This is a genomic window from Aeromonas sp. ASNIH2, from assembly GCF_002934795.1.
GTDB classification, from domain to species: domain Bacteria; phylum Pseudomonadota; class Gammaproteobacteria; order Enterobacterales; family Aeromonadaceae; genus Aeromonas; species Aeromonas caviae.
Genome location: NZ_CP026406.1, coordinates 1713665 through 1767858 on the forward strand (window position 1 = coordinate 1713665; position 54194 = coordinate 1767858).

At 61.9% G+C, this 54194-nt stretch carries 66 protein-coding genes, 1 other RNA gene and 1 riboswitch (2 of these 68 running past the window's edge); of the genes, 18 read left to right on the forward strand and 49 right to left on the reverse strand.

What is annotated here, in order from left to right:
- Positions 1–229, reverse strand: the 5' portion of a protein-coding gene (locus C3F36_RS07900; RefSeq protein WP_041211797.1) for a hypothetical protein. Its footprint begins 68 nt before the window's first position; only the first 229 of its 297 coding nucleotides appear in the window; its start codon is at positions 227–229; its stop codon lies beyond the left edge, outside the window.
- A 255-nt stretch (positions 230–484) separates the two neighbouring features.
- On the opposite strand from C3F36_RS07900, the gene C3F36_RS07905 reads away from it, so the two are divergent.
- Positions 485–1342 carry a lytic transglycosylase domain-containing protein gene (locus C3F36_RS07905; protein ID WP_104456020.1) on the forward strand — a complete coding sequence of 286 codons (858 nt, stop codon included), beginning with the start codon at positions 485–487 and terminating at the stop codon, positions 1340–1342.
- Here the strand turns inward: C3F36_RS07905 and C3F36_RS07910 are convergent.
- From C3F36_RS07910 to lafA (C3F36_RS07960), 12 genes are all read right to left on the reverse strand, one after another.
- The gene (locus C3F36_RS07910) at positions 1278–1736 is read right to left on the reverse strand and encodes a PilZ domain-containing protein (RefSeq protein WP_042015087.1); all 459 of its coding nucleotides are present in this window, start codon (positions 1734–1736) and stop codon (positions 1278–1280) included. The two genes, C3F36_RS07905 and C3F36_RS07910, sit on opposite strands and share 65 nt — an antisense overlap.
- Positions 1723–2670, reverse strand: coding sequence for a lateral flagellar motor protein LafU (gene lafU / locus C3F36_RS07915; RefSeq protein ID WP_104454854.1), 948 nt, complete (start codon positions 2668–2670; stop codon positions 1723–1725). Before lafU ends, C3F36_RS07910 begins: the two co-directional genes overlap by 14 nt.
- Positions 2670–3527 (reverse strand): lateral flagellar motor stator protein LafT, encoded by an 858-nt coding sequence (gene lafT / locus C3F36_RS07920; protein ID WP_041211799.1) that lies wholly within the window; start codon positions 3525–3527, stop codon positions 2670–2672. The genes lafU and lafT overlap by 1 nt, the downstream gene beginning before the upstream one ends.
- Positions 3528–3577: 50 nt before the next feature.
- Positions 3578–4288, reverse strand: coding sequence for a lateral flagellar system RNA polymerase sigma factor LafS (gene lafS / locus C3F36_RS07925; protein ID WP_045522170.1), 711 nt, complete (start codon positions 4286–4288; stop codon positions 3578–3580).
- Between the two features lie 5 nt (positions 4289–4293).
- Positions 4294–4752, reverse strand: coding sequence for a lateral flagellar basal body-associated protein LafF (gene lafF, locus C3F36_RS07930; RefSeq protein ID WP_041211801.1), 459 nt, complete (start codon positions 4750–4752; stop codon positions 4294–4296).
- 39 nt (positions 4753–4791) lie between these two features.
- Positions 4792–5082, reverse strand: coding sequence for a flagellar hook-length control protein FliK (locus C3F36_RS24090; protein ID WP_324806184.1), 291 nt, complete (start codon positions 5080–5082; stop codon positions 4792–4794).
- Positions 5064–5840: a hypothetical protein gene (locus tag C3F36_RS07935; RefSeq protein WP_324806187.1), complete on the reverse strand. Its 777-nt coding sequence runs from the start codon at positions 5838–5840 to the stop codon at positions 5064–5066. Before C3F36_RS07935 ends, C3F36_RS24090 begins: the two co-directional genes overlap by 19 nt.
- Complete coding sequence (locus C3F36_RS07940) at positions 5831–6169, reverse strand: hypothetical protein (protein ID WP_041214009.1); 339 nt, start codon at positions 6167–6169, stop codon at positions 5831–5833. The genes C3F36_RS07935 and C3F36_RS07940 overlap by 10 nt, the downstream gene beginning before the upstream one ends.
- A gap of 120 nt (positions 6170–6289) precedes the next feature.
- A complete protein-coding gene (gene lafC / locus C3F36_RS07945) occupies positions 6290–6682 on the reverse strand; it encodes a lateral flagellar export chaperone LafC (protein ID WP_104454855.1) in 393 nt (130 codons plus the stop codon).
- 39 nt (positions 6683–6721) lie between these two features.
- Entirely contained in the window at positions 6722–8005 is a 1284-nt protein-coding gene (lafB, locus tag C3F36_RS07950; RefSeq protein WP_048208577.1) for a lateral flagellar capping protein LafB, read from the reverse strand.
- 113 nt (positions 8006–8118) lie between these two features.
- Complete coding sequence (gene lafA, locus C3F36_RS07955) at positions 8119–8979, reverse strand: lateral flagellin LafA (RefSeq protein ID WP_045522176.1); 861 nt, start codon at positions 8977–8979, stop codon at positions 8119–8121.
- 179 nt (positions 8980–9158) lie between these two features.
- Positions 9159–10025 carry a lateral flagellin LafA gene (gene lafA, locus C3F36_RS07960; RefSeq protein WP_045522180.1) on the reverse strand — a complete coding sequence of 289 codons (867 nt, stop codon included), beginning with the start codon at positions 10023–10025 and terminating at the stop codon, positions 9159–9161.
- Between the two features lie 210 nt (positions 10026–10235).
- Here lafA (C3F36_RS07960) and fliB point away from each other — a divergent pair, with 210 nt between their 5' ends.
- Positions 10236–11399 (forward strand): flagellin lysine-N-methylase, encoded by a 1164-nt coding sequence (gene fliB / locus C3F36_RS07970; protein WP_199769677.1) that lies wholly within the window; start codon positions 10236–10238, stop codon positions 11397–11399.
- A gap of 60 nt (positions 11400–11459) precedes the next feature.
- Here fliB and C3F36_RS07975 read toward each other — a convergent pair whose 3' ends face one another.
- The 12 genes from C3F36_RS07975 to lfgB form a co-directional block, all read right to left on the reverse strand.
- Positions 11460–12461: a hypothetical protein gene (locus tag C3F36_RS07975; RefSeq protein ID WP_041211809.1), complete on the reverse strand. Its 1002-nt coding sequence runs from the start codon at positions 12459–12461 to the stop codon at positions 11460–11462.
- Positions 12462–12480: 19 nt separating this feature from the next.
- Positions 12481–13380 (reverse strand): lateral flagellar hook-associated protein LfgL, encoded by a 900-nt coding sequence (lfgL, locus tag C3F36_RS07980; RefSeq protein WP_041214013.1) that lies wholly within the window; start codon positions 13378–13380, stop codon positions 12481–12483.
- A 10-nt stretch (positions 13381–13390) separates the two neighbouring features.
- Entirely contained in the window at positions 13391–14710 is a 1320-nt protein-coding gene (lfgK, locus tag C3F36_RS07985) for a lateral flagellar hook-associated protein LfgK (RefSeq protein WP_041211811.1), read from the reverse strand.
- Positions 14710–15108, reverse strand: coding sequence for a rod-binding protein (locus C3F36_RS07990; RefSeq protein ID WP_041211812.1), 399 nt, complete (start codon positions 15106–15108; stop codon positions 14710–14712). Before C3F36_RS07990 ends, lfgK begins: the two co-directional genes overlap by 1 nt.
- An 8-nt stretch (positions 15109–15116) precedes the next feature.
- Positions 15117–16223, reverse strand: coding sequence for a lateral flagellar basal body P-ring FlgIL (gene fgIL / locus C3F36_RS07995; RefSeq protein WP_104454858.1), 1107 nt, complete (start codon positions 16221–16223; stop codon positions 15117–15119).
- A gap of 8 nt (positions 16224–16231) precedes the next feature.
- Positions 16232–16903, reverse strand: a complete 672-nt coding sequence (gene flgH, locus C3F36_RS08000) for a flagellar basal body L-ring protein FlgH (protein ID WP_104454859.1) — start codon at positions 16901–16903, stop codon at positions 16232–16234.
- The gene (gene lfgG, locus C3F36_RS08005) at positions 16903–17688 is read right to left on the reverse strand and encodes a lateral flagellar basal-body rod protein LfgG (protein ID WP_041211815.1); all 786 of its coding nucleotides are present in this window, start codon (positions 17686–17688) and stop codon (positions 16903–16905) included. The genes flgH and lfgG overlap by 1 nt, the downstream gene beginning before the upstream one ends.
- A 75-nt stretch (positions 17689–17763) precedes the next feature.
- Positions 17764–18498, reverse strand: coding sequence for a lateral flagellar basal-body rod protein LfgF (gene lfgF, locus C3F36_RS08010; RefSeq protein ID WP_104454860.1), 735 nt, complete (start codon positions 18496–18498; stop codon positions 17764–17766).
- A 10-nt stretch (positions 18499–18508) separates the two neighbouring features.
- A complete protein-coding gene (gene flgEL, locus C3F36_RS08015) occupies positions 18509–19702 on the reverse strand; it encodes a lateral flagellar hook protein FlgEL (protein ID WP_104454861.1) in 1194 nt (397 codons plus the stop codon).
- A gap of 18 nt (positions 19703–19720) precedes the next feature.
- Positions 19721–20404, reverse strand: coding sequence for a flagellar hook assembly protein FlgD (locus C3F36_RS08020; RefSeq protein WP_104454862.1), 684 nt, complete (start codon positions 20402–20404; stop codon positions 19721–19723).
- A complete protein-coding gene (gene flgCL, locus C3F36_RS08025) occupies positions 20405–20830 on the reverse strand; it encodes a lateral flagellar basal body rod protein FlgCL (RefSeq protein ID WP_104454863.1) in 426 nt (141 codons plus the stop codon).
- Between the two features lie 2 nt (positions 20831–20832).
- A complete protein-coding gene (lfgB, locus tag C3F36_RS08030) occupies positions 20833–21222 on the reverse strand; it encodes a lateral flagellar basal body rod protein LfgB (protein WP_104454864.1) in 390 nt (129 codons plus the stop codon).
- A gap of 61 nt (positions 21223–21283) precedes the next feature.
- Here lfgB and lfgA point away from each other — a divergent pair, with 61 nt between their 5' ends.
- From lfgA to C3F36_RS08045, 3 genes are all read left to right on the forward strand, one after another.
- Positions 21284–22075, forward strand: coding sequence for a lateral flagellar basal body P-ring formation protein LfgA (lfgA, locus tag C3F36_RS08035; protein ID WP_104454865.1), 792 nt, complete (start codon positions 21284–21286; stop codon positions 22073–22075).
- A gap of 78 nt (positions 22076–22153) precedes the next feature.
- Positions 22154–22426, forward strand: a complete 273-nt coding sequence (gene flgM / locus C3F36_RS08040) for a flagellar biosynthesis anti-sigma factor FlgM (RefSeq protein WP_104454866.1) — start codon at positions 22154–22156, stop codon at positions 22424–22426.
- Positions 22423–22866 (forward strand): flagellar protein FlgN, encoded by a 444-nt coding sequence (locus C3F36_RS08045; protein ID WP_104454867.1) that lies wholly within the window; start codon positions 22423–22425, stop codon positions 22864–22866. The genes flgM and C3F36_RS08045 overlap by 4 nt, the downstream gene beginning before the upstream one ends.
- Positions 22867–22870: 4 nt before the next feature.
- On the opposite strand, the gene lfiJ is transcribed toward C3F36_RS08045, so the two are convergent.
- The 16 genes from lfiJ to rsmI form a co-directional block, all read right to left on the reverse strand.
- Entirely contained in the window at positions 22871–23287 is a 417-nt protein-coding gene (gene lfiJ, locus C3F36_RS08050; protein WP_104454868.1) for a lateral flagellar protein LfiJ, read from the reverse strand.
- Between the two features lie 9 nt (positions 23288–23296).
- Positions 23297–24628: a lateral flagellar FliI-like assembly ATPase LfiI gene (lfiI, locus tag C3F36_RS08055; protein WP_104454869.1), complete on the reverse strand. Its 1332-nt coding sequence runs from the start codon at positions 24626–24628 to the stop codon at positions 23297–23299.
- A complete protein-coding gene (lfiH, locus tag C3F36_RS08060; RefSeq protein ID WP_104454870.1) occupies positions 24621–25313 on the reverse strand; it encodes a lateral flagellar assembly protein FliH in 693 nt (230 codons plus the stop codon). Before lfiH ends, lfiI begins: the two co-directional genes overlap by 8 nt.
- Before the next feature lie 12 nt (positions 25314–25325).
- Complete coding sequence (gene fliGL / locus C3F36_RS08065; RefSeq protein WP_104454871.1) at positions 25326–26354, reverse strand: lateral flagellar motor switch protein FliGL; 1029 nt, start codon at positions 26352–26354, stop codon at positions 25326–25328.
- Positions 26341–28080: a lateral flagellar M-ring protein FliFL gene (gene fliFL, locus C3F36_RS08070; RefSeq protein WP_408867700.1), complete on the reverse strand. Its 1740-nt coding sequence runs from the start codon at positions 28078–28080 to the stop codon at positions 26341–26343. Before fliFL ends, fliGL begins: the two co-directional genes overlap by 14 nt.
- Positions 28081–28098: 18 nt before the next feature.
- Positions 28099–28425 carry a lateral flagellar hook-basal body complex protein LfiE gene (gene lfiE, locus C3F36_RS08075; protein WP_104454873.1) on the reverse strand — a complete coding sequence of 109 codons (327 nt, stop codon included), beginning with the start codon at positions 28423–28425 and terminating at the stop codon, positions 28099–28101.
- Between the two features lie 11 nt (positions 28426–28436).
- Positions 28437–29813 carry a lateral flagellar response regulator transcription factor LafK gene (gene lafK / locus C3F36_RS08080; protein WP_104454874.1) on the reverse strand — a complete coding sequence of 459 codons (1377 nt, stop codon included), beginning with the start codon at positions 29811–29813 and terminating at the stop codon, positions 28437–28439.
- A 139-nt stretch (positions 29814–29952) separates the two neighbouring features.
- Positions 29953–30040, reverse strand: a riboswitch (cyclic di-GMP riboswitch).
- A gap of 195 nt (positions 30041–30235) precedes the next feature.
- Positions 30236–32311, reverse strand: coding sequence for a lateral flagellar biosynthesis protein LfhA (gene lfhA / locus C3F36_RS08085; RefSeq protein WP_104454875.1), 2076 nt, complete (start codon positions 32309–32311; stop codon positions 30236–30238).
- A 3-nt stretch (positions 32312–32314) separates the two neighbouring features.
- The gene (gene flhB / locus C3F36_RS08090) at positions 32315–33451 is read right to left on the reverse strand and encodes a flagellar biosynthesis protein FlhB (protein WP_104454876.1); all 1137 of its coding nucleotides are present in this window, start codon (positions 33449–33451) and stop codon (positions 32315–32317) included.
- Positions 33448–34230 (reverse strand): lateral flagellar biosynthetic protein LfiR, encoded by a 783-nt coding sequence (lfiR, locus tag C3F36_RS08095; RefSeq protein ID WP_104452187.1) that lies wholly within the window; start codon positions 34228–34230, stop codon positions 33448–33450. Before lfiR ends, flhB begins: the two co-directional genes overlap by 4 nt.
- Positions 34227–34496, reverse strand: a complete 270-nt coding sequence (gene fliQ, locus C3F36_RS08100; protein ID WP_041211832.1) for a flagellar biosynthesis protein FliQ — start codon at positions 34494–34496, stop codon at positions 34227–34229. Before fliQ ends, lfiR begins: the two co-directional genes overlap by 4 nt.
- Position 34497: 1 nt before the next feature.
- Positions 34498–35232 (reverse strand): flagellar type III secretion system pore protein FliP, encoded by a 735-nt coding sequence (gene fliP, locus C3F36_RS08105; RefSeq protein ID WP_041211833.1) that lies wholly within the window; start codon positions 35230–35232, stop codon positions 34498–34500.
- A complete protein-coding gene (lfiN, locus tag C3F36_RS08110; protein ID WP_041211834.1) occupies positions 35232–35609 on the reverse strand; it encodes a lateral flagellar motor switch protein LfiN in 378 nt (125 codons plus the stop codon). The genes fliP and lfiN overlap by 1 nt, the downstream gene beginning before the upstream one ends.
- A 7-nt stretch (positions 35610–35616) precedes the next feature.
- A complete protein-coding gene (gene lfiM, locus C3F36_RS08115) occupies positions 35617–36492 on the reverse strand; it encodes a lateral flagellar motor switch protein LfiM (protein WP_199769678.1) in 876 nt (291 codons plus the stop codon).
- A 219-nt stretch (positions 36493–36711) separates the two neighbouring features.
- Positions 36712–37098, reverse strand: an RNA gene (gene rnpB / locus C3F36_RS08120) — RNase P RNA component class A.
- Positions 37099–37160: 62 nt separating this feature from the next.
- Positions 37161–37994, reverse strand: coding sequence for a 16S rRNA (cytidine(1402)-2'-O)-methyltransferase (rsmI, locus tag C3F36_RS08125; protein ID WP_041211835.1), 834 nt, complete (start codon positions 37992–37994; stop codon positions 37161–37163).
- Between the two features lie 199 nt (positions 37995–38193).
- Here rsmI and C3F36_RS08130 point away from each other — a divergent pair, with 199 nt between their 5' ends.
- The 4 genes from C3F36_RS08130 to dolP are packed head-to-tail and all read left to right on the forward strand — an operon-like array spanning position 38194 to position 41480.
- Positions 38194–39984, forward strand: coding sequence for a penicillin-binding protein activator (locus tag C3F36_RS08130; protein WP_049637188.1), 1791 nt, complete (start codon positions 38194–38196; stop codon positions 39982–39984).
- Positions 39902–40297 (forward strand): YraN family protein, encoded by a 396-nt coding sequence (locus C3F36_RS08135; RefSeq protein WP_080770042.1) that lies wholly within the window; start codon positions 39902–39904, stop codon positions 40295–40297. The genes C3F36_RS08130 and C3F36_RS08135 overlap by 83 nt, the downstream gene beginning before the upstream one ends.
- A gap of 9 nt (positions 40298–40306) precedes the next feature.
- Complete coding sequence (locus tag C3F36_RS08140) at positions 40307–40897, forward strand: D-sedoheptulose-7-phosphate isomerase (RefSeq protein ID WP_010675848.1); 591 nt, start codon at positions 40307–40309, stop codon at positions 40895–40897.
- Between the two features lie 4 nt (positions 40898–40901).
- Positions 40902–41480: a division/outer membrane stress-associated lipid-binding lipoprotein gene (gene dolP, locus C3F36_RS08145; protein WP_104454877.1), complete on the forward strand. Its 579-nt coding sequence runs from the start codon at positions 40902–40904 to the stop codon at positions 41478–41480.
- Between the two features lie 43 nt (positions 41481–41523).
- On the opposite strand, the gene C3F36_RS08150 is transcribed toward dolP, so the two are convergent.
- The 8 genes from C3F36_RS08150 to zapE form a co-directional block, all read right to left on the reverse strand.
- The gene (locus C3F36_RS08150; RefSeq protein WP_029314842.1) at positions 41524–41955 is read right to left on the reverse strand and encodes a ClpXP protease specificity-enhancing factor; all 432 of its coding nucleotides are present in this window, start codon (positions 41953–41955) and stop codon (positions 41524–41526) included.
- Positions 41952–42581, reverse strand: a complete 630-nt coding sequence (gene sspA / locus C3F36_RS08155) for a stringent starvation protein SspA (RefSeq protein ID WP_039040485.1) — start codon at positions 42579–42581, stop codon at positions 41952–41954. Before sspA ends, C3F36_RS08150 begins: the two co-directional genes overlap by 4 nt.
- Positions 42582–42668: 87 nt before the next feature.
- Positions 42669–43403: a cytochrome c1 gene (locus tag C3F36_RS08160; RefSeq protein WP_104454878.1), complete on the reverse strand. Its 735-nt coding sequence runs from the start codon at positions 43401–43403 to the stop codon at positions 42669–42671.
- Positions 43400–44617 carry a cytochrome b gene (locus C3F36_RS08165; RefSeq protein WP_104454879.1) on the reverse strand — a complete coding sequence of 406 codons (1218 nt, stop codon included), beginning with the start codon at positions 44615–44617 and terminating at the stop codon, positions 43400–43402. The genes C3F36_RS08160 and C3F36_RS08165 overlap by 4 nt, the downstream gene beginning before the upstream one ends.
- A 2-nt stretch (positions 44618–44619) precedes the next feature.
- Positions 44620–45210 (reverse strand): ubiquinol-cytochrome c reductase iron-sulfur subunit, encoded by a 591-nt coding sequence (gene petA, locus C3F36_RS08170; protein WP_010675854.1) that lies wholly within the window; start codon positions 45208–45210, stop codon positions 44620–44622.
- Positions 45211–45509: 299 nt separating this feature from the next.
- The gene (gene rpsI / locus C3F36_RS08175; protein WP_005336286.1) at positions 45510–45902 is read right to left on the reverse strand and encodes a 30S ribosomal protein S9; all 393 of its coding nucleotides are present in this window, start codon (positions 45900–45902) and stop codon (positions 45510–45512) included.
- 14 nt (positions 45903–45916) lie between these two features.
- Positions 45917–46345 carry a 50S ribosomal protein L13 gene (rplM, locus tag C3F36_RS08180; protein ID WP_005336289.1) on the reverse strand — a complete coding sequence of 143 codons (429 nt, stop codon included), beginning with the start codon at positions 46343–46345 and terminating at the stop codon, positions 45917–45919.
- 266 nt (positions 46346–46611) lie between these two features.
- Entirely contained in the window at positions 46612–47706 is a 1095-nt protein-coding gene (gene zapE / locus C3F36_RS08185; protein ID WP_104454880.1) for a cell division protein ZapE, read from the reverse strand.
- A 139-nt stretch (positions 47707–47845) separates the two neighbouring features.
- On the opposite strand from zapE, the gene C3F36_RS08190 reads away from it, so the two are divergent.
- The 9 genes from C3F36_RS08190 to C3F36_RS08230 all read left to right on the forward strand — a co-directional run.
- Positions 47846–48226: a YhcB family protein gene (locus C3F36_RS08190; protein ID WP_010675856.1), complete on the forward strand. Its 381-nt coding sequence runs from the start codon at positions 47846–47848 to the stop codon at positions 48224–48226.
- 81 nt (positions 48227–48307) lie between these two features.
- The gene (locus tag C3F36_RS08195; protein ID WP_103858102.1) at positions 48308–49666 is read left to right on the forward strand and encodes a Do family serine endopeptidase; all 1359 of its coding nucleotides are present in this window, start codon (positions 48308–48310) and stop codon (positions 49664–49666) included.
- Positions 49667–49755: 89 nt separating this feature from the next.
- The gene (gene degS, locus C3F36_RS08200; protein ID WP_103858103.1) at positions 49756–50883 is read left to right on the forward strand and encodes an outer membrane-stress sensor serine endopeptidase DegS; all 1128 of its coding nucleotides are present in this window, start codon (positions 49756–49758) and stop codon (positions 50881–50883) included.
- A 307-nt stretch (positions 50884–51190) separates the two neighbouring features.
- Complete coding sequence (locus tag C3F36_RS08205; RefSeq protein ID WP_104454881.1) at positions 51191–51553, forward strand: transcriptional regulator; 363 nt, start codon at positions 51191–51193, stop codon at positions 51551–51553.
- Positions 51554–51919, forward strand: a complete 366-nt coding sequence (locus tag C3F36_RS08210; protein WP_104454882.1) for an SFCGS family glycine-rich protein — start codon at positions 51554–51556, stop codon at positions 51917–51919. It begins immediately after the preceding gene.
- Positions 51919–52215, forward strand: coding sequence for a DUF4312 family protein (locus tag C3F36_RS08215; RefSeq protein ID WP_041211841.1), 297 nt, complete (start codon positions 51919–51921; stop codon positions 52213–52215). The genes C3F36_RS08210 and C3F36_RS08215 overlap by 1 nt, the downstream gene beginning before the upstream one ends.
- Positions 52216–52240: 25 nt before the next feature.
- Entirely contained in the window at positions 52241–53017 is a 777-nt protein-coding gene (locus C3F36_RS08220; protein WP_010675862.1) for a DUF4311 domain-containing protein, read from the forward strand.
- Positions 53018–53028: 11 nt separating this feature from the next.
- Positions 53029–53679: a DUF4310 family protein gene (locus C3F36_RS08225; protein ID WP_010675863.1), complete on the forward strand. Its 651-nt coding sequence runs from the start codon at positions 53029–53031 to the stop codon at positions 53677–53679.
- A 201-nt stretch (positions 53680–53880) separates the two neighbouring features.
- Positions 53881–54194: the beginning of an amidohydrolase/deacetylase family metallohydrolase gene (locus tag C3F36_RS08230; RefSeq protein ID WP_104454883.1), read on the forward strand. The gene runs 826 nt beyond the window's last position; 314 of the gene's 1140 nt are visible here — the first part of the coding sequence; the start codon lies at positions 53881–53883; its stop codon lies beyond the right edge, outside the window.

Genomic DNA, 54194 nt, shown 5'->3' on the forward strand with positions numbered 1-54194 from the left:
AGATGATATAGCCATCCCCTACCCGACGGGCTCGCAGCACCACCAGCTGGCAGAGCAGCAGGTTATAGACGATGAGAAGAAAAGTCAGCAGTAGATTGGCGCCCAATGTCAGCTCGTCGGCATACATGATATAGAGCCACATCAAACCAAAATTAACGAGGATCAGATAAAGCAGAAATTTCTGAATCGCCCTGCCCGCCTTTGGGGTCTTTTTTACTCGTGTTATCATGCTTATCACGTCCTGGATACCACATGAACAGTCGACAGATATTGTCAAAAACTGTTGAGATACATCGTGTTTTTATCATTTTCCCGCCAGGCTCTGTCCGCTGTTGCCAAAATATCCCTGCACCTTCTCCCCGGGCTCTCTCTACTGAGCAGTGCCGTTTGTTACTCCTATGATCATTATCACTGGCAGGCGGGTTTTCCTACCCCCGTTGTCGGCCCGGGTGCCGAGCTGGTCAACGAGCAGACCCGCTTTCTGCTGCGCCAGCGCAGCCACCTGCAAACGAGGCTCGCCGAGTCCCAGCCCATGATCCGCTGGGTCACGGAGCAGGTTCAGACGCGAAAACTCCCACCCATGCTGGCTCTACTGCCCCTCATCGAGAGCAGCTACCGGCTTGACGTGATCTCCTCGGCGGGCGCCGCCGGGCCCTGGCAGCTGATGCCGGATACCGCAGCCCGCTTCTCCGTCCCCATGACAAACGGCTTCGATGGCCGCTACTCCCTGCCATTGGCGACGGAGGCGGCGCTCTCCTACCTCGGCTGGCTGCATCAATTCTTCGGGCAGGACTGGTTGCTGGCACTGGCTGCCTACAACGCGGGAGAGGGAAGAGTACTGAAGGCGGTGCTCAACGGCGGGACACGCAATGTGTGGGAGTTGCAATTGCCTAACGAAACGCGCCTCTATGTGGCGCGCTTCCTCGCGCTCTCCCAATTGCTGGACAGAGCGGCGCAGCACGGGTTTGTCCTGCCGCCCTGGCAGGCGGGAGAAAATATCCGGGTATGGCGGCAGCCGGGGGGCTGCTCATTGCTGGAGTGGGCCATGGAACGGGGGGTTGCCATGAACGAGGCAAGCCGGTGGAATCCCGCCTGGCGATTGCCCGATCCCCGGGAGGTGAGTGACTGCCCCATCGTTTATGGCGGAGGCAAGGCCCCTCCTGCCCCGCGCCATCAAGAGACACGCCCGCAGCTGGTGCGGGCCGTGTCCCTGGAAAGCCTGCACGATCCCCTGCTGTTGCTGCCTGCACGGGGACTGGACATGGGGCGGGGAGGCCTCACTCTTGAGCGGTTGCCGGATCCACTGGGATTGGAGCAGGCTCGCCCTCTGCTGGCGCCATGAAACAGTGGCGCCAGTGGCTCAGAACAGGCGCGAGATCCACCGAGTCAGGATCGACCCATCGCGCGCCGTAGAAGCTGAGGTACTGGCCTATGGCCCTGCGATGGGTGATGTGACACGCCAGCACGATCCGCGGTGACAACGACAGACTGACGTTATCGGGCAAGGTAAAACGGGCGGGGGCGAGGAAACCGACCCCACCCGGTCCGATATCCTTGATGACCGCCCGTCCGATGCGCTTGTCGAACAGCAGGCCAGAGACCATGAGCCGGGCCGCGATGCCGCAACTCTGGGATTCCAGGGGCGTGGTCCCGTCATGGAGATACCAGCGCGGCAGTTTGCGCCTGGGATCCTTGAACGGTGTCACGGGGGGCAGATCGGCGTCAGGGGTTTCCATGGGCAACGGCGTCCTTGGCTGTCCGGGTGGCGGCTTGGGTTTGGGCACTGAACAGCTGCTCCAGGCTCTTTTCCGCCTGGGTCGTCATCACCAGCAACTCGATGCGGCGGTTCTGGCTGCCTTTGGGATCGGCGGTGTTGTCCAGCATGGTATCCGACATGGCGACCACCTGACCCACCCGCTCGGGGGGCATGCCACCGGCAAGCAGGACACGCCTCGCCATCATGGCGCGATCGGAGGAGAGCTCCCAGTTGCTGTAGTTGTCACCGGCAAAGGGGGTGCTGTCGGTGTGACCGGAGATCATGACCCGGTTCTCCACTCGCTGGAAGACAGGGGCCAGTGCCATCAGCAGGTGGCGGAAATAGGGGCTGATCCGCGCACTGCCCCGGCTGTACATCTCACGCTCGTCATCGTCGCGGATCAGGATCCGCAGACCCTGGGGCACCAGTTGCAGCTCGAGGTTGTTTCTGGCCTGCATCTGATCCGCCATGGATCCGATGAAACCGGCCAACTGCGCCATCTGCTTCTCTCCCTCAATCTTGCCCACCAGCAGGCTCTCATAGCCTCCCTTGGCGCCATCGGTAAAGATGCTGCGATCCCGCTCCATGTGTCTGGGCATGCGCTGCCCCTCCTCCACGAACTGGGGACTCAACTCCTCCAGTACCGAGGGGTTGCCGCCAAGATCCACCGGATAGGGGCTGTTGCTGATGTCGAACGGGTTTGCCTCGCTGTCCATGATGCTGTAGTCGCGCAGACGGCTGGCCACCACATCACGCTCCTCCTGGCTGGAGACGGCCAGGATCCAGAGCACCATGAAGAAGGCCATCATGGCCAGGGTGAAGTCGGCGAAGGCCACCTTCCATGCACCGCCCCCCTTGGGAGCGCTGCTACGCCGCTGCTGGCGCTTGATGACGATCTGCTCGTGGTTGCGCATCACATGGCCCTGTTGGTCACCCAGTCTTCCAGTTCGAGGAAGCTGGGTTTCACGTCAGGTTCCAGCATCTTGCGGCCGGAATCGACGGAGAGCAGTGGCGTCTTGCCCCGCAGCTGAGCGATCAAAATCGACTTGATGCACATCAGCATGCCGATACGGCGCTTGACCATCTCTTCCATGGCATTGCTGATGGGCTCCAGCAGGCAATAACAGAGGAAGATGCCGATGAAGGTGCCCACCAGGGCGGCCGCCACGTGCACGCCTATGTTGCTGAGGGGGCCGTCGAGCTGCTGCATGGTGATGATGATCCCCATCACCGCCGCCAGGATCCCGAAGCCAGGGCAGGCCTCCCCGGTCTTGTGCAGCGCATGGGCGGGCTTGAGCATGTCCTCCTCGATGGCCATGATCTCCTGCTCCAGTATGGTGTCGAGCTCATGAGGCGTGATCTTGCCCATGCCCAGCAGACGCAGGTTGTCGATGATGAAGCCCAGCAGTTGCGGATCTTCCGATACCTGGGGATACATGAGGAAGACGGAGCTCTGCTGCGGATTCTCCACGTGCTCGTCCAGCGCCTTCATCCCCTTGTTGCGGGTCTCTTCCAGCAGTTGGTGCATCAGGGTCAGCAGTTCGCGATAGATCTCCTTCTCGTCCTTGTTGGACTTGAAGCAAAGCTTCATCTGGCGCCACATTTCATGCATCACCTCCTTGGAATTGCCAAGGAACATGGAGCCGACCGCCGCCCCTATGATGATGATGAGTTCGGCAGGCTGCCACAGGGCGATGGGGCGCCCCCCGGCCATCATGAAGCCGCCGATCACACATACGAAAATGACACCAAGACCAATCTGTTTTTGCATGGATGCTCCCGCAGAAATCAACAAGACTCCCCCCGCGGGGAGAGGCATAACTATATGGAGTCGACCAATCGCTGCTTGAGCTGAAGGACGCACTGCTTGTGGAGCTGGCACACCCGCGACTCGGTCAACCCGAGCACCAGTGCAATCTCCTTCATGTTCAATTCCTGCTGGTAATAGAGGGAAAGCAGCAGCTGTTCACGCTTGTCCAGGGTGCCGAGCACCTTGCCCAAGGTCATGGCCAGATCCTGATCGTCAGACTCGGATGCGGGCGCCCTGCCCCCGTTCTCCAGCCACTCCTCCAGACTCTGCAACGCCTCGGCCTGGCTCGCATAGGCGAGCTGGCGCACCTCCTCGACGGTGCAGGAAAGCGCCTGTGCCAGCTCCTGCTCGGTCGGGTTGCGCCCCAGACGATTGAACAGCTCCCGCTGTACCTGGTTGTGACCGTGCACCTGCTGGCGCAGCTGACGGGGGCGCCAGTCGAGGCGCCGCAGCTCATCCAGCATGGCTCCCCGTACCCGCTTGAAGGCATAGCTCTCGAACTGGGCATCCGGTTCACCCCCATAGCGACGCCAGGCTTCCAGCAGCCCCATCATGCCGACCTGCTCCATGTCCTCCTGATCGAAGCTGGCGCTCACCTGACTGCGCAGGTGAGTGGCTGCCCGCTTCACCAGAGGCAGATAACGGCTCAGGATCACCTGCTCACCGGTGCGGGGAGCGGAGGCGGTCAGTTCGCAGGGAGTATCCCAACCAGCGTCCATCATGTTCGCTACTGCACCAGGACCTTGGTGACCAGCACTTCATCCAGATAGGGCTTGTAGCCATACCCCTCCAGGGTTCCCACCAGTTTGCCGAGCAGAGAGGTCTGAAGGGCCGAGATGTTCTGCAATTCCTGCTTCACCGCCTCATGGGAGCGATGGCTGAAATATTGCACCATGGCATTGCGGATCAGGGGGGTCAGCTCGTTGAGCGTCTCCAGTTGCTGGGGATTGTGGGTGACCAGCGCCAGCTCCAGCACCAGATAGTGGGGCTCTCTGTCTCCCTCCAGGCTGATGACGAAACGCTCCATCGGTTTGAACAGCGGCGTCTTGCTCAGCTCGGGCTTGGCCTCTGCCAGGCCCAGCCAGACGGCAACCGTATCCCGCTTGAGATAAGCGCCATAGGCCAGCGCCGCCAGCAGGCACAGCGCCATCATTATCACCATCAACCACTTCATGACACGCCGCATAATTTGAAATCACTCTCGCTATTGCCAGATCTTGAAATGTCACACCAGGGTGTTGAGCCAATCCTGGCCAGCACTGCCCGATGCGTCCTGTTCTTCCTGCCACTGTCGTCGACCTGCCAGGATCTTCTCCTGCTGCCAGCGATCCCCCCGCTCCTGCTCTCCCCCCTGGCCCACGTTCACCTCGACACCACCAGCATGATGGGGAGCCAAACTCATGCGAAGCCGCTCCATCGACTGGATCAGGGCTTCACGCACCGCCGGGTTGGTCACGTTGAGCTGCACGTTGAGCCGATCCCCTTCCACCCTCACGGTCAGTTCGAGGCGACCCAACTCGGGGGATCGAGGCGGATATGGGCCTGCTTGATGCTATGGTTCACCTGCAGCTCGACCCTGTCTTTGAGCACATCGACCAGTTGCTGGCCCCACTGGGCCTCGCTTGCGGCAAGACGCGCCGGTGCCCACTGGTATTCCGCAGGCCTGGCGGCAGATAGCGCGGGCGACAACCCCGCCTTTGCCTTGAATTCGGTGACGCTGGCCTCCCGCTCCGGGGCGGGCTCCCCGGGAAGAGGCACCACCGCTGCCGCACTCCGGGTCGCAGGCTGCTCGCCCCGGGCTGTGGGCTGGAGCATTCGCATGGCCAGCTCCCCAACGGGTTGAGGGAGGCTCTCCTTGCCAACGGAAACCGGCGGCGCCGGCATCCGCTCCCCTTCCATTCGCTCGAACCCGCTGAGGGCGCGCAGCACAGGCGAGGAGGCGGGTTGCACCTCCCCGACGGGGGCAAGGCCGGCACTCGATGACAAACGGGCAGGAGGAAGGCGTCCCTCCTCCTGGCGGACAAAAGGTGGTGGCATCTGGTTGAAGGCGGCGAGTTGCTCGGCGACATCCGCAGCCACTTCGACGCTCTCCTCCTGCTCCGTCTCGTCGACGGGGGCGGAAGGGGCAGTGGACGGAGGAAGCATCGCCTCCTGCGGAAGATCCAGAGGCTGGTACTCTTCCCCCTGCCCGTCAGGCTGGCGGGAGAGGCGGGTAAAACCACCGGATGGGGAAGCGGGCAGTGTCTCTGCCACGGGGAGAGGGATCATGCCCATGTCTGCGCCTCGTCGTAGGCCTGCAATCCTTCCCGCTTGCGGGAGAGGCTGTCCCACTCCTGCTTGCGCAGCGCCGTTTCCTGCTCACAGAGCGCGAAGGCTTCCCGATGCCAGTGGCGCACTTGATCCCGGGCCGGCATCAGGGATTGCCACAATGCAGGCTGGCTGTTCAGATGCGCCACCAGCTGGGCCAGACGCTGATCCGCCAGACGCACCGCATCCCACTGTCCGGCGCGGGCCTGCTGCAAGATAAGACGCCCGAGCCCCAGAAGCTGGCGCTGACGTGTCTCGCGTTCCGCACCGGGGGGCACGGCTCCTGTCATGGACATGATGATGGCCTCAAAATAGGACGACCTTGCGGGCAAGCAAGGAGCAGGCCAAATATATAAACATTATATTTCAATACGTTATTTCCAACCTTTGCCCCATGAGGAAGGTGGATTTCCGCATCAACGGGGATGGCGGGCCATCGCTTCCCAACCCTCTTTCAGCTCCAGCAGGATGCGACGCACCTCTGCAAAGCCCGCGACATCGTTGGCCACGCTGATCTCGAACAGCCGCTGGCCGCAGTAGTCGTACAGACGGTGCAGGTTGCTGGCCAGCTCCCCGCCCTTGTCCATGTCGAGGGCACTGTCGAGCCCCCCCAGGATCTGCAGGCACTTGTTGATAGACTGCCCCTTGCGCTCGAACTGCCTGGCCAGAATGTGGCCCTCGGCCCTGGCAATTTCGTCGAGCAGGCCATCCATCAACATCAGCACCAGCTGGTGCGGATCGGCGCTCGCTGCCTTGGCCTGGGTGGCGGCGAACTGGTAGGCGTCATAGCCTTCTTGGGGTTCAAACATGAAAAACTCGCTTATTCAAAGTGTTACGGGCTATCCGTCTCACAGGGCGCCCATGGTCTGCAACATCTGGTTCATGGTGGTGAACTGATTGAGGTAGCGCTTATACGCGGAATCCATGCGCCGATCCAGCGCCTCCATCCGCTCGTTCACCCGCTTCTCGTTCGCTTCAAGACCTGTCTTGCGTCCCTTGAGTGCACCGTCCCGCTTGGTATAGGGGTCCAGGGCATTACTCATCCGCTTGAGCAGACCATCGTCGCCCATGAGTGCCTTGCCGAGCAGCTCGGGATCCTTCTCCAGCGCCTTGTTGAAGTCAGTCTCGTTGAAGGAGAGCTTGCCCGCCTTGTCGGTCTTGATCCCCAGGCTCCCCAGAGTCAGATCATCGGGCAGCTCCCGCACGCTGCGGGCAATCACGCTCTTGAGGCTGCGTACCCCGCTGTCGGAGGAGAGTGCTCCCGGTGCCTTGGGATCGCTGGAGGTCATCTTGGCCAGCTCGTCCACCAGCTCGTTGTAACTGTCGACAAACTTCTTGAGGGAGCCGGTAACCGCCTCCTTGTCCTGATCCACCGTGACCAGCAGCGGAGCGTCATCCGCCTTTTGCGCCTTGGTCAGCTGGAACGTCAGGCCATCCACCACGTTCTCTATCTTGTTGCTGGCAGAGGTGATGGTGAGAGGGTTGTCCCCCCCCATGCGCAGCTTGGCGTCCTGCGCCTGGGTGATGTCCGTCTTGCCGGCCATCGCCACCCCGATGGCATTGGCGCCATCCCCGCTGTACCCCAGGGTGATGGCGTTCTCCACGCCGCTCTCCTTGCTGGTCAGTACCATGCTGACCTTGCCGTCGGTACGTACCAGGGTCGCCTTCACCCCCGGGTTGTCCTTGGCATTGTTGATCTGGGAGACCAGATCCTTGACGGTGGCGCCAGCCGGGAGGGAGGCCAGGTCGATGTCCAGGGTCTTGCCCTTGACGGTCAGGGAGAAGACGCCGTCTGCCGGCAGCGGTGCCGTGTCACTGTCAAGCTGCAAGCCGACCTGATGGGACTGGGCAAGCTGCTCCACGAAGAAGCTGTACTGACCCGAGCTGGCCTTGCCGTTGCTCGTCACCGTCATGAGTCCTTCCTGGGACAGGGTGGCCTTCTGAGCCTGCAGGCTGCTCGCCTTGTTCAGATCCTTGAGCAGGGTCTGGAAACTCGACAGCTTGGTGGTGAGGCTGCTGATGGCGCTCTGCTGCGCCTTGACGCTGTCCAGCTGCTTCTTCAGCAGCTTGTCCATGTTCTGGCGCTCGACGGCCACCAGTTGCATCGCCGTGCTGGCCGGATCTATTTGCATCTTTATCCCCTTATTCGGTGGCATGCCTGTTGGAAAAGACCGGCTCGGCCCTTTCCAACCGGCAAGCGGTTCTCAAACAAGAGCCGCCCCTCTCGGGGCGGCCCGGCAAACCATCAACGCAGCAGGGAAGTCACCATGCCGGTCATCTGGTTGGAGTTGGACAGCACGGACATGCCAGCCTGCATCAGCATCTGGTTCTTGGTCATGTTGGTGCTCTCCTGGGCGAAGTCGGCATCCATGATGCGGCCGTTCGCCATGTCGGTGTTCTCTTTCATGTTGGAGAGGTTGTTGACGGTGTGCTCCAGACGGTTGATGTTGGCACCGAACTGGGAACGGGCGGTACCGATGGCATCCAGGGCGTCTTCCATCTTGGTGATCTGCGCATTGAAGGCAGTGGAGGCCAGAGCGGTGGCATCGGCGGTGGCAAAATCGGTTTCCGCGGCATCAATGGCTGCGTTGACGGCCTGAACATTGCCGCTGGCATCCACATCCAGCTTCTCGGCGGCGGAACCACCGATTTGGAAGGTCACTGCTGCGGCGCCGAACTTGCCCGCATCGCTGATCAGAGCCTGACCACCAAACTTGGTGTTGTCGCTGATGTTCTTCAGCTCGGCAGACAGCTCCTTCATTTCGGTGCCCATGGCCAGACGGTCTTCCGCGCTCGCGGTGCCGTTGGCGCCCTGGGTGGCCAGGTCTTTCATGCGCTGAACGATGTTGGTCATCTCGTCCATGGCACCTTCGGCGGTCTGCATCATGGAGACGGCGTCCTGGGCGTTGCGCATGCCGACCTTCTGGCCGTTGGACTGGGCTTGCAGACGGGTGGCCATCTGCAGACCGGCGGCGTCATCGGCGGCGGAGTTGATGCGCAGACCGGTACCCAGGCGCTGCATGGCGGTGCCCAGCATCTTGTTGGTGTTGTTCAGCTGGTTCTGAGTGGTCAGAGAAGCAAAGTTGGTATGAATGGACAAACCCATGATCTATTCCTCGAAGAAGGCTGCTACCGCAGCGGATAACCGTACGAAGGAGAGAAGCGACAGGTGCGAGGCAAGACTTGAGCTGCGGGTGAAAAATATGATGAAAAAAGAGGGCGCGGGAGGAGCTGGGAGGGGAAACGGGAAAAAGGCACCCACCAGGGGGATGGGTGCCACCAGCATCAACGCAGCAGGGAGGTCACCATGCCGGTCATCTGGTTGGAGTTGGACAGCACGGACATGCCAGCCTGCATCAGCATCTGGTTCTTGGTCATGTTGGTGCTCTCCTGAGCGAAGTCGGCATCCATGATGCGACCGTTCGCCATGTCGGTGTTCTCTTTCATGTTGGAGAGGTTGTTGACGGTGTGCTCCAGACGGTTGATGTTGGCACCGAAGGAGGAACGGGCGCTGCCGATGTCTTTCAGGAAGGTTTCCATCTCGGTGATGGCGGCATTGGCTTTGGTCTGATCACCGATACCGCCACCCTTGACTGCGGTACCATCCAGGCCGGAGCCAGCGGTGGAACCGGTCACTTTCTTCAGGTCGGTAGAGATGTCCACGCTCAGGGTCTCGGCGGCGGAGCCACCGATCTGGAACTTGACCGCACCCTTCTCGAAGTTGCCAGCGGCTTTCTTCAGCAGGGACTGGCCACCGAAGGTGGTGTTGTCGGTGATGTTGGCCAGCTCTTTCGACAGCTCGCCGAACTCGGCGTTCAGGGCGGTGTAGTCTTCGGTGCTGGTAGTGCCGTTGGCCCCCTGGGTAGCCAGATCCTTCATGCGCTGAACGATGTTGGTCATCTCGTCCAGGGCGCCTTCAGCGGTCTGCATCATGGAGATGGCATCCTGGGCGTTGCGCATGCCGACCTTCTGGCCGTTGGACTGGGCTTGCAGGCGGGTAGCCATCTGCAGACCGGCCGCGTCGTCGGCGGCGGAGTTGATGCGAAGACCGGTACCCAGGCGCTGCATGGCGGTGCCCAGCATCTTGTTGGTGTTGTTCAGCTGGTTCTGGGTGGTCAGGGAGGCGAAGTTGGTATGGATGGACAAGCCCATGATGTATTCCTCGAGTTAAACGCTGCACAGCAGCCCGTTAGGTTGACATCAGATAGAGACGACCCCTTTCGCGCAGAAATGTAATCTTCCCTCCGCATATTTTTCTTCTGGCCCCCTCCCGGGCATTCCGGTATCCCGGGTGCTCGCCGCCTCCCCCATCCGGCATGCTTATTGCTTTTAAAACGTCCTCTCTCACTACCGGATGGCGACATGGCTGCTTCGCTCTACACACCGCATTTCGTTCAACATTTCCAGTGCATCGGCGATCGCTGCGAGGACAACTGCTGCCACAGCTGGACCATCAGCATCGACAAGCAGACCTTCCGCAGCTATGAACGCCACCCCGACCCCACGGTCAAATCCCTGAGCAAGCTGCACATCATCAAGGTGAAGCAGAGCAACGAGCGCTGGGGGGAGATAAAGCTCGACGAACAGGGCGCCTGCCCCTTCCTCGATGAAAACCGCCTGTGCCAGATCCACAGCAAGGCGGGTCCGGATGCCCTGAGTCACACCTGCAAGACCTACCCCAGAGCCCAGACCCGCATCGGCAACCAGCTCAAGAGGTCCCTGATGCTCTCCTGCCCCCAGGTGTGCCGCCAGTTGCTGCTTGACCCCCTGGCGATGCAGACCGAGGTCACCGAGCTCACCCAGCCCCTGCCCTTCGCTCCGCCCCCCTCCAATGCCATGGCGACGTTGCACAGCCTGAGCATTCACGTGCTGGCCGCCACGGATATCCCCGTGGCGATTCGGCTATGGCTGGTCGGCATGCTGATCCACCGGGATCCTGCGCAACTCTCCCACGAGGCCTTCCTCGATCAGGTGGCGGTACTGGCCGAACGCGGGGAGCTCAACACCATGTTCGAGCAGTTGCCCGCCCTGCCCAGACTGCAGTGGTGGGGCCTCAGAACCATGACCCACCAGTTGCTGGCCTATTCCCAGGGGAGACGGGGGCGGCAGACCATGCAGGTCTGCCTCGACAAGATCAACGAGGTACTGGAGGGAACCTACGACGAGGACAAGCTTGCACACCTGCAGCAGGTCTGGCACGACAGGGTCGCCCCCTTCCTGGCCGGCCATCCCCAGATCCTGGACAACTACCTGCTCTACTACGTCTATCACCACAACTTCCCGCTGCAGCAGGGCGACAAGTACCAGGCCTATCAACTGCTGGTGGTCGACTACTTCCTGCTGCGCAACTACCTCTGCCTGCTGGCCATGGACAAGGAGCTGGACGAGCAGGACGTGGTCAACCTCTTCTACAGCTACCACACTATACGCCAGCACAATGCGAGTTTTATCAAGACCATAGAACAGGGGCTCAACGACTCCGGCTTCGCGTCGGACATCTCCCTGTACGCCCTGCTCAAGCCCTGAAAACAGAAAACCGCCAGCGAGCTGCATGGCGGTTTTCTGTCGTGAACGGGACCTGGCACCCTAGGTGAGCAGCGCCACCACGTTCTGGCGCGAGACGTTGGCCTGGGCAAGCAGACCGGACATGGTCCCCATGAAGCCCCCTTCCTTGAGCTGGAGGCTGAGCTTGCCCTGCAACTGGACCAGCTCCTCCTGCTGCAGGTTCTGGCTGCGTGACTTCACCCGATCGAGCTGCTTCACCATCCGCTGGCGAAACTGCTTGAGCTCGCGCACCGACTGCTCTATCTCCCCGAGCAGTCGCTTCAGCCGTTGCTGCTCCTGTTTGATCTCCCCCTTGTCGAGCCCCTCGCCGAGCTGGGTCAACTGCCCCGCCTTTGGCTTGAACTGCACGGGTACCGGGTTGCCGGCGGGAATGCGGATGCCCTCGCCGCTCAGCAGCACGGGTTCATCCAGCTTGCGCCTGTGCTGATCCGGCACGCTCAGCTCCAGCTTGCCCAGCTCGTTCAGGCGCGCCTGGATATGCTCCTTGCGCAGCGCGCGATCCAGACGGGCGGCCGCCTCCGCTTCACTGGCATCGGCGGGCAGCAGCACCTCGACGGCGCTGCTGGTCTGAGGGAAGGAGAAGACGAGACGCTCGGCACTCGCCCTTGGGCTCAGCAGATCGAGCCGCTCCGCGCTGTAGTGCACCCTGCTGTCCGTGGCCGACGCCAGCAAGCGTGGCCTGAGCTCGCTCGTCAGTGGCGCCTGCGGCTGGGTCAGCTTCTCTTCCAGTACCTTGAGACGGGAGACCAGATCCCCGCTCGCCGCCTTCTGCTGGCCGAGCTGCTGCTCCAGGCGCTTCAGCTCGCCCCACACCTGGCTCAGGGCCTGCTCGCCCCCCTGGGCATGGGCGATGCGCTGCTGCGCCGTGCCGATCAGGGCCCAGCGATCCAGCCGGATGACATTGGGCTGGCGTTCATTGCGAGGAGTCTGGGGAGAAGTAGCCTGGGCAGTCGAACGACCTTGCAACCTGGGTTGGGCCGGCGTTTCGACCACGCTCCCCGGACGGGTTTGTTGAATCTGCATCCTGGCTCCTTAGACAGATTTAGGGCATGTAGTTGAACAGGCTCAGGCCATTCACCTTGGCGAAGGCCTGCTGTTGCACCTGCAGAGCCATCAGCACATGCGCCTGCTGGGTCACGGCCCCCGCGTAGTCGAGGGACTCTATCTGATTGCTCACTTCCTTGCTATAGGTGCTCTTCTCGGCATGACCCTCGTCCACCTGATCCAGCAGATTGATGCGCGCCCCTATGGTGCTCACCATCTGGCTGATGTCATCCTGCAGGGTCTTGCTGCGATCCAGCATGGCTCTGGCCTGATCCGCCGCATCCGGTGCGCCGGCATCGAAGGCCGCCACCATGTCGTCCAGCTGCTTGAAGAAATCCCCGTTCTGGATGAACAGGCTGTCTGCGGTCTGGTTGAGGGACACCGTCACCCCCCGGGCAATCTCCACCTCCCGCACCAGGGCATCCCCCTGATAGAGATAGCCGCCACCCGGACCCTGGACGATGGGGGTCTTGTCCACCTGGCTGCCGCTGAACAGGCTTGAACCGTTCTCGTTGCGGGCATTGGCGAGATCCAGCAGTCCCTCCTTGATGATGGCCGCCTCGCTGGACACCGCCCGGCGATCGTCCTCGGAGAGGGAACCGTTGGCTGCCGTCTGGGTCAGCTCCCGCAACCGGCTCAGCATGTTGGTCATGGTCTCGAACTGCAGCTCCCCCTGGGATAGCTGGCTCTTGGCATTGGCGATGTTCTTCTGGTACTGGGCCATGGCCACCTGCTCTTTCTTCAGACCGAGCAGTTGCACGCTGCCCACGGGATCGTCCGAAGGCTGCAGGATCCGCTTGTTGGAGGAGATCTGGCGATCCAGCCGGGCGTAGTCGCCAAAGCCCCGCTGCAGGTTGTCGAGCATGCTGAGCTGGATCTGGTTGGTGCTGATGCGCATGCGGACTCCGTCAGAACATGTTGAGAATGGAATTGAAGAGTTGATCCGAGGTGCTGATCACCTTGGCATTGGCCTGATACGCCTTGGTGTAGGCCATCACTTTGACCCCTTCCTCATCGAGGTTGACGCCGCTCACGCTGCTGAGCTTGGTGGCGAGCTGTTTCTCCATGTTGGCATCGGCCTCCATGGTCGCCTTGGCCTGACCGCTCTGCACCGCCATCTTGCCAAGCAGGGCGCTGTAGGCATCGTACTGATCATCCTTGATGGTCAGCAGCTCCTGCAGGTTGCGGTTGTCGCCGTTGCCGCCCCCCGCCTTGGCGAAGGCGAGGTGATCCCCGGTAAAGCCGTCGGCCACCTTGAGGGTGCCGGAGGGATTGAGGGGGTCGTAGCTGAACAGGGGTTTGCCGGGATCGCCGTTCAGATCGACGCCACCCGCCTGCTTGGCGTTGAAGTCATCCGCCAGCTTCTTCGCGATCTGGTTCAGCTCGTCGCGCAGGGGGCGCAGCACTGTGGTGCGATATTCCAGCACGCCCGCCAGGGTGCCGCCCTGAAGTCTGGGGACCTCGAAGGATTGCGGCCCGAAGCTCAGGCTCAGGGTGTCGCCGGCCAGAGAGAGGGTGCTGCTGCTGCCGGCCAGCACCAGGGGCTGGCCCTGGGGCAGGCTCAGGGAGAAGGAGCCGTCGCTCTGACGGTTGACCCGCACCTCCATGAAGGTCGACAGCTCACGCACTATCTGCTCGCGGCTGTCTTCCAGCGCCGAGGTGTTGACCCCTTTGGAAGCCTGCTCGCCGATCTGGGTGTTGAGCTCCGCCACCTGTTTGAGATAGCTGTTCACCTGGGTGATGGTGCTGCCCAGCTGATCGTCGATCTGCTTCTCCTGGGTCAGCAGGCTCTCGTTCAACTGGCCGAAGCGGTTGGCCAGGGCACCGGCCGAGCTGACGATCTGGCTGCGCTGCGCCGGTGTTTCCGGGCTGTCGAGGGCGGCGCTCAGGGACGCGAAGAAACTGTCCAGCCCCTTGGTGATGTTCATCGACTCGCTGCCGAGCAACTGCTCCGTCGTATTGATGTACTGGTGAAACGCATAGGAGGAGCCGGTCGCGGAGCGGCTGCGCCAGTGCTGGGAGACCAGATAGTCATCGGTGATCCTGCGAACCCCGGTCACCTCGACCCCCATGCCGTTGTCCATCCGGCCAAAGCCCGACAGGCTGCCCATCATGGCCTCCTGGCGGCTGTACCCGATGGTATTGACGTTGGCGATATTCTGGGCAGAGATGTTCAATGCGATCTGCGATGCATTGAGTCCGCTAAAACCGATACTGAGCAGCGACATCAGTCAACTTTCCTCATTTTTGCCGAATTCAGAGGCTGACTGAAGGCAGCCAGGGTCTGGGAGTCTGAAGCGACCACCGGCTCGGCATTCTTTAATGTGGGGGCCAGTTGATTGACCATCTGCTCCTTGAGCCCCATGCCGCCGCGCTTGACCAGGCTCATCGCGAGCTGGCTGTCGTACATGTCGCGGTAGAGGGACTCCCCCTTGATAAGCCTGTCCTCTTCATCCTGCATGGCGTCGGACGCCGAACGCATGTGCTTGAGCACCGTCTGCAGGAAGCTCACCTCGAACTGGCCGGCCGCCGCCTCCAGGGCCGCGCGCTGATCCGGGTTGCTCTTTATCTGCTGCAGTTCATTGAGATCCTGATAGAAACCAGGCTCCGAGGTAATTCTGGTCATAGAGATCCTTAGATGACCACCAGCTCGCCTTCGAGGGCGCCCGCCTCGTCGAGGGCTTGCAGGATGGCCATGACATCATCCGGGGTCGCCCCCAGAGAATTCACCGCCTTGACGATCACCTCCAGGGAGGTGCCATCCGGCCAGACAAACATGTTGTTGCGCTCCCGGTCAACCTGGATCTGGGAGTTGGGCGTCGTGGTGGTCCGCCCGTTGGAGAAGGCATTGGGCTGGCTCACCGTCTGGCTCTCACCTATGGTGACCGTCAGGCTGCCATGGCTGACCGCCGCCTTGTGCACCTTGACCCCCTGCCCCATGACCACGGTGCCGGTACGGCTGTTGAAAACGACTCGCGGCCGCTCCTTGCCCATGTCCACCTGGATGTCCTGCAACAGGGCCATGAAGGAGATGCGCTGGCTCTCGTCCCGGGGAGCCGCAATCTGGATGCGACCGGCGCTGACCGCCTTGGCCACGGGGCCGAGCTGGCGGTTGATCTCCCGCTCCACGTTGCGGGCCGTCTTGAAGTTGGGCTGGTGCAGGTTGAGCGTCACTTCCGGCTTGTCCGAGAAGTTGCTGGCCACCTCCCGCTCGATGATGGCGCCGTTCGGGATGATGCCGGCCGTCGGCACGTTGATGGTCAAGGAGGAGCCGGATTGCCCCTCCGCCTTGACCCCGGCCACCACCAGGTTGCCCTGGGCGACCGCATAGACTTCACCGTCGATGCCGCGCAGGGGAGTGAGCAGCAGCGAGCCGCCTCTCAGGCTCTTGGCATCGCCGATGGAGGTCACGGTCACGTCCATCTGCTGACCTTTGCCGGCGAGGGCGGGCAGCGTCGCCTGCACGGAGACGGCAGCCACGTTCTTGAGCTTGGGGTCGATGTCATCAGGCAGCTGTACCCCGAACTGCTTGAGCATGTTGGTCATGGACTGGCCGGTGAATTTGACCTGGCTGCGATCCCCGGTACCGGAGAGGCCGACCACCAGGCCATAGCCCACCAGCTGGTTGGCTCTCATCCCCTGCACGTCGGCAATGTCCAGCAGGGCCCGTTTGGCGGGGACAGCGGCGCCGGCCACGCCCGACAGCGCCAGGCAGAGCAGGGCGATATACCATCTGTTCATCGAAATCCTCACAAGGGGGAGAAGGCGGAACTGAAGAAGCGCGACAGCCAGCCCATCTGGTTGCTGTCGGCCAGGGCGCCGCGACCGGCATAGGTGATGCGGGCATCGGCAATGCGCTGGGAGGAGATGCGGTTGCTCTGGTCGATGTCCTCGACCCGCACCATGCCCCCCAGACGGATGTACTCATCCCCCTGGTTGAGGCGGATCCACTTCTCCCCCCGGATCCCCAGCACCCCGTTGGGCATCACTTCGGCCACCGTGACCGTGATGGCCCCCGCCAGAGTATTCTGCTGGCTGGAGGTCGCCCCGCCGTCGAAGTCGCGATCCGCCTTGATAGAGGCACTCCAGTCCGGTCGGGAAACACCGCCGATGGAAGGCACAGGCACGCTCAGATTGCTGTTCTTGTTCATGCTGGTGTTGGCCTTCTTGCTGGACTGGGTGCGCTCCTCCAGCATGACGGTCAGGATGTCTCCGACCCGGTAGGCACGGCGATCCTGGAACAGGGTCATCATGTAGTCGTGACGATAGAGGCTGCCATCCTCCCCCACCCCAGCTTTCGTCAGCTCGGAGCGGGAAGGGGCCCACTTCTCGTCACCGGGCTCGGGGGCCTGCAACTCGTAGGTGGAGCAGCCCCCCAGCAGCAGGGCGAGCACGACGCAATACCACACCGGCTTCATCATCACAGCGCCTGGGTCACGAACTTGAGCATCTGATCGGCGGAGGAGACCACCTTGGCATTCATCTCGTAGGCGCGCTGGGTGGTGATCATGTCCACCATCTCTTCCACCACGTTCACGTTGGAACTCTCCAGGGTGAACTGCTTGATGGCCCCCATGGCCTCTTCACCCGGGACCCCTTCGATGGCTTCACCGGAGGCACCGGTCGCCCGGTAGAGGTTGCCCCCCAGGGCTTCCAGACCGGCCGGGTTGGAGAAGTTGGTCAGGGTGATGCGCCCCAGCTCCACGTTCTCCTGCTGTCCCGGCAGGGTGGCGCTCACGGTGCCGTCTGTGCCGATGGCGATCTTGGTAGCGTTGTCCGGGATCTGGATCTGCGGCAGCATGGGCAGGCCGTCGGCATTGACCAGCAGCCCTTCCGCATTGCGGTGCCATTGACCGTTGCGGGTATAGGCCGTCTCGCCATCCGGGCGCTCGACGCTGAAGAAGCCGGCCCCCACCACCGCCATGTCCAGCTCCTGGTTGGTGTTCTGGAACTGCCCTGGCGTGAATACCTTCTGGGTGCCGACCACCCGCACACCGTTACCCATCTGGATGCCGATGGGGGACAGGTTCTGCTGATCCTGCTGGGCACCGGGCTGGCGCTGAACCTGATAGAACAGATCCTCGAACGCCACCCGATCCCGCTTGAAACCGACCGTGTTGACGTTGGCCAGGTTGTTGGAAATGCTGGCCATCTTGGCATCCTGTGCCGACAGACCCGTCTTGCTCACCCACAGCGCTGCATGCATCTTCGTTTCTCCACCTGATTCGTTCGAACGGGGTGCATCCCGTCAGTATTCATTCCCGGCCGCCATGGCCGACCGTCAGCCCTGGCCAGAGATCAGCCTGGCACCCTGCCTGGCCTGCTCGTCCGCCGTCTTCATCAACTTGACCTGCAACTCGAAATTGCGGGTCAGGGACATGCTGCCGATCAGCTCGTCCACCGCGTTCACGTTGGCCCCCTCGAGGAAACCGGACGCCAGAACCACCTGCTCGCTGATCTCCGCATCCCCGCCCTGGCGATGGCGGAACAGGCCGTCAGCCCCCTTGACCAGCTCGGCCGGATCCGGGTTCACCAGCTTGAGCCGGCCCACGTCCAGACGGGCGCCGCCCCCCGGCGGGGTGATGCTGAGGGAGCCATCCTTGCCAAAGCTCAGATCCCGATAGGCGGGCAGTACCATCTCGCCGCCATCCCCAAGCACGGGGCGACCGTTGAGGGTCAGCAACCCCTCCCCGTCCACCTCCAGGTTGCCGGCACGGGTGTAGGCCTCCTTGCCGTCTGCGGTCTGCACGGTGAGAAAACCGTCGCCGCGGATCGCCACGTCCAGCTTGCGGCCGGTCTGCATCAGGGCGCCCGCCCGAAAGTCGGTTCCCGCCTGCTCTTCCCTGGCCATGACCCGGCTCTGGTAGCCATCGCCGGTCAGGGCATAGGCGGACGCCCGCTCGAAGTCGGCACGAAAACCGGCGGTATTCACGTTGGCCAGGTTGTTGGCCCGGATCTGCTGGGCCATCAGGGTGTGTTGCGCCCCGGACATGGCGGTATAGATAAGCTTTTCCACGGATCACGCCTTAGAAGGAGTTGAATAGGACCTGGGTCATCTTGTCCGCCGAGCTGATGGTCTTGGCGTTGGCCTGGTAGTTGCGCTGGGAGGTCATCAGGCTGACCAGCTCCCCCGTCAGATCCACGTTGGAGGCCTCGTAGGCGCCCGCCGTCAGGCCGCCCAGGGTCCCGCTACCCGGCGCTCCCAGCACGGGCTGGCCCGAGCTGAACGACTGCTGCCAGGTGGTGTTGTTGGCTTGCAGCAGGCCCTGGGGATTGGCGAAGTTCGCCATCACCACCTGACCCTGGAGCAGGCTCTGGCCGTTGGTGAAGGTGGCGTAGACGCCACCGTCCGCATCCACCCTGACTCCGGTCAGATCCCCGGCGGTATAGCCGTTGGACTGGTTGCGGGTCGCGTTGAAATCGGAGGCGTACTGGCTGACCCGGGCCAGATCGGCGGTGAGGGTGATGGGCTCGGCACCGGCGGGGGCCAGGTTCAGCACGGGGGCCGTGGTCGGCGACTTCAGGGTGCCGTTGGTGTTGAACTCCATGGTCACCGGCGCACCGGTCTGGGTCCCGTTGAAGGCATAGTTGACCTGCCAGGTGTTCTCGCCGGTCTTCACGAAATACTGGGTGACGGTGTGCTCGACCCCGAGAGAGTCATACACCTTGCTGGACTGGGAGTAGCTGAAGCTGTCCGCCTTGGCGGGATCGAAGGGGTGCAGCCCCTGGTCGATGACGCTGGCGTCCGCCTTGAGGTTCGCCACGAACTCCAGGGTATCGGACGGCTTGGCCGCCAGGCTGCCCGCCTTGACCTGAATGTCACCCACCACGCCGGATTGCAGCTCCCCCGCCTCGTTGGTGGTGTAGCCCTGCAGACGGGTGCCGCTGGCCGTGGTCAAGTAGTTGCTGGCGTCCCGCTGGAACATGCCGGCCCGGGTGTAGGAGGTCTGGCCGTTGCCGTCCTTGAGGACGAAGAAGCCGTTGCCGGAGATCGCCAGATCCAGCCCACGACCGGTCCGGGTCACGTCGCCGTTGCGATCGAAGTTCTGGGAGACGTTGTTCATCTCCACGCCGCCGGCCTGGCCGCCGCCGTAGATGGCGGCAAACTCGGCACGGCTGGACTTGAAGCCGGCGGTGCTGGCGTTGGCCACGTTGTTGCTGATGACGCTCAATTCCTGGTTGACGGCGCGCAGGCCGCTCAGTCCGATACTAAAAGACACAGTGTCGCTCCTTTCTGATTACGCCGACTTGCCAAACTGGACGGCGCTGAACAGGGGAACATCCCCGACGCCCGCCACTTGCAAAATGATTTCGCCCGTACCGGGCAGGCTGACGCGCTCCACCCGGCTGGCCACATAGTTCTTGGTGGTGGTGGCCACCCCGGCGAGGGAGGCCTTCACCTCGAAGCTGTACTCGCCGACCGGCAGGGCCGGCAGCTCGTAATCCAGCGCCCCCGTCTTGCTCTCACCCCAGCTCTTGGTCGCGACCAGGGTGCCGTGCTTGTCATAGACCTTCAGCTCGACCGCATCGGCCGCGCCGGCCAGTTCCACCTGACCGCGGATCGCCCCCTCTTTCTGCTGATCCAGGGTCTGGCTCGGCACCATCACCTCCTTGTCGATGAGGTCGGTGCTCTGCAACACCTGCTGGGTATCCATCATGTTGATGGACTTCTGCTGCAGCACCTTGAGCCCCTCGACCCCCTCCACCATGCTGAACTGCGCCAGCTGGGTGACGTACTGGGCGCCATCCAGCGGGTTGGTGGGATCCTGGTTCTGGATCTGGGCCACCATCATCTGCAGGAATTCGTTGCGCAACTGGACACCCTGACCATCGGTGGCGCCGTTGGCGGCGATCTCCGGGGTGGCCGAGTACTGGCTGGTGCTGCGGGCGGTATCCAGACCGCTGACTTGTGGCAGGCTCATTTATGCCCCCTGGCCGAGGCGCAGCAACCCCTGCTGCATGCTGTTGATGCGGTTGATCACCTCCACCGAGGTCTCGAAGCCCCGGGAGGCGCTCATCATGTCCGCCATCTCCTCCACCGCGTTGACGTTGGAGTAGTAAACGAAGCCGTCGCCGTCGGCCAGGGGATTGGTCGGCTCGAGGCGCTTCTCGACCTGGCGGTCGGACTGGACGATGCCGGCGATCTGCACCTGGGCGGCTCCCAGCCCCTCGGCCTCCTGGACCCGCTGGTACAGGGTGGAGAAGACGGGTTTGATGGCGCGAAACGCGGCCTCCTCGCTGCCGGCGGCGCTGTCGACGTTGGCCAGGTTGGAGGCCACGGTGTCGAGGCGGACGGTCTGCGCCCGCATGACGCTGCCGGCGATGTCATAGATTCGGTTGAACGACATGATTAACGGCCCTCGATCGCCTTGGCGATCCCGGTGATTTTCATATTCAGGAAGGTGAGGCTGGTCTGGAAGTCGGTGGTATTGCTGGCAAACTTGCTCTGCTCCACGCTGAGCTCGGCGGTGTTGCCATCCATGGAGACCTGGTAGGGGATGCGGTAGAGGGGATGCTGCATGTCGTTGTCCATGGCGTCCTGGCGAATGGCGCCGCCAGACTCCCCGGCGGCCACCTGTCCGGCGACACGGCCGAGGATCGCCTTGTAATCCACATCCCGCGCCAGATAGCCTGGGGTATCCACATTGGCCAGATTCCCTGCCAGAATACGGGCCCTGTCCGCCCGCACATCCAGGGCATAGGGATGGACGCCAAGCGCGCTGTCAAATGAGATACTCATGCTTCATCCTTCTTGTGAACCAGTCAGACCGGTGCATCCTTTATCAAGACTCATGCCAATCATGAAAAACCGTTGTTTCCGCTGGTCAGGCCATCACCCCTGGCTGACAAGAGTGACAAAAGGGGAAGCATTGTTTCCCATAGGGAAGCGAGCAGGTCTCCTTGCCCTGCTACTCCTGGCACTCCCCTCGTGGGCAGCCCCTTCGTCGCTGTCGCAGCAGTTGACCGACGGTCTGAGGGCGGATGCAGAAACGGCACTGGGGGAGTATCTGCGCCAGCAAGCCTGGCCAGAGACCCAAGCCGACTATCAGGTCTGGCTCTCCCCCGCCGTGGCCCACCTGCCCGACTGCCGGCAGGCGGTGCGTTATCAGGCCGGGGGGCAGTATCGCCAGCCCTGGGGAAGGCGCCCCTATCTGGTGGAGTGCACCGAGCCGGCCTGGCAGCTTCGGGCTCGGGTGGAGGTGACCCTGATGCTGTCGGTCTGGGTGACGGCAAGGGAGATCCAGAAGGGGCAGACCATAGGGCCGGGGGATCTGGTCGAGAAGTCTCTCGAGGTCAGCCGGCTGCAGCGGAGCTTCGTCCCCAGCAACGACGACCTGGTGGGCAGCAAGAGCACGCGCCATCTCAGGATGGGGCAGCTGATCGGCGAGCTCGACCTGCAGCAGGCCTGGGCCGTTCGCGCGGGGGAAGGGGTGCTGATCCGGGCGGGGCAGCCGGGCTTTTCCGCCACCACCCGTGGCCAGGCGCTGGCGAACGGCGCCATCGGAGAAGGGATCCGGGTCAGAAACCTCGGCTCGGGCAAGGAGATCCAGGCCTGGGTGATCGACAAAGGGGAGGTCGAAACCCGTTTTTAGCCCACAAAAGGCGAGTTTGATTCAAGTTCGGCCGCCTTCGGGTCGCCTGTCAGAGAGAGACCACCAGGAATTCACGTTATGAAAATCACACGCACCGACCCTATCTACGTTCAACCCCAGTCGCAGCGCAAGGCCGATGCCGCGCCCGCAGCCCAGCCACGGGCCAGCCAGGGGGATGCCAGGATCAGCGCCACGGCCCAGACCATCAATCAGGCGAGGGCCGAGCTGGCCTCCACCTCCGACGTGGACATGGAGAAGGTGAACCAGATCCGCCAGGCCATCAGCGAGGGCCGGCTCGAGCTCGACATGGATGCCCTGGGCCAGGCCATCCTGGACATGCACCGCCGATGACCATGACCCCCAGGCTGAGGGTCCAGCAGTTGATCGTCGGCATCCAGCAGGATTGTGGCCGCTACGCCGAGCTGCAGCAGCTGCTGCTCAACCAGTACCGCCTGCTGGCCAGCCACGACGTGGACGGGCTGACGGCGCACAACCAGCAGCAGACCCGGGTGATGAGCGAGATCCAGCAGCAGGTCCAGCTGCGCTGCCAGCACCTGAGGGCCCTGGGCCTCAAGCCCGACGAGCAGGGCATGGCGACCCTCATCGGCAAACTGCCCGCTCCGCTGCAACAAAGGGTCGGCGAGCAATGGCAGACGCTCGAGCTGTTGCTGCGGCAGTGCCAGCGCCAGAACGAACAGAATGGCCGCCTGCTGGCGGGGCAGATCGAGACCATCCATACCCTGCTGGGCCAGGAATCCGCCTATGGCAGGCAGGAACACTTCCCCGACTGAACCCTCACTTCCCCTGCAGGGTGCGATGGCGCAGCGCGGCGAACTCGTCCAGCTGACGCTGCTCCCCTGACTCCTGGCGCTGGCGTGCCGCCAGGGCCCGTTTGTCCAGCAGCAACTCCAGCCCCTTGACCCGGCCAAACTGCCTAATCAGCTGCCCCTCGTGGTGCGCCAGATCCTGGCTGGCCAGGGCACACTGCTGCTGCTGGTGCGCCAGCAGGTGGCGAAGCTGCCCCTGCATCTGCTGCTTGTTCTGCCACAGCAGGGGGTGGAAGCTGGCGGCGCCCGGCTGCATCGTCTCGATGACCTCCTGCAATTTCAGGGCCCTGCGCTCCTCCCGCTGCGCCACTTCCCGCAGGCGCTGGCGCTCCCTGCCCATGGCGTCCAGCGCATCCTGTTGCAGGCCGAGGTAGGATTTCAGCATGCCGCCTCCTTACGCCCTGCCGAGCACATGCTTGAGACCGCCCAGCACCTGGGTGATGGGCGTCTCTTCCTGAATGCCCTGCTGCAGGAAGCTGGCGATGGCAGGATAGCGCTGGACCGCCTCGTCCATCTGGGGATCCGCCCCGGGCTGATAACCCCCCAGGGGCAGCAGCTCACGCACCTGCTGGTAACGGCCCCAGAGCTGGCGCAGGTTCACCGCCAGGGCCTGCCATTCTGGCGGCACCACCTGGGGCATCACCCGGCTCACCGAGGCGCCGATGTCGATGGCCGGGTAGTGTCCCTCCTCCGCCAGGCGGCGCGTCAGCACTATGTGACCGTCGAGGATGGCCCTGGCGGAATCCACCACTGGGTCCTGCTGATCATCCCCTTCCGCCAGCACGGTATAGAAGGCGCTCAGGCTGCCGTCCGGATGGGTGCCGTTGCCCGCCCGCTCCACCAGCTGGGTCAGCATGCTGAACACCGAGGGCGGATAGCCCCGGGTCGCGGGAGGCTCGCCGATCGCTAGGGCTATCTCCCGCTGGGCCTGGGCGTAGCGGGTCAGGGAGTCCATCAGCAGCAGCACGTCCTGCCCCTGCTCACGGAAATATTCGGCGAGGCGGTGGCACAGCTGGGCGGCCCGCAGCCGCATCAGGGGGGACTGGTCCGCCGGGGCCGCGATGACCACGGCGCGGGCCAGCCCCTCGCTCCCCAGGCTGTGCTCGATGAACTCCCGCACCTCCCGACCCCGCTCGCCGATGAGCCCCACCACCACGATGCGGGCGCTGGTGTTGCGGGTCATCATGCCGAGCAGCATGCTCTTGCCCACCCCGGAACCCGCAAACAGCCCCAGGCGCTGGCCCTTGCCCACGGTCAGCAGGCTGTTGATGGCTCGGATGCCCACGTCGAGCGGTTCGCGCACCGGGGTGCGCAGCAGGGGGTTGGGAGGGGAGGAAAACAGCGGCACCCGCACCCCTTCCTCTTTCAGGGGGTGGCCATCCAGGGGCTGCAGCAGGCCGTCGAGCACCCGGCCAAGCAGGTGCTCGCCGACCCGGATGGTCTCCTCCCCGTCGACGGGCAGGACCCGGGCACCGGCATAGAGGCCGCTCATGGGCTGGAGCGGCATCAGGTAGGAGATATCCCGGTTGAAGCCGACCACCTCGGCCAGCAGGGCGGTCCCGGTGGCCGTCTCCACCTCGCAGCGCTGCCCCATGATGAGCTGGCACCCCACCACTTCCAGGGTCAGCCCGGTGACGCGCACCAGCCTGCCGTAACGGCGAAACCCCGGGACCTCCTCCAGGCTGTCGAGGGCCGAGGTCAGCGCCTGCTGCAGCGCCTCATGCATCCTGCGGCAGCTCCAGGGTCTGGTTGAGCTGCTCGATACAGCGGCCGAGCCGCTCCCCCGTGTTGATCTCGATCACAGCTGCGCGGGTCTCGATCCGCACGTCGCCGACCGCCAGCGCCGGGTCCACCTGCAGCGGCCACTTCTCGCAGCGGGTCACCCCCTGCTCGATCAGCCGCTGTCTGTCCCCCTCGTTGAGGTAGATCACCAGCTCCTCCGGCTCGCTCGGCAGGCTGGCCATGGCCTGCTCCACCTGATGGAGCACCTGCTGGGGATTGAGGGTGAATTCGGCCTGGATCACCCGCCTGGCCACCTGGGCGACCAGCTGGGCCACCAGGGCCTTCTGCTCCAGCATTCGGGCCCGGGTCAGGGACTCCCACTGCTGCTGCAACCTGGCGAAGGGGATCATGGCCTGATCGAAGGCGGCGCGCCCCTCGGTCAGCCCCTGGGCCAGGCCGCGCACCTGCCCCTGCTGCAGCCCCTTGGCTTCCCCCTCGATGAGGCCGCTGGCCAGCCCCTGCTGGTAGCCGGACTGGTACCCTTCGGCCTGCCCCTGCTCCAGCCCCTGCTGATAGCCGTATTCGAACTCTTCCTGCTGGCTCCTGGCCTCTTCCCCGCTCTGTCCCAGCGCCGGGAAACGGTAGAGACGGGTGGCCCCGGCCGCCAGTTTGCGAACATGCTGACTCATGCCTGTCTCCTGTTAGCTGACGGTGGGCTCTTCGAACAGCTGGAACTCGATCTCGCCCTGCTCCACCAGTTCCCGCACCAGCTTCATCACCTCTTCCCGGGCCTGCTCCACCTTGCGCAGGGAGACGCTGCCCTGATCTTGGATCTGGGCCTCCAGCGCCTGCGCCATTCGCTTCGGCATGGCCCCCAGCACCACCTTGCGGAAACCGGCCTCGGTGTTCTTCAGGGCCAACGCCAGCAGATCCGCCGGCAGCTCCTGCACCAGGCGCTGCAGGGTGTCGTCGCTCTGGCGACGCAGGGCCATGAAGTCGAACATGTTCTTCTCGATCTCGAGGGCCATCTCGCCATCGTGCTCCCGCAGCAGGGTGAGCATCTGCTCCTTGTTGCCCTGATAGCGGTTGAGGATGTCGGCCACCTGGCGCACCCCGTTGACCTTGGCGCCGGACTGGTCGGCCACATAGGCGAGGCAGCGATCCAGGGTCAGCCGCAGCTCCCCCAGCACGTGCTCGCTGACCGAGCTGAGGCTGGCAACCCGCACCAGCAGATCGTCGTGGACCGAGCCCGGCAGGGCATCGAGCACGGCCGAGGCGGTCTGGGGCGGCAGGAAGGCGAGCAGCACCGCCTGCATCTGGGGGTGTTCGTTGCGGAAGAAGCGGGCCAGCACATCCGCCGGCACCCATTGCAGGCGCTGGATGTCCTGGCTCATCGCATCGCCATAGAGGCTGTCGAGCAGGCTGCGGGAGAGGCGCTGGCCGAGGGCCAGATCCAGGGTCTGCTCCAGGTATTCCCGGGAGGCGCTGCCGATGCCGCTCTGCTCGCGATACTGGGTGAAGAACTGCTGCAGGGTCCACTTGGCTTCGATCGAGCTCACGCCGGAGAGGCCGGCCATCTTGGAGATGAGGCGCTGCACCTCGTCCCGCGACAGCTTCTGCATCACCTTGGCGGCCGCCTCGGTGCCCATGCTCAGCAGCAGGATGGCGGCCTTCTCGAGGTTGTCGATGTCGATGTCGACCGCGTTCTGATTCAGATTACCGTTGCTCATTGCCGCTCACCCATTGTCTGACCACTTCCGCCACCCGGGCGGTGTCCTTGTCCACCAGCAGTTGCAGGTGCTTGAGCTGGACCTCCAGCTCGGAGCCCGGCTCCGGCAGCGCCTCCAGATCCAGGGAGGAGAACTGGGGCTCCAGCCTGTATTCGGCCTGTTGCAGGCCCTTGCCCGAGGCCGGCACCTCGTGATCCTCATCGCCCTCCCGCCGCATGGCGAGACCGATGCTGGGTTCCTGCTCCTCGTCCGGCTCCTGTCCGGCCTCGGCATCAGGATATTGCTGGGTGCGCACCAGGTGCTTGACCAGGGGACGAATGCCGAAGAACACCAGGGTCAGCCCCAGCAGGCCGCCCACCAGATAGCGCAGGGAATCCTGCCAGTAGGGGGTCTCCAGCCAGCTCGACTCCGGCGGTGTCACCGGCTCGGCACCGGTGAAATCGAACACCTGCAGGCTGATCTGGTCGCCACGGGCGCTGTCGAAGCCCACCGAGCGTTCCACCATCTGGCGGATCTGTTCCAGCTGCTCGGCACTCCAGCCCCCTTTGGGGCCGATCTGCTGATTGAGCAGGATGGAGACGTTCATCCGCTCCAGCCGTCCCTGCTGGTAGCGGGTATGCACTATGGTGCGGCTGTTTTCATACTGCTTGCTGACCTCCTGCCGCTCGGTGCGGGTGTCGTTCTTGGCAGGCTCCTGTGCCTTGTTCTCCTCGGTGGCGGCCTGATCGGTCTGGGGCGCCGTTTCCGGGGGGCGGTTGGAGAGGGCCCCCGGGATGCCGAGGGCCAGGGCATCTATGGTCTTGTCGGACTTGTTGGATTCCTTGGTCACCACACCATTGGGATCCAGCTGCTGCTGGGTCTCCTCCACCGCATTGAAGTTGACGTCTGCGGCGATCTGCACCCGGAAGTTGCCGGTGCCCAGCATGGGATAGAGCATGTCATTGGCGCGTTGGCGGATGTACTGCTCCAGCTTGCGCACGTATTCCATCTGCTGGACGCTCTGCTTGCCGAACCCGGCCTTGTCCCCCAGCTCGGCGCTCAGCAGCTGGCCCGCCTGATCCACCACGGTCACGGCGCCGGGCTTCATGCCGGAGATGCTGCCCGCCACCAGGTTGGCGATCGCCTCCACCTGGCCCGGCTCCATGGATTGCCCGGGTTGCAGATCCAGCATCACGGAGGCGCTGGGCTTCTCCTCGTCACGGCCGACGAACAGGGTCCGCTTCGGGATGGCCAGATGCACCCGGGCACTACGCACCGCGTCGAGGGAGATGATGGTTCTGGCCAGCTCTCCCTCCAGGGCATGGCGGTAGCGCGCTCCTTCCATGAACTCGCTGGTGCCGAGGCCGGTGACATTGTCCAGCCCCTCCAGGCCCGCCGGCATGGCCGCCCGGACCCCCCGCGCCGCCAGCGCCATACGCACGTGGGCCAGCTGGCTCTCCGGCACCAGGATCTGGCCCGAGCTCTTCTCCAGCCGAAAAGGCACCTGCTCCTTCTCCAGCATCTCCATGATGTTGGCGGTGTCGTAGAGCTCCTGCTTGCCGTAGAGGGGCACATAGTTCTTGCTGGAGGTCCAGAGGATCACCACTATGGTGGCGGCGACCACGGCGGCCAGCAGGGCGATGGTGAGGATGGACTTGTTGTCCCGCGACAGGGTGCGCCAGTTGCGCATCCCTTCCTGTACCCGGGCGATCAGGGAGCCGGACGCCCCCGGCGAGGATGATACCAGTTCAGTCATGACCTACCCTCAGAGCGGCATGCGCATGATGTCATCGAAGCCGGTCATCAGTTTGTTGCGCACCTGCATCAGGGCGGAAAAACTGAGGCCTGCCTTCTGGCTGGCCACCATGGCCCCCACCAGATCGTCGCTCTGACCGGCGTCGACGGCGGTCATCAGCCTGGAGGCGATATTCTGCTGCTCGTTAACGCGGCCGACGACGTCGCGCATGGCGTCGCTGAACGAGACGGCAGACGCCTCGTTCGGCTCGATGGAAGGGGTTTGGCTGGCGACTCGCTGCATTTCCTGCATCTGCTGCAGGAGCGTCACCTGTGATGACATCATCTCAATCTTCACTCGGTTATCCCTTAGTTTTGTATCTGCTGCTCGACATCGATGCCCTGCTCGCGCATGGCAGCCAGCTTGTATCTAAGTGCCCGGGTCGTCATCCCGAGGGCCTCGGCCGTGCGTGTCCGGTGACCACGGAAACGGCGCAACGTCTCAAGGACGAATTGAAATTCGGCATGCCGCTTGGTCTCGTTGAGCCCCTCCGGGGCCGCGAGCGTCTGCGGCTGCGGGGGATCGGCTTCGGCGGCGTAATGGGGCAGCATCAGATCGACGGCCTGAATATGCAATCCGCGAGCCATAATTAGCGCGCGCTGGATGACGTTATCCAGCTCCCGCACATTGCCCGGCCAGTCGTAGGAGAGCAGCTGCCTGCGCGCACTCTCTCCGAGGCGATACCCCTGCTGTGCGGCGTAGCGTTCGATGAAGTATTCCGCCAGAGGCAGGATGTCATCCCGCCGCTCCCGCAGGGCGGGCCAGCTCATGGGCAGCACGTCGAGCCGGTAGAAGAGATCCTCGCGAAACGCCCCCCGCAGCACCAGCTCCCTCAGATCCCGGTTGCTGGCGGCGATGATCCGCACATCCAGCGGGATCACCTGGTGGCTGCCCAGCCGCTCGACCTCCTTCTCCTGCAGCACCCGCAGCAGCTTGGCCTGCAGCGCCAGCGGCAGCTCGGAGATCTCGTCGAGCAGCAGGGTGCCGCCCTGGGCCAGCTCGAACTTGCCCTGCTGGCTGGCCGTCGCCCCGGTGAAGGCCCCCTTGCTGTGGCCAAAGAGAATGGATTCGAGCATGGCCTCGGGGATGGCCGCGCAGTTGATGGCCACGAAGGGTTTGGCCGCCCGGCTGGACATCTCGTGGATGTAGCGGGCCAGCCGCTCCTTGCCCGTCCCCGACTCGCCGCCGATGAGGATGGTGGCCGAGGTCTTGGCCGCCCGCCTGGCGAGCTGCAGCACCTGCAGGCTCTGGGGGGAGGTGGCGATCAGGTTGGGGATGGCCTGGCGCAGGCGCAGGGCTCCCCTGACCACATCGAGGATCTGTCGCTGGCTGAAGGGCTTGATGATGTAGTCGATGGCGCCGGCCCGCATGGCCTCGGCCGCCAGATAGGCCTGGTGCTCGTTGACCAGGATGACGCAGTCGGTTCCCGCCAGCGTCTGCACCATGGCAGGCCCGGCCTCGGTCATGACCGCCATGTCGAGCAGGATGAGATCGGCAGAATGGTTCGAGAGAAATTGCTTTGCCAGCGTCACTGAATCCAGACAGGAAACACGATAACCGGAATTCAACAATATATCCCCAATATTGTTTCCATTTGATAACGATGAGGAGACCAATAATAAATGCGCACGCGCTTCAATACCGACGGGTATTGAATTTTCCTTGATAGATAAATCAGAAATCATATAAACCCGAACCTGTGATTGCACATGAATCAATCAACAGAACTGACACCTGAAAAATGAAGACATACCGGAGACAGAGCAGCGCTTCTTATTGAGCGTTTACCCTGTATTGGTATAAAAACAAGGCGGGAATCATGGCCTTGGTAACCCCGCTATCATTAGCATCAATGCTGTTAGACCGGAGGCTTTGCGTCCTGACTTTTCAGTTCAGTTTGCCTTTATCATGCGACGACCCGTATTTGGATGGCATGGCTTTGTGATCCTTCAAGCCATGAGACACATCTGACTGTTTCTATTTTAATTTTTCACTGTCAGTCTGTGTCGCGTCAAAAGCCGTCACATCATAACGGCTTTATATGACAATTCAAGCAGATATGCGGAATAGCCTCTTCCTGCCGGCAGAGGGCCAAGGCAATTCAACTTCAGCCCAGGGTCCCAATCACCTCGACCCGCAATTCTTCCGGAATCTCGTTATAAGAGAGTACTTTGAGCCCTTTCGAGAAGGAGCGGGCATAACGGGCGATCAGAGGCCTGAGCTGGGGCATGACCACCAGCACGGGCGCATATCCCTGTTGCTGCAGTTGCTCCTTCACCAGCGGCATGTTCTGCTGCAACTGCGCCAGCAACTGGGGATCGACCGGGAAGCTGTCCAACTGGATCTTGCCCTGCTGCTGTGACTGGCTCATGGCCGTCAGCAGGGTCTGCTCCAGCCGGTCATCCAGGGTGAAGGCCGCCAGCACGTCGCGGGACCCTATCGCCTGTCTGACGATCTGGCGCTTCAGTGCGCAGCGCACATCGGACGCCAACAGGACGGGATCCTTGGTCAGCTCGCTCGCATCCAGCAAGGTGGTGGCGATGGTGCGGATATCGGTGAGGCTGATCTGCTCCTTGAGCAACTGGCGGAAGACCCGCAGCTGCTGCATCTGGGTCAGGGCCAGATTGAGCTCTTCCGCAAGACGGGGGGACTGAGTCGCCAGATGCTGACCCAGCTTGCCCACCTCGTCATGACCAAACAGGCCGTCGAGCTGCTCCCTGAGCAGCTTGCTGGCGTGAGTCGCGATGACGGTGGCGGAATCCACCACCGAGTAGCCCAGATTGAGGGCCTTGGCCTTGTTGTCCGGCGAAATCCAGACCGCACTCATGCCATAGGCAGGATCCTGTGTCAGCTCGCCATCCAGGGCGCCATAGGTCTCACCGCTGCTGATGGCCATCAACCGCTGGCAATCCACATTGCCCGAGGCCAAAGGGATGCCGGAGAGCTTGATGCGGTACTGGTCCGGCTGCAATTGCAGGTTGTCCCTCACCCGGATCTCGGGCAGCAGGAAGCCGTACTGCTCGGAGAGTGTCTTGCGAATACCGCGCACCCGGGCCAGCAGCTCGGCCCCCTTGTCCGCCTCCGCCAGTGGTACCAGGCGATAACCCAGTTCGATGGCGACCGCATCCACCGGGGGCAGATCCTGCCACTCCAGTCCCTGGGGCTCCGGCTGCACCATCTGGCGCGTCAGCGCCTCGGCCGCATCCAGCGCGGGATCCTGCACCCGGCGCTTGCTGACGCTCCAGCCGGTCCAGGCCAGCACGGCCGCAAAGCTGAGGAAGGCCAGCATGGGCATGCCGGGAACCAGCCCCAGGATCAGCATGACGGTCGCCGCCGTGTAGATCACCCGAGGAGAGGCCAGGATCTGCTGGCCAACCTGATCCGACATCTCCCCTTCGTCACTCACGCGGGTGACGATGATGGCTGCCGCCGTGGACATCAGCAGGGAGGGAATCTGGGCGACCAGACCGTCACCTATGGTGAGCAGGGCATAGATGCGGAAGGCATCGGAAACCGGCAGCGAGTGCTGGAAGATGCCGATGGCCAGGCCCCCCACCAGGTTGATGATGAGCACCAGCAGACCGGCGATGGCGTCACCACGCACGAACTTGGAGGCCCCGTCCATAGCCCCGTAGAAGTCCGCTTCCCTGGCGATCTCCTCCCGCCTTGCCCGTGCCTGGTGCTGATCCAGGGTCCCCGCATTGAGGTCGGCGTCGATGGCCATCTGCTTTCCCGGCATGGCGTCCAGGGTGAAGCGGGCGGACACTTCCGAGATCCGCTCGCCCCCCTTGGTGATCACCACGAAGTTGATGATCATCAGAATGACGAAGACCACCAGACCCACCACGTAGTTGCCACCGATGACCACTTCGCCGAAGGCCTGGATCACCTTGCCGGCCGCTTCGTTGCCCTCATGGCCGTGCAGCAGCACCACCCGGGTGGAGGCGACGTTGAGGGAGAGGCGCATCAGGGTCGCCACCAGCAGCACGGTCGGGAAGACGGAGAAGTCGAGGGGCCGGCGGGCCGAGACGGAGACCAGCAGCACCAGCACCGCCAGCACGATGTTGAAGGTGAACAGGGCATCCAGCAGCCAGCCCGGCAGAGGCAGTATCATCATCGCCAGGATGGCCAGCAGCATCATGGGGATGGCTGTATAGGATTGGGTAAAGACACGCCAGTTCACAACTTACCTCTCAGGTTGACGTAATTCGGGCGGCACGTGCAGGGGGGCAAGGGGATTGGGTTTCCTGCCCTTGCCTGCCTCATAGGCCCGTAGCTGCAATACATGGTTCAATACATAGGCGACCGCGGTGTACAGACCCGCCGGCACTTCCTGATCCACCCGGGTGGAGTAGTAGATGGCCCGGGTCAGCTCGGGCAGGCTCATCACCCGCTTGTCATGGGCTTTGGCCACCTCGCGGATCCGCTCCGCCATGCCGTCCACCCCTTTGGCAATCACATAGGGGGCGTTGGCCCGCTCGGGATCGTACTTGATGGCCACCGCATAATGGGTCGGGTTCACTATGATGACATCGGCCTGGGGCACACGCTGTTCGATGCGGGCCCTGGCCAGCATCCCCTGCACCTGGCGGATCCTCGCCTTGATCTCCGGACGTCCCTCGCTGTTCTTGTGCTCGTCCTTGACCTCCTGCTTGGTCATCTTCAACTGCTTGTTCAAGGACCAGCGCTGGTAGGGCACATCCAGCACCGCGATGAGCATCTGCACACTGCCTAGCAAGATGAATGCCTGGGAGAGGATCCGCAGCGCCTGTTCCATGGCCGCTTGGGGCGGCATGCGGTTCATCATCATCAGGGTGGGCCACTGGTGCTGGAGCATCATGGCCAGGGTGCCGCCGATCAGCAGCACCTTGAGCAGGGATTTCAGAAGTTCCATCAGACTGTGGGTGGAGAACATCCGCTTGAGCCCCTTGAGCGGGTTGAGCTTCTCCCCGCTTGGTATCAGCTTCTTCCAGACCAGCACCATGCCGCCAGGCACACTACTGAGCAGCACCAGCAGCAGGGCCAGCACGCCGAACAGAGGCAGCAGCACCCACAGCATCCCGATCAGGGCGTCCGCGGTCCACTGGATCATCATCTGGGGATCCCGTGCCCCCTGCCAGTTGAAACGCTGGGGCTGCTTCATCAGCTCGGCAAAGAAGAGCCCGAAACTCGGCACCATCCACTGCATGACCAGACCGCCGACGAGCAGCAGGCCGGCCGAGCTCAACTCCCTGGAGCGTGCAATCTGGCCCTCTTCCCGCGCCTTGCGCCGTTTCTGGGAAGAGGCCTCTTCGGTTTTGTCCTGGGCGCTGTGCTGGCTCATGTCGGCGTCAATGCCCTGAGCTGGGTCAGCACGTAACCGACCAGATCCAGATAGCGGGCCGGGACACCGCTGATGGAGATGGCCATGGTGAGCAGCCCCAGCAGCAACGTCATGGGGAAGCCCAGAGAGAAGATGTTCAGGGAAGGGGCCGTGCGATTGAGCACCCCGAAGGTGAGGTTCACCATCAGCATGGCCACCACGGCAGGCAGGGTCAGGATGAGGGCAGCTCCGATGCTCCAGCCAAACAGGCCGATGACCCCCTTCAGATCGAGGACGTAGAGCGAGGTTCCCGGCGGCCAGGTGCGCAGGCTCTGCACCAGGACGTCCAAAGTCACCAGATGGCCGTTCAGACCGAGGAACAACAGGGAGCAGAAGACCAGCATGATCTGGCTGACGATGGGCGCCGTGTCTCCGTTGGAAGGATCGTTCATCACCGCCATCCCCAACCCCATCTGCATGGAGAGGATCTGCCCCGCCATGGTCATCACCATGAACAGCATCTGTATGCAGAGCCCGAACAGCAGACCGAACAGCAACTGCTCCAGGGTCAGCACCATCATGCCGGCACTGAGGGGATCCAGCGCCGGCATGCCTTTCATCATGGGGGCGATCAGCAGACTGATGACGAAGGCCAGCAGGATGCGAACCTGTGCAGGCACCCGGCCGTCACCGAATACCGGCATCACCCAGAAGGCGGCCGCGATGCGAATGAAGGGCCACCACCACTGTCCCAGCCAGGCGGTCAGCTCGGCCGCACTGAACGACAGCAGGGAGTTCATCCGATAAGCCCGGGGATCTTCTGGAACAGGTCGGCGAACAGGGTGGTGATCTGCGACAGCAGCCAGTTTCCCGTGAAGATGAGGGTCAGCAGGGTCACGATGAAACGGGGCAGGAAGCTCAGTGTCTGTTCCTGGATCTGGGTCGCTGCCTGGAAGATGCTGACCACCAGCCCGACGATGAGACCGGGCACGATCAGCACCGAGACCATGATGACCACCAGGTTTACGGCCCCGCCCACCAGGGCCACACTCTGCTCGGGGGTCACGTCAGCCTCCCCCGCCGAAACTGGCCGCCAGGGTACCGACCGTCATGGACCAGCCATCCACCAGCACGAAGACCATCAACTTGAATGGCAGCGAGATGATGAGAGGGGAGAGCATCATCATCCCCATGGCCATCAACACGCTGGCGACCACCAGATCGATGACCAGAAAGGGGATGAACAGCATGAAACCTATCTGGAAGGCGGTGTTCAGCTCGCTCAGCACGAAGGCCGGCAACAGCACGCCGAACGGCACCTCGCTCTTGGCGAGGGTGGTCGGCTCTCCGGAGATGCGCAGCATCTGCTCGAGATCCGGCTCCCGGGTCTGGGCCAGCATGAATTGGCGCAGCGGTTTTTCGGCGCGGGCCAGCCCTTCCGTCAACGTGATTTCGTTCTGGTCGTATGGCACGAAGGCGTTCTGGTACATCTCGGTCCAGACCGGCCTCATGATCACCAGGGTCAGGATCAGGCTGATGCCGATCAGCACCCGGTTGGGCGGGCTTTGCTGCAATCCCAGGGCCTGACGCAGGATGGCCAGCACTATGATGATCCGGGTAAAACTGGTCATCATCAGCAGCAGGGTCGGCAGCAGACCCAGCAGGGTCATGAAGAAGAGGATCTGCAGCTTGACGCTGTAGTCCTCTCCCCCTGCTTCGCTCGGCGATACCGAGAACAGCGTCATGTCCGCGCCCCAGCTCGGCAACGCCAGCAGGAGCAGGGCAACCAGCAGATAACGCATCAGTCGTTCATGCCGCCCAGCAATTTGGTGTCCACGACGTCCACCAGCCGCAGCCCGTATTTGCCGTTGACCACCACCACCTCGCCCCTGGCCAGCAGGCGCCCGTTGACGCGGACATCCAGCGGCTCGCCCGCCAGCTTGTCCAGCTCGATGACGGCCCCCTCTTCCACCTTCATCAGCTCGCCCAGCGCCACCTCGGTGCTGGCCACTTCCAGCGTCACCTTGACCGGAATGTGGTGAAAGAAGGAGAGATCCCGCTGCTTGGTACTGCTGGTCGGCGCCATGTAGTCGGCCGCACTCGGCATGCTGATGTCGTCCCCAAACAGCTGATCCAGGCCATCCAGATCCAGCGGGTCATTCATGTTGTGCTCGTTCACGATTCGACTACTCCTCTACCACTGTTGCGACCTGGTACACCAGGCTGCCTTTATGTTCGGCAATGCGTCCATTGAAACAGGGGCGCTGGCCGATCAGGGCCGGCACCACCTCGGGTAAATCCAGCGAGAGCACATCTCCCACCTTGAGGCATTCGAGATCCGCCAGCGTCATGGACATCTGCCCCATGACTACCCGCAGCCGCACCGGCACCTGGATCAGCGCCTCTTCCAGTTGCGCCACCTGCACACGCTGACCTTCAGCGATACCGGGCGCCTCTTCGGGGGGCGCCAGCCAGAACTGCCAATCGTGCTGGTTGCCACCGGCCAGCATACTGGCCTGCGCCTTCCAGAGCGGGCCTGCGGGCAGGGCCTCCCGGGAGATCAGATTCAGCTGCCATGAGAGGTCTCCCTGACCCTGACAGGTCGACCAGATTTCCACCTGATACTGGCACAGCCGTAGCAGCAGTCGCTGTTCGGTGTCGGTCAATCCCCTGCCATGGGGTGCCGTGGCCCCCTTGTGTTGCAGAGTGCCGCCGAAAAACAGCACGGCAAGCCGATAGATGACCGCAGGAGAGATGGAGAAAAAGGCGACACGCTGGGCATCCAGAGGAGTACGGGCTTCGACCCAGACCTGATGATCATCCTCCTCTTGCGGCAACGCAGAAGAAAAGTCCTGGTAACCCAGATCGCAATCCGCCACATTGAACAACTGGGCCATGCAGCCCGACGCCTGCTGGGAAAAGACGCTCAGTTGGGTGTTGAGTTGCCTGAGACGGGCCTGATTGGCCCTCTCGACCCCCAGCAAGTCATATTGAGGCAGGGCTCTGCCCCGCTCGGCACAGATCAACCGGGAAGGGGTGTGCATTACGCCGCTTGATGACATTACAAATCCACCTTTGCCATTTTCATCTCGTCCTGCTGCATGGAGACATGCCGGCTCCATGATCGATACCGATAGCCCAGACGACACAGAGCGACCGAAAGGGGCGAGAACTTTATTACAAAACCCCAAAAGGCGCCACGCGACCGCGTGACCAGCCGAAAATAAAAATCCCGGCACCAAAAGGTGCCGGGATTTCGAGGTAATCACTTACCAGAAAGAGGTCGGAGTCGGCCTGTAAGCCGGGTTCTGTACCGGGTTGCCCCGGGTAGCAATCATTCCTCTAGGCCAGCAATCGCTCGCTGGCTCAAGCAACCTACCCGCCCCCAGCGCGGGCCGCGCCAATAGGGGCCTATTTGGTCTTGCTTCGGGTGGAGTTTACCGTGCCACGAACTGTTGCCAGTCGCGCGGTGCGCTCTTACCGCACCCTTTCACCCTTACCTGATCCCTTGCGGGCCATCGGCGGTCTGCTCTCTGTTGCACTGGTCGTAGGCTCGCGCCCCCCAGGCGTTACCTGGCACCCTGCCCTGTGAAGCCCGGACTTTCCTCCCCTCCGCCCGTCTGTCCCGAGGGACACAACGACGAAGCAGCGATTGCCCAGCCAACTCCGAGGCGCGGATTATAGCCTCGCGAGACGGACGGGGTAAACCGTCAATTCCGGTTTACGGCAATTAATAGTGCTCGAGACCGTATTTGTAGAGGGCATTCTTCTTCACCCCGTGGATCTCGGCGGTGAGGGCTGCAGCCTTCTTGAGGGGCAGCTCGCTGACCAGCAGGCCCAGGGTGCGGATCGCCTCCGCAGGCAACTCGTCATCCACCTTGCTGGCACCGGCGACCACCAGCACGATCTCCCCGCGGCAACGGTTATCGTCCTCTCCGAGCCAGGCCAGCATCTCGGAAGCGGGCAGACCGTGGATGGACTCGAAGGTCTTGGTCAGCTCGCGGCACACCACCACCTGGCGCTCACCAAGGATGCGAGCGATCGCTTCCACCGTCTCCTGCACCCGGCGCGGCGATTCGTAGAACACCAGAGAGCGGGTGTCTTCGATGACGGCTTGCAGGCGATCATCCCGCCCCTTGGCCTTGGCCGGCAGGAAACCCTCGAAGGCGAAGCGGTCGGTGGGCAGCCCGGCGGCGGACAGCGCCGTGATGGCAGCGCAGGGACCGGGCAGCGGCACCACCTTGACCCCGGCTTCACGACAACGGGTGACCAGGTGATAACCGGGGTCGCTGATGAGCGGCGTCCCCGCATCGGAGACCAGGGCCACGCTCTTGCCCTCCTTGATGCGGGCGATCAGCACATCCGCCTTTTGCTGCTCGTTGTGATCGTGCAGAGCAAAGGTCGGTACCGAGATCTGGTAGTGGCTGAGCAGGATCCCGGTATGCCGGGTATCCTCGGCGGCCACCAGATCGACGCTGCGCAGCACGTCCAGTGCTCGCTGGGTGATGTCGGCCAGATTGCCGATCGGAGTGGGGACTATATACAGGGTTGGGATGTCACTCATGGGAGCTCCGAGTGTCCCGACAATTGTGTCGCCATATTGGCCCGTTTACACTATGGAGAATTTCAACACTGGTCGGGGAATGAACTTGAACCGGGTTATAAAGCAGCTAAGTGTATCACGACTCTTCGGCATCCTACTCGCGGCAGTCCTGCTCGCCGCCTGTGCGTCGGAGCCCAATCAATCTTCCGGACAACCCGGCATGCCGTCAGCCTTCTCGGATCTGACCAAGAATGCCCAGTGGTATCTGGAGCAGGTGGATCCCGCCAAACCGGCAGAGGCCTTCGTGTGGCAGATGATGGCGGCGCGCAGCTATCTGGCGCTCGGCCAGGCCAAACCGGCTGCCGCCCTGTATCAGCAGTTGCAGAAGCAGGCGAAGAGCCCGGTGCAGCAGGCGCAGTTGCAACTGCTGCAGGCACACCTGCTACTCGCCCAGGGCAACGCCAACCAGGCGCTGATCCTGCTGGAAGGCAAGCCGGATGTGGTGCTGGATGCCGATACCCAGAAGGACTGGTACCGCCAGCGCGTGGTGCTGCAGCTCGACATCAACAACAAGTTTGGTGCGGCCAAGTCGCTGATCCTGCTGGAACCTTATCTGGCCAAGAATGAGCTGGCCACCAATCACCAGCAGATCTGGTCACTGCTGAAAAGCATGACACCCTCCACCCTGCAGGCGCTCGAAGAGGAGCCAGCTCCCGATGTGACCACCGGCTGGCTGCGTCTTGCTGCGCTGGTGAACGAATTCGGGGCACAGCCGAGCCAGCTGGCCCGCCAGCTGGCCGGCTGGAAGCAGAGCTTCCCTAACCACCCGGCCCAGAGCGACATGCCGGCCGGCCTTGGGGATCTCGCTATCACGGACAACGGTTCGCTGCAGCAGATCGCCGTCTTCCTGCCGCTCTCCGGCAACCTGGAAGCCCAGGGCGCCGCCATCCGCAACGGCATGCTGATGTCCTACAAGGAAAATCAGAGCCAGTTCACCCTGAACTTCTACGATACCCAGGGCAAGGCGATGGGGGATCTCTACAAGCAGGCGATTCAGGAAGGGGCCAACATGATCATCGGCCCCCTGCTCAAGGATCAGGTGGAGGAGCTGCTCAAGTCGAATCCGACCGTGCCGGTGCTGGCGCTCAACGAGCTGGACAAGCCGATCGTCAACGACAACACCTTCTATTTCTCGCTCTCCGCCGCTGCCGATGCGAGCCAGGCGGCCCAGTACCTCTATGGTCAGGGCTATCGCAAGCCGCTGCTGATCGCGGCACAAGGCCGGATTGGCTACAGCAGTATCAAGGCGTTTGAACAGGCCTGGGCCGGCGTCAGCCAGGAGAAGCCCGTAGTTGCCACCTTCGGGGCACGCAACGAAGTGCAGGGCATGGTCAAGAACGCTCTGAGCGGCCGTTCCACCGCTCGAGCCGGGGAGATTGTCCAGCTGTCCGATGCTGCGCCGCGCAGCATCGACGCCGTCTATGTGGTGGCCAACAGCCTGGAGACCCGGATGATCAAGCCCTATGTGGACATCTCGGTCAATCCCATGGGCAGCCTGCCCATCTACAGCAGCTCGCGGGGATACGACGGCGGGACGACCGAGGTAGCATCCGAGCTCAACGGTATGCATATCTCCGACATGCCACTGCTGCTGGGTGGCTTCGAGACGCAGCGTGAACAGATTGCCCTGCTCTGGCCCCAGACCCAGGGCGACCTGCTGCGCCTGTTCGCCCTCGGTTACGATGCCGTCAGCCTGGCAGGCAACCTGCCGCAAATGCGCAAGGTCAATGCCATGCAGCAACCCGGCATGAGCGGCCAGCTGAGCGTGGATCCCCAGGGCAACATAGTGCGCATGCTGGACTGGGCCACCTACCAGAATGGCAAGCTGGTCAGCGACAGCGCCGCCCCCCAGTTGGAGGATGCGACTCATGAAGAGGCTACTGACACAACTTCACCAGCAGTGGTTGAACCTGTTGCCGTCGGCAGCGACGAGCAAGGGACAACACTTTGAGCAAATAGCGGAACGCTGGTTGCAGGCCCGCGGCCTGCAACCCGTGACCCGCAACTACCGCTGCCGTGGCGGCGAGATCGATCTCATCATGCGCCAGGGAGAGACCCTGGTGTTCGTTGAAGTGAGATATCGCGCCAACGCCACCCATGGCGGTGCAGCCAGCTCGGTCACCCGGCGCAAACAGCACAAGATCGTGCTGGCCGCGCGCCACTATTTCAAGCAACATGCCATCAATGAGGCCAACCAGGCCTGTCGATTCGATGTGATCGCGTTCGAGGGCGACCAGCCGGACTGGATCCAGAACGCGTTTTAAGAGGACCCCATGACTGATCCCATCAAAGAGAATTACACCGAAAGCATCCAGACCAAGATAGCTGCCGCCGAAGCACTGCCGGATGCCATCCATACGGCAGCCCAGATGCTGACCATCTGCCTGCTCAATGGCCACAAGGTGATGGCATGTGGCAATGGTCCTTCCTCGGCATTGGCACAGCTGTTCATTTCCGAACTGGTGAACTGCTATGAAACTCCTCGCCCCTCCCTGCCCGGTCTCGCCCTGACGCCCGACATGGCGACCATCAGCGCCATCGCCACGGATCACGGTTTCGAAGAGGTCTATGCCAAACAGATACGTGCTCTGGGACAACCAGGCGACATACTGGTGGTCATCACCACGACAGGCAACAGCCGCAGCCTCATCAAGGCTGCGGAGGCCGCCCTCTCCCGCGACATGACCATCATTGTTCTCGGTGGCGGAGACGGGGGAGAGATCGCCGGTCTGCTGGGCCCCAATGACGTGGAGATCCGCGTTCCTTCCGCTCGCCGTCCTCGTATTCTGGAAGTGAACCTGTTGACCCTGCACTGTCTCTGTGATCTCATCGACCAGACACTTTTCCCGCAACAGGAAGACTGAAACCATGAAGAAGCCTATTCTCGCTCTTGCCCTGCTGACCGGCGTCCTGCTGCTGCAAGGCTGTGCTGCCGTGGTGGTCGGTGGCGCGGCTGGCACCGCCAAGGCGAGCGGCGATCGCCGCACCCTGGGTGCCCAGTGGGACGATCAGACCATAGAGCTGAAAGCCGCCAACCTGTTGGCCGACAACAAGCCCCTGAGCGCCGCCAGCAAGATCAGTGTCTACAGCAACAACGGCCGTGTGCTGCTGGTGGGTCAGACACCCTCTGACGCTTACAAACAGGAAGCGGGCAGAATCGTGAGCCGGATTGAAGGGGTTCGCCATGTCTACAACGAGCTGCGCCTTGGCAAACCAGTCAGTATCGGCGTGCGCAGCAATGACACCTGGATCACCTCCAAGGTGCGGGCCGACATGCTGGGCACCAAGAACTTCGATAGCGCCAAGGTGAAGGTTGTCACCGAGAATGGCGAGGTGTTCCTCATTGGGTTGGTCACCCGCCAGGAAGGGGATCAAGCCGTGGAAATCGCCCGCTACGTCAGCGGCGTTAAGCAGGTGATCAAAGCCTTCGAGTTTGCCCAGAATTGACCATCTGGCAGGATGAAAAAACGCAGCCTTCAGGCTGCGTTTTTTATTTGATGACTTTCAGAGTCGGGCGACCGCTCGGGCGCGGTGGTTCCGGCTCGGGGTCAACCGACGTGGGTGTCTGTGCCTGTTCCAGCCAGAGGTCATACCCGGGCTCCGGCGGGAACAGGGTCCCCACTCCGTTCTCTCTGGCATGGATGGCCAGTACGGCCGCCATGGGGATATAGACCTGCTGCGATACGCCACCGAAACGGGCGCTGAAGCTGACAGCGTCATTGTCCATGTGGAACTGGCCCACGGCCCGGGGGGCGATGTTCAGAACAATCTGGCCATCCTGCACGAACTGCATCGGTACCATCACATGGGGAATGTTGGCATTGACCACAAGATGGGGAGTCAGATCGTTATCCAGCAACCAGTCAAAAAACGCCCGCAGCAGATACGGGCGACTGGGTGTCATTGTCGGTTCCATGCTCATACGCCGGCACGGATCTCGCGCTCGGCCTCGGTCAGGGAAGCCTGGAAGGATTCACGCTCGAACAGGCGAACCATGTAAGCCTTCAGCTCTTTGGCGCCACGGCCGGTGAAATCGATGCCCAGGCTCGGCAGACGCCACAGCAACGGCGCCATGTAGCAGTCGACCAGACCGAACTCTTCGCTCATGAAATAGGGCATCTCGCCGAAGATGGGGGCGATGGCCAGCAGGTTGTCACGCAATTCGGCACGGGCGGCTTCGGTATCGGTGCCCGCCATGATCTTGTCGGCCAGAGAGTACCAGTCCAGCTCGATGCGGTGCATCATCAGACGGCTGTTGCCGCGCGCGACCGGATAAACCGGCATCAGGGGCGGATGCGGGAAACGCTCGTCCAGATACTCCATGATGATGCGCGAGGTGTACAACGCCAGCTCGCGATCCACCAGGGTCGGTACAGTGTTGTACGGGTTCAGCTCGGCCAGCTCGTCCGGCAGGTTGGCAGGATCAACCTGGCAGATATCCACGCTAACACCCTTCTCCGCCAGGACAATACGCACCTGATGGCTGAACATATCGTTGGCACCGGAAAACAGCGTCATTACCGAACGCTTATTGGCAGCTACAGCCATTGAACCCTCCCGTCATTAAAAAGCAGAAACGGCAATGAAGCATGTCTGTCTTCATTGCCGTGCGTCATATTACTCCGATCTGGTCGCTTAGTGAACGTCGCGCCAGAATTCCTTCTTCAACAGCACAGTGAAGATGAAGAAGATAGCGATGAATCCGAGTACCCAGAAGCCCATGCGTTCGCGCTCCTGCTGCACCGGCTCAGCCGAGTAGACCAAGAAGTTTACCAGATCCAGTACCGTCTGATCATATTCTTCGTTGTTCATTTCACCGTTGCCGTCAGATTTGATGCTGACGACTTGCTGCATCTCAACGCCATCCAGGGTGTGCGTCTTGAACTCGGCGCGGGGCGTCCCCTGCAACGGCTCCAGCACATGGGGCATACCCACGGACGGGAAGACGGCGTTGTTCACCCCGAATGGACGGGTCTCGTCCACGTAGAAGGAACGCAGATAGGTGTAGATCCAGTCTGCACCACGCACCCGGGCAACCAGGGTCAGGTCGGGGGGCGGCGCGCCGAACCAGCGAGCAGCATCCTTCTCGGACATGGCGCTCTTCATCAGATCGCCGATCTTGGCGCCGGTGAAGACCAGGTTCTCCTTCATCAGATCGTCCGGAATGCCGATGTCGGCCGCCACCCGGTTATAACGCTGGTACTGGGTGGAGTGACAGCCGGCACAGTAGTTCATGAAGGTGGCGGCCCCCCGTTGCAGGGATGCCTTGTCACTCAGATCGTACTCCGCCTTGTCGAGGGGGAAGCCACCGCCAGAGGCCAACACCAGACCAGGCAGCAGGGCCAGCACTGCAAAAATTATTCTTTTCATTTGAATGTCACCCTCTCCGGCAGCGGCTTGGTGTTCTCATTCTTGCTGTAGAAGAACAACAGGACGAAGAATCCGAAATAACCCAGAGTACAGAGCTGTGCAATCAGCGTCAGGGTCGGGGTTGATGGCAGCACGCCCAGCACCCCCAGGATAATGAAGCAGACCACGAACTGGGCGATGTTCAGCTTGTGCAGGGTGCTGCGATAACGCACCGAGCGCACCTTGCAACGATCCAGCCAGGGCAACAGGAACAGCACCACGATGGAGAGGCCCATCATGATGACCCCCAGCAGCTTGTCCGGCACCGCACGCAGGATGGCGTAGAAGGGGGTGAAGTACCAGACCGGGGCGATATGTGCCGGTGTCTTCAGGCCGTTGGCCACCTCAAAGTTCGGTTTCTCGAGGAAATAGCCCCACATGTCCGGCTTGAAGAAGATGATGGCACAGAAGAAGAACAGGAAACCGGCTACCCCGATCATGTCCTTCACGGTGAAATAGGGGTGGAACGCGACCGCATCCAGTGGCCAGCCGTTCTCGTCCTTGTGCTTCTTGATGTCGATGCCATCGGGGTTGTTGGAGCCCACCTCGTGCAGCGCCAGGATATGCATGGCCACCAGCATCACCAGTACCAGCGGCAAAGCGATGACGTGCAGCGCAAAGAAGCGGTTCAGGGTCGCACCCGAGATGACATAGTCCCCCCGGATCCACAGGGTCAGATCGTCACCGATAACGGGGATGGCACCGAACAGCGAGATGATGACCTGGGCCCCCCAGAACGACATCTGCCCCCAGGGCAGCAGGTAACCCATGAAGGCCTCGGCCATCAGCACCAGGAAGATCAGCATGCCGAAGATCCACAGCAGTTCCCGTGGCTTTTGGTAAGAGCCGTAGATCATGCCGCGGAACATGTGCAGGTAGACCACGATGAAGAAGGCGGATGCCCCGGTGGAGTGCATGTAGCGAAGCAGCCAGCCGTAATCCACATCCCGCATGATGTATTCCACGGAAGCGAAGGCACCTTCCGCCGAAGGGTTGTAGTTCATGGTCAGCCAGATGCCGGTGATGATCTGGTTGACCAGCACCAACATGGCAAGCGAGCCGAAGAAGTACCAGAAGTTCAGGTTCTTGGGCGCCGGATACTTGGCCATATGGTCGTTGTACATGGCCGTGAGCGGGAAACGATCATCGATCCAGTCCATGAGTTTGGCAAACATGGTCAGGCCTCCTTGCCATCGGCACCGACCAGAATGGTGGTGTCGCTAAGAAATTGGTATGGCGGAATGACCAGGTTCAGCGGTGCGGGGACGCCCTGGAACACTCGACCAGCCATGTCGAATTTGGAGCCATGGCAGGGGCAGAAGAAGCCGGAAGTTACCCCTTGAACCTGCTCGCCGAAGCTGTCGGGCAGATAGGAGGGGGAGCATCCCAGATGAGTGCAGATGCCAACGGCCACGAAGATTTCCGGTTTGATGGATCTGTAGCCATTGTGGGCATAGTCCGGTTGCTGTGGCTCGTCTGACGCAGGATCCCGCAGCTTGTCATCGTGCGCAGCCAGAGCATCCAGCGTCTGCTTGGTGCGCTTCACCACCCAGACCGGTTTACCACGCCACTCGACGCGGATTAGCTGACCCGGCTCCAGCTTGCTGATATCCACTTCAACCGGGGCGCCTGCCGCCTTGGCTTTGGCACTCGGATTCCATGACTTAATAAACGGCACTGCGGTAAAAGCAGCTCCTACACCGCCAACGGCAACCGTTGACCAGGTAAGAAATCTGCGGCGACCGGTATCAACTGGCGCATTGCTCATCCAAAAACTCTCCCATGTGGACTCCGCTCATTCTTATAGTGTCCCTGTTTACTTCTCCTCTCCCTCTGACAACTGCAATGGAAGCGGAGTGGCAATTGACACAGAAAGACCATGGAAATTTTAAAGAAAAGATAACAATTTGACAAGAAAGGGAGTCGATGGGCAAAAACAATAAATACACAATTTTTTGTCTTTTGTGACGTATGCTTAGCATTGTCACATGTAACATTACCAATAAAAAAAGCCTGGCAAATTGCCAGGCTTTTTTGACACTCCTGAGAGTGCGTACCAAAAGCGAATTAACGCTTGGAGTACTGCGGACGCTTACGCGCTTTGTGCAGACCGACTTTCTTACGCTCAACCTTACGGGCATCACGAGTAACAAAGCCAGCTTTACGCAGTTCGGAACGCAGGGTCTCGTCGTACTGCATCAGAGCACGAGTGATACCGTGGCGGATCGCACCAGCTTGACCGGAGATGCCACCACCGTTAACGGTGATGTACAGATCCAGTTTCTCGGTCATCTCGACCAGTTCCAGCGGCTGACGAACTACCATGCGGGCAGTCGGACGGCCGAAGTATTGCTCCAGGGAGCGCTGGTTGATTACGATTTTACCGCTACCCGCTTTGATGAATACGCGAGCAGTGGAGCTTTTGCGACGGCCGGTACCGTAGTATTGATTTTCTGCCATGTTGCCAGTTCCCGTTAGATATCCAGTACTTGAGGTTGCTGAGCAGCATGAGCGTGCTCTGCGCCTGCGTAAACTTTCAGCTTACGGAACATGGCACGGCCCAGCGGACCCTTCGGCAGCATGCCCTTGACGGCAGCTTCGATTACCATTTCCGGCTTACGCTGAATCAGCTTGTCGAAGCTGATGGACTTGATACCACCCGGGAAACCGGAGTGAGCGTGGTACATTTTGTCGGTAAATTTCTTACCGGTTACGTGTACCTTCTCAGCGTTTACAACGATGATGTAGTCACCGGTGTCAACGTGCGGAGTGTACTCGGCTTTGTGCTTACCACGCAGACGAGCAGCGATCTCGGTTGCGATACGACCCAGAGTTTTACCTTCTGCGTCCACAATGTACCAGTCACGTTTTACGGTTTCTGGCTTGGCAACGAAAGTTTTCATTAAGTTAAACCCAATTACCTGTTACAGACCCAATTGCTTATGGGGGCTCTCCCACAAACAACAAACGATGGCCTACCTGTACCCCTTCGAATACAAGTAAAGCTTAAAGTGTTGCTGTCTTATCGACAGCTGTAACGTGGGCCGGGCGATTATAAGTGAAGTTGCCTTAAATATCACCTGCTAATTTCACTGCCATGAAGCTAGCAAATGTCGCCCGGCCCTACCTGCCGCAGATGCCCATCCGACTGGCAGGCGCGGTATTGTGACTAAGGAAGGTGCACTCTGGCAAGGTATTCGTGCGATTGCATCTCCTGAAGCCGTGAAAGGCAACGCTTGAATTCGAAATTCAGCAGGCCTTCGCCATATAGCCCGGTCATGGGGACCGCCGCCGATATGATGAGCTTGACGTGCCGCTCATAAAACTCATCCACCATGGCGATGAAGCGGCGGGCCGCGTCATCCGTGCCGCTGCCCATGGGTTGCACATTGGCCAGCAGGACGGTGTGGAACTCACGGGCCAGTTCGATGTAGTCGCCCTGGGAGCGTGGAGTACAGCACAGCTGTTCAAACTCCATATAAAGCACCCCTTCCCCCACGCCCAGTGCACTCAGTTGGCGATGGTTGACTTCCAGTGCGGCGGCAGTCACCGGCCCAATCCCGGTCAACTGGCTGAAATAACGATCCAGGTTGCTCCTGGCCTGCTCATCCAACGGGAAGTGATAGATCTCTGCCTGTTCCAGGGTTCGCAGCCGGTAATCGACACCGCCATCGACATTGATCACCTCGCAGTGACGCTCGATAAGCGCGATAGCAGGCAGGAAGCGAGCACGCTGCAACCCGTTGCGGTAGAGATCCTGAGGGGGAATGTTGGATGTGGCCACCAGCACCACGCCATGGCCAAAGAGTTCCTGGAACAGAGTGCCGAGCAGCATGGCATCCGTGATATCCGAGACGAAAAACTCGTCGAAGCAGATGACGTCGGTCTCGTCGGCCAGCTTGCGGGCGATCAGCTTGAGCGGATCGGACTGACCGGTCAGCCCTTTGAGCTCGCCGTGCACACGGTGCATGAAACGGTGGAAGTGGATGCGCAGTTTGCGCTCCCCCGGCAGGCTCTCAAAAAAAGTATCCATCAGCCAGGTCTTGCCTCTGCCCACACCGCCCCACATATATAACCCCTGGACGGGGTCACGGGTTTTCGGCTTTTGCAGCCAACCTAGCAGGCCACGGGATCTGGTCGGAGTCGGGCTTGCGCACAGATCCTGATAGAGTCGCTCCAGGCGGGCGACTGCCATGGCCTGGGCCGGATCGGCCACAAAGCCGGGGCGCTGCAAATCCTGCTGATATTTTTGCTGCGGGGTCATCCTGTAAACCGCCTCCAAGTCCCTGAATGAGGGACAAAATGGTATCACGCTCTCGGGGGGCACGGTATAGTGCCAACGAGGCGTTGCGGTCCATCCGACCGCTTCAAATTCATCGTGTTAGCTGTAACAAGGAGCTTCTATGACTCTGTTTAACGGGATCCTGCTGGCGATCGCCGCCCTGATCATCGGCGTGCTGATCGGCCGCTTCTCTGTCCGTAGCCGGGATGCCGGACGCCTGGAACAGGAGCTGAAAAAAGCCCACAAGGAGCTGGAAAGCTACCAGGGGCAGATCACCACCCACTTCGCCGACAGCGCCGCCCTGATGGAGCAACTGGCCGAACAGTACCAGACCCTTTATCGCCACATGGCGGAACAGAGCAAGTTCCTGGCCAAGGTACAGGAACCACTGTTCCGCGAACCCGAAGTGGAAGAAACAGGCGATGCCGCCAACAGCGAGGAGCCGGGCCTTCCTCCCCGCGATTACGCCGGTGCGTCCGGCCTGCTCAAGCAGCCGGGCTGATCGTCGGTTGAACTAATTACGCTTTATCGTGGTCAGACCTTGACGATTGCACTGCAACTTTTTCTGGGAGCTGTTTCTCATATGCGTAAATCTCTTTCTGTATTCAGTGTCTTAGCCCTCAGTGTCGGTATCGCCATGTCCTCAGCACCGGCGCAGGCCGCACTGCCCCTGATGGCGAACAACCAGGAGATGCCGAGCCTGGCCCCCGTCCTCGAGCAGGTGACCCCTGCCGTGGTAAACATCTCCGTCTCTGGCAAGAAGATCACCCGCCAGCGCCTGCCGGAACAATTCCGCTTCTTCTTCGGCCCCAACATGCCTGACGAGCAGGTGAGCGAGCAGCCCTTCCAGGCGCTTGGTTCCGGCGTCATCATCGATGCCAAGAAAGGCTACGTGATCACCAACGCCCACGTGGTCCACGAGGCGGACGAGATCAAAGTCAACCTGAAGGATGGCCGTGAGTATGCAGCCAAGAAAATAGGGGAAGACAAACAGTCGGATATCGCCCTGCTGCAAATCAAGGCCGAGGATCTGGTGCAGATCAAGTTCGCCGACTCCGACGAGCTGAGAGTCGGTGACTACGCGCTGGCCATCGGCAACCCGTTCGGCCTGGGCCAGACCGTCACCTCCGGCATTGTCAGCGCCCTGGGTCGCAGCGGCCTCAACATCGAAAATCTGGAGAACTTCATCCAGACCGATGCGGCCATCAACTCCGGCAACTCGGGCGGCGCCCTGCTCAACCTGCGCGGGGAGCTGATCGGCATCAACACCGCCATCCTGGGCCCCAACGGCGGCAACATCGGCATCGGCTTTGCCATCCCGTCCAACATGGTACGCGATCTCTCCGAGCAGATCGTGAAATACGGCGAAGTGCGCCGTGGCCAGTTGGGGATTACCGGCACCGAACTCACCAGCGAAATCGCCAAGACCTTCGGCTACAACAAGAAGGACGGTGCCTTCGTCAACCAGGTCATGCCTGACTCCGCCGCCGCCAAGGCAGGCATCAAGGCAGGCGACATCATCATCAGCATCGATGGCAAGCCCATCCGATCCTTCGGCGAGCTGCGTGCCAAAATCGCCACCATGGGGGCCGACAAGCAGGTCTCGCTCGGCCTCATTCGTGACGGCAAGGAGCAGACCGTCAAGGTCACCCTGAAGAAGGCGGATGACAGCGAGATCCTGGCCAGCGCCCTGCATCCTGCCCTGGAAGGGGCCAAGCTGAGCACCATCACGGACCCCGTGTCCGGCGTGGCCGTCTCCGACATCGATCCGCGCTCACCGGCAGCCGCCTCCGGCCTGCAGAAGGGTGACATCATCATCGGAGTCAACCGCCAGCGCATCAACTCCATGGGTGAACTGACCAAGGTGTTGAAAAACAAGCCGGAAGTCCTGGCGCTGAACATCCAGCGCGGCGACTCCTCGCTCTATTTGGTGATCCGTTAAGCCCCTCACACCCGCGGCAACCGCCGCGGGTGATTTTTATCCATCGATAATGTTATTCTCTGCCCGCAGCCTGTACGGACGAGAATGACATGAAAATCCCACCACTGATCAGCTACTTGGGCAAGTCCGTCGGCTTTGGCCTCGCCATGGCTGCGCTTTTGTTGCTGGTGTTCCCCGATTTTCGCGGAGGCACTCCCCTGCCGGGCCTCATCACCAACGCCCGCGAGCTGAGCTTCTCCTACGCGGCCCATCGCGCCGGCCCTGCCGTCGTCAACATCTACACCCGCAGCTTCGCCGGCAATCGCGGTGAAAAAGCCGAACTCAGACCCCAGGGGCTGGGGTCCGGCGTCATCATGAACCAGCGCGGCCACGTGCTCACCAACTATCACGTCATCGCCGATGCGGACCAGATCATCGTCGCCCTGCAAGATGGTCGGGTATTCAGTGCAGAGCTGGTCGGCACCGACAAACTGACCGATCTGGCCGTGCTCTACATCGAATCGGACAACCTGCCGGTGATCCCGCAGGACCCGGATCGTCTGCCGGACGTGGGAGACGTGGTGCTCGCCATCGGCAACCCCTACAACGTCGGCCAGACCATCACCCAGGGTATCATCAGCGCCACCGGGCGTATCGGCCTCTCCAGCATGGGGCCGGACAGCAACGGCCGGCAGGATCTGCTACAGACCGATGCCGCCATCAACGAGGGCAACTCTGGAGGCGCCCTGGTCAATGGCCGTGGCGATCTGGTGGGCATCAATACCGCCGCCTACCACCTCAACGGCAATCAGGAGAGCTATGGCATCAGTTTTGCCATCCCCTACAAGCTGGCCAAGCGCATCATGGACGAGCTGATCGCCAACGGTCGGGTCATCCGCGGCTACCTCGGCATCTCCAGCGTCGAGATCAATCCTATCGTCGCGCGCATGCTGAACCTGGGGGACTTGCAGGGGTTGGTGGTGGAGAGCCTGGATCCCAATGGCCCAGCCACCAAGGCCGGTCTCAAACGTGGGGATGTGCTGCTCAAGATCAACGGAGAGGCCATCACCGGCGTGCGTCCCGTCATGGACAAGATCGTCGAGAGCCGCCCCGGCACCAAGCTCACCATCTCGGTGATCCGCAACGGCAAGCCGCTGGACGTCGATGTCATCATCGAAGAGGACCTGCGCTACCAGAATCAGACCCTGCCGACCAGCAGTGCGGCACCCGCCACCTGAGAGGCGGATCCTCGCAGGGCCCGACAGGGCCCTTTTTTGTGCCCGCTTTCCTCCGGCCCCGCTTGTGCGTGAGACAGCTCACACATTGCACCAATAAACGATCGGGCGAAGGCGCCGTCAAAACCCGCCACCGATCACACTCCCTTGCCGCCAGTCCGCTCCTTTCCTCTTCTTGATCGCCAAAAGGGCTTCTTTTGATGCCTTTCCCTCCGGATTTCCACTTCGAATCGGAAAAAACCTGCCTCCTCCCGCACTCTCCTCCGCTTTATGGTGATCCCATCTTTTCTGCCAGCCTGGAGAGCAGACCTTGAACACCGACACCCATGACGCCCCCCTGACCCCGGACAGCCCGGCACTGCTGCGCAAGACCGACCTGACCCTGGCCCGCATTCACAACCTGCTGGCGGATCAGGGCATACGCCCCAACGATGTGCAGCAGCAGATGCTGGCCTCCCACGTCAAGGCCATGGTGTGGCGCTCCTACAGCGGGGAATCCCTGCCGGAAGTCGACCTCAGCCTGTTCGAGGAGATCTCCCCCCTCTCCCTGCGCCTGGCAGAGCAGGTCGTTGCCTGGCTCGACCGCCTCGCCTACGAGGAGGCACACCTCTTGTCCGTCCATTTTGAAGTGGCCAAAGAAAACGAACTCAGCTCAGTAAAAGGAGAACGTTAAATGACTGCCATCAAACTCGTGATTGGAGATCGTCTCGGCAAGGGTCAGAAAGTGGGGGCAGGCGCAGAAGCCGCCGGCGCCACCGTGACCGTCATCCCCGGCATGGCCGCCGACATGAAACTCGGTGATGTGATGAACAAGGAGCAGGCCGACCTTGGCATCTCCTTCTGCGGCAGCGGTGGCGCGGGCGCCATCACGGCCCAGACCAAGTACGGCTACAAGTGCCGCTACGGCATGCGATCCATCGAAGAGGGTGTCACCGCCATCAACGAGGGGGGCGTGGTACTGGGCTTCGGCTTCATGGACAAGGAAGAGCTGGGCCAGAAGCTGATCGAAGCCTTCGCCAAGAAACACGGACGCGCCTGATGAAAGAGCACTTCACCACCCGGATCACGGTCAACGGCAAGGGGGCGACTCGCCAGCAGGCGTTCGCCGCCGCCCTCAGCCAGGTGCAACCCAGCCTGCTCAAGGAGAGCCCCAAGGTGATGCTGCGCATCGAACCCCTCGAGGTCGAGGTGCTCGAGGCCGAGGAGTCGGTACGGGTGGAGAAGTTCCTGTTCTTCTTCCTGCCACGCCAGCGCCACGAGTTCCGGGTCCGGCTGGCGATCACCGTCAAGGTCACCAGCCTGGATGTCGACAAGGTGGATTTCACCCGGGCCTGACCCCACAACCAAAAGGACAAGTTGGATGTTTCTAATCATTTTGATGAAGTCACTCATCATCGGCGGCCTGGTAGGCGTCGGGGTGGGGGCTGGCGCGGCGCGGATGTTCCACGCCCCGACCGTGCAGGGAATGGGCGCGTTCCGTACCCTGGGCGAGCTCAACTCCTGCGAAGGGGACCCCGCTTCCCACTTCTCGTTCGGTCTGGGCTTCTTCTTTAACGCCTGGGCCTCCACTGTGGCAGCCGGCGCCTTCACTCAGGACGTGGATCACCGCATCCTGCCGAACTGGGGTGCAGCGGCCCTGATGATCAAGAACCGGGATCTCGCCACCACCCTCCATGACCCGAAGAAGATGGCCATCGCCTGCGGCATCATTGGTGCCATCGTGGTCGCCTTCCTCAACAGCACGGCCGCCGCCGTGCCAGCCGCCCTGCAGGTCACCGCGGTCAAGGTGCTGGTGCCCGCCGCCAACCTGCTGGTCAACACCGTCATGCCGGTGATCTTCTGGCTGGCCGCCATCGAGGCAGGCAAGAAGTCCGGCTTCTGGGCCACCATCTTCGGCGGTCTGGCCCAGCTCATCATGGGCAACGCGGTACCAGGCCTGGTGCTTGGCATCCTGATCGGCAAGGGGGTGGAAGAGAGCGGCTGGAACCACGTCACCAAGGTGATGATGAGTGCCATCGTCCTGCTGTTCGTGCTGAGCGGCTTCTTCCGCGGCTTTGATATGAAACTCATTGAATCCTTCCACCTGGGCGTTCCCCTGTGGCTGGAAAACGTCCACAACCTCATGAGCGGCAAATAAGGAAGCACACCATGGATGAGAAACTGAGAAACAACTTCTGGTATGCCGACTGGTCCTTCCCCATCTTTGTCGGTCTGCTCTCTTCCGGCGTCTTCGCCGGTACCCACATGTTCTACCTCTACGGGGTCGGCGCCTTCAACGAGGTGGCCTTCGTTGCCATGCTCAAGGCCGGCATGGACACGGGGGCCTATGGTGCAGTCGCCGCCTTCGGTGCCAGCTTCCTGTTCGCCCGCATCATCGAGGGCTCCCTAGTGGGCATCCTCGACATCGGCGGCGCCATCCAGACCGGAGTCGGCCTCGGCGTGCCCGCCCTGCTGCTGGGGGCCGGCATCATCTATCCGGTGGAAAACTTCACCGCTTCCCTGATCACCGGCATGGGGATTGGGATGGCCATCGGCTACGTGATCATCCTGGCGCGCAAGTTCACCATCAACCAGAGCAACTCCACCTACGGGGCGGACGTCATGATGGGGGCTGGCAACAGCTCCGGCCGCTTCCTCGGTCCCCTCATCATCCTCTCCGCCATGGGCGCCTCCATTCCCATCGGGATAGGCTCCCTGCTGGGTGCCCTGCTGTTCTACATCTGGGAGAAGCCCATCACGGGCGGCGCCATTCTGGGGGCCATGCTGTTCGGGACCGTCTTCCCCATCGCCCTGGCTTAATCCAAGGCCGTCTCTTGGGCGGCATTCAAGAACCTGTTTGCGCGCTGTCGCGAAAGGTCGTCAGCAAGGTGAAGAGCAGCGCAGGGGCCGGAGCGTATGGATAGACGTGAGAACTCCTGGTTACAACTACGCGAGCAGCACATGAGCCTTGGAAGCGGCCTCGCAGTAAGAGCACAAGCAGGTTCCAAGAGGGATATCAGCATGTACGACATGATCATCAGGGCGGGACGCCTGGGAAACGGGCAGCTTGTCGACGTCGCCATCAAGCATGGCAAGATAGCGGCGCTGGGTTCGCTGCCAGAGAGCACGGAGGCGAAGCAAACCCTCACTCTGGGCGGGCAGGTCCATGTGAGCGCCGGCTGGATTGACGGCCACACCCACTGCTACCCCGCCTCTCCCATCTATCACGATGAGCCGGACAAGGTGGGCGTGGAATCCGGTGTCACCACCGTCATCGACGCCGGCAGCACCGGAGCCGACGATGTGGACGACTTCCAGCGCATAGCCGCCACCTG

Coding starts and splice junctions, on each gene's coding strand:
- C3F36_RS07910 (WP_042015087.1), bottom strand. CDS start 1,736: ATGGAAACCCCTGACGCCGATCTGCCCCCCGTGACACCGTTCAAGGAT.
- lafU (WP_104454854.1), bottom strand. CDS start 2,670: ATGCGCAACCACGAGCAGATCGTCATCAAGCGCCAGCAGCGGCGTAGC.
- lafT (WP_041211799.1), bottom strand. CDS start 3,527: ATGCAAAAACAGATTGGTCTTGGTGTCATTTTCGTATGTGTGATCGGC.
- lafS (WP_045522170.1), bottom strand. CDS start 4,288: ATGATGGACGCTGGTTGGGATACTCCCTGCGAACTGACCGCCTCCGCT.
- lafF (WP_041211801.1), bottom strand. CDS start 4,752: ATGCGGCGTGTCATGAAGTGGTTGATGGTGATAATGATGGCGCTGTGC.
- C3F36_RS07935 (WP_324806187.1), bottom strand. CDS start 5,840: ATGGGCATGATCCCTCTCCCCGTGGCAGAGACACTGCCCGCTTCCCCA.
- C3F36_RS07940 (WP_041214009.1), bottom strand. CDS start 6,169: ATGTCCATGACAGGAGCCGTGCCCCCCGGTGCGGAACGCGAGACACGT.
- lafC (WP_104454855.1), bottom strand. CDS start 6,682: ATGTTTGAACCCCAAGAAGGCTATGACGCCTACCAGTTCGCCGCCACC.
- lafB (WP_048208577.1), bottom strand. CDS start 8,005: ATGCAAATAGATCCGGCCAGCACGGCGATGCAACTGGTGGCCGTCGAG.
- lafA (WP_045522176.1), bottom strand. CDS start 8,979: ATGGGTTTGTCCATTCATACCAACTTTGCTTCTCTGACCACTCAGAAC.
- lafA (WP_045522180.1), bottom strand. CDS start 10,025: ATGGGCTTGTCCATCCATACCAACTTCGCCTCCCTGACCACCCAGAAC.
- fliB (WP_199769677.1), top strand. CDS start 10,236: ATGGCTGCTTCGCTCTACACACCGCATTTCGTTCAACATTTCCAGTGC.
- C3F36_RS07975 (WP_041211809.1), bottom strand. CDS start 12,461: ATGCAGATTCAACAAACCCGTCCGGGGAGCGTGGTCGAAACGCCGGCC.
- lfgL (WP_041214013.1), bottom strand. CDS start 13,380: ATGCGCATCAGCACCAACCAGATCCAGCTCAGCATGCTCGACAACCTG.
- lfgK (WP_041211811.1), bottom strand. CDS start 14,710: ATGTCGCTGCTCAGTATCGGTTTTAGCGGACTCAATGCATCGCAGATC.
- C3F36_RS07990 (WP_041211812.1), bottom strand. CDS start 15,108: ATGACCAGAATTACCTCGGAGCCTGGTTTCTATCAGGATCTCAATGAA.
- fgIL (WP_104454858.1), bottom strand. CDS start 16,223: ATGAACAGATGGTATATCGCCCTGCTCTGCCTGGCGCTGTCGGGCGTG.
- flgH (WP_104454859.1), bottom strand. CDS start 16,903: ATGATGAAGCCGGTGTGGTATTGCGTCGTGCTCGCCCTGCTGCTGGGG.
- lfgG (WP_041211815.1), bottom strand. CDS start 17,688: ATGCATGCAGCGCTGTGGGTGAGCAAGACGGGTCTGTCGGCACAGGAT.
- C3F36_RS08020 (WP_104454862.1), bottom strand. CDS start 20,404: ATGAGCCTGCCACAAGTCAGCGGTCTGGATACCGCCCGCAGCACCAGC.
- flgCL (WP_104454863.1), bottom strand. CDS start 20,830: ATGTCGTTCAACCGAATCTATGACATCGCCGGCAGCGTCATGCGGGCG.
- lfgB (WP_104454864.1), bottom strand. CDS start 21,222: ATGAGTATCTCATTTGACAGCGCGCTTGGCGTCCATCCCTATGCCCTG.
- lfgA (WP_104454865.1), top strand. CDS start 21,284: ATGAAAAACCGTTGTTTCCGCTGGTCAGGCCATCACCCCTGGCTGACA.
- flgM (WP_104454866.1), top strand. CDS start 22,154: ATGAAAATCACACGCACCGACCCTATCTACGTTCAACCCCAGTCGCAG.
- C3F36_RS08045 (WP_104454867.1), top strand. CDS start 22,423: ATGACCATGACCCCCAGGCTGAGGGTCCAGCAGTTGATCGTCGGCATC.
- lfiJ (WP_104454868.1), bottom strand. CDS start 23,287: ATGCTGAAATCCTACCTCGGCCTGCAACAGGATGCGCTGGACGCCATG.
- lfiI (WP_104454869.1), bottom strand. CDS start 24,628: ATGCATGAGGCGCTGCAGCAGGCGCTGACCTCGGCCCTCGACAGCCTG.
- lfiH (WP_104454870.1), bottom strand. CDS start 25,313: ATGAGTCAGCATGTTCGCAAACTGGCGGCCGGGGCCACCCGTCTCTAC.
- fliGL (WP_104454871.1), bottom strand. CDS start 26,354: ATGAGCAACGGTAATCTGAATCAGAACGCGGTCGACATCGACATCGAC.
- lafK (WP_104454874.1), bottom strand. CDS start 29,813: ATGATTTCTGATTTATCTATCAAGGAAAATTCAATACCCGTCGGTATT.
- flhB (WP_104454876.1), bottom strand. CDS start 33,451: ATGAGCCAGCACAGCGCCCAGGACAAAACCGAAGAGGCCTCTTCCCAG.
- lfiR (WP_104452187.1), bottom strand. CDS start 34,230: ATGAACTCCCTGCTGTCGTTCAGTGCGGCCGAGCTGACCGCCTGGCTG.
- fliP (WP_041211833.1), bottom strand. CDS start 35,232: ATGCGTTATCTGCTGGTTGCCCTGCTCCTGCTGGCGTTGCCGAGCTGG.
- lfiM (WP_199769678.1), bottom strand. CDS start 36,492: ATGTCATCAAGCGGCGTAATGCACACCCCTTCCCGGTTGATCTGTGCC.
- rsmI (WP_041211835.1), bottom strand. CDS start 37,994: ATGAGTGACATCCCAACCCTGTATATAGTCCCCACTCCGATCGGCAAT.
- C3F36_RS08130 (WP_049637188.1), top strand. CDS start 38,194: ATGCCGTCAGCCTTCTCGGATCTGACCAAGAATGCCCAGTGGTATCTG.
- C3F36_RS08135 (WP_080770042.1), top strand. CDS start 39,902: ATGAAGAGGCTACTGACACAACTTCACCAGCAGTGGTTGAACCTGTTG.
- C3F36_RS08140 (WP_010675848.1), top strand. CDS start 40,307: ATGACTGATCCCATCAAAGAGAATTACACCGAAAGCATCCAGACCAAG.
- dolP (WP_104454877.1), top strand. CDS start 40,902: ATGAAGAAGCCTATTCTCGCTCTTGCCCTGCTGACCGGCGTCCTGCTG.
- C3F36_RS08150 (WP_029314842.1), bottom strand. CDS start 41,955: ATGAGCATGGAACCGACAATGACACCCAGTCGCCCGTATCTGCTGCGG.
- sspA (WP_039040485.1), bottom strand. CDS start 42,581: ATGGCTGTAGCTGCCAATAAGCGTTCGGTAATGACGCTGTTTTCCGGT.
- C3F36_RS08160 (WP_104454878.1), bottom strand. CDS start 43,403: ATGAAAAGAATAATTTTTGCAGTGCTGGCCCTGCTGCCTGGTCTGGTG.
- C3F36_RS08165 (WP_104454879.1), bottom strand. CDS start 44,617: ATGTTTGCCAAACTCATGGACTGGATCGATGATCGTTTCCCGCTCACG.
- petA (WP_010675854.1), bottom strand. CDS start 45,210: ATGAGCAATGCGCCAGTTGATACCGGTCGCCGCAGATTTCTTACCTGG.
- rpsI (WP_005336286.1), bottom strand. CDS start 45,902: ATGGCAGAAAATCAATACTACGGTACCGGCCGTCGCAAAAGCTCCACT.
- rplM (WP_005336289.1), bottom strand. CDS start 46,345: ATGAAAACTTTCGTTGCCAAGCCAGAAACCGTAAAACGTGACTGGTAC.
- zapE (WP_104454880.1), bottom strand. CDS start 47,706: ATGACCCCGCAGCAAAAATATCAGCAGGATTTGCAGCGCCCCGGCTTT.
- C3F36_RS08190 (WP_010675856.1), top strand. CDS start 47,846: ATGACTCTGTTTAACGGGATCCTGCTGGCGATCGCCGCCCTGATCATC.
- C3F36_RS08195 (WP_103858102.1), top strand. CDS start 48,308: ATGCGTAAATCTCTTTCTGTATTCAGTGTCTTAGCCCTCAGTGTCGGT.
- degS (WP_103858103.1), top strand. CDS start 49,756: ATGAAAATCCCACCACTGATCAGCTACTTGGGCAAGTCCGTCGGCTTT.
- C3F36_RS08210 (WP_104454882.1), top strand. CDS start 51,554: ATGACTGCCATCAAACTCGTGATTGGAGATCGTCTCGGCAAGGGTCAG.
- C3F36_RS08215 (WP_041211841.1), top strand. CDS start 51,919: ATGAAAGAGCACTTCACCACCCGGATCACGGTCAACGGCAAGGGGGCG.
- C3F36_RS08220 (WP_010675862.1), top strand. CDS start 52,241: ATGTTTCTAATCATTTTGATGAAGTCACTCATCATCGGCGGCCTGGTA.
- C3F36_RS08225 (WP_010675863.1), top strand. CDS start 53,029: ATGGATGAGAAACTGAGAAACAACTTCTGGTATGCCGACTGGTCCTTC.